Below are 57,671 nucleotides of genomic sequence, written 5' to 3'. Positions count from 1 at the left end.
CGGACATCAGCGAGAACCTGCTCACCATCGCGGAACTGGACAACGCCGAGGACGAGCGGCTGACCGTGGACCTGACCGTGCACGCGGACGGTTCCCGGTACGAGGCCGTGGTCAGCCGGGTGCTGCACCGGAGCAGTCGCGACCCGGACACCTTCCTGTACGTGCCTCGGCCCGAGGACCTCGCGGACACCCAGGGCCCGGTCGACCCGACGCCCGCCGGTGATCCCGAACAAGCCGTGCGCCTGTTCCAGGAGCTGCGCCGCCGCCGGGCGGAGATCCGCGGCCACGACGAGGAGATGCCCCCGCCGCTACCCGTTGACCAGCGCGAACAACTGGAGGAGCGGATCGGCGTCGCCCTGCCCGCAGACCTGCGCGCCCTGTACGCGCTGGCCGACGGCGACGCCGACGAGGCCGGTTTCCTCGGCCTGCGGGTGTGGATGGGCCTGGAGAGCGTGGCCACGGTGCACGCCGAGCACTGGTGGGTGCCGGACTCCGGGGACCTGGACGGCCACGAGGCGCCCGAGGAGTCCGACCACGAGGCGAACCTCTACCACACCCACCGCCCGGAGCTGGTGCGCCAGGTCGTGGACCACCCGCGCTGGGTGCCGTTCGCCCACACCACCGGTGGCGACTTCTACGCCGTGGACATGGCCCCGCCGCCCAACGGCCGGGTCGGGCAGGTCATCTCCATCGGGCTGCACCAGGACCAGCCCAGCTACGTGGCCGACTCGGTCACCTCGCTGCTGCGCCTGCACATCGAGGCGCTGGACCGGGGCGACTACGAGCACGAGGGCGGCGAGCTGCGGATCAACCTGGCCGAGCCCGACCCCACCGAGCAGGCCCAGGCCGAGGCGCGCACCTGGGACGTTCCCGGCGACGGGCCGTCACTGGACGACATGGGACCGGCCGTGCAGCGGCTGACCGTGGCCACCGCCGACGAGATCGCCCTCGACGCGCTCCGCGCCGCTCCTGAGCTGCGCCAGATCCGGCTGTCCGGTCGCACCGCCGACCTGACAGCGGTCCGGGACACCCCGATTGAGGTGCTGGAACTCGACCTGGACGCGGTTGACCTGGCCCCGCTGGCCGGCCACCCGACACTGCGGCTGCTGACCATCACCACCGGCGACGCGGTGGACCTCGGGCCGCTGCGCACGGTCGCCCACCTGTCCGGGCTGGACCTGTCGCACGCCACCGTCCACGACATCGAGACCGTCGCCGAGCTGAACGGGCTGCGCTTCCTGTGCCTGCGCCACCAGCAGTGGCAGGACCTCTGGGCGCGCACCGACCGGCGTCCCGCACTGGTCGCGGCCGGTCTCGCCGGTGACCCGGCACCGGACACGCTCGTCGAGTGGGCCGCCCAGGTCGGCGACGGGCCGCTCACCGGGCTGCACCACCACTGCGGGGAGTACGACTCCGACATGTCCGACGTGGACTGAGCGCGGCCGGGTGCCGACCCGGCGTGAAAGCACTCGGGTGGTCAGACGTCGGTGGAGAAGCGGATGCCGCCCTGGGGCAGGGTCACGCCGGGCCACACCCGGACCCCGTCCAGCAGCTCGCAGCCGGCGCCGATGACCGCGCCGTCGCCGATCACCGCGTCGCGCACCACCGCGCCGGGCTCGACGCGCGCGCCCGCGCCCACCACGGTCCGCTCGACCACGGCGTTCTCGCCGATGACCGCGCCGTCGAAGAGCACCGCGCTGTGCACCCGGGCGCCCGCGCCGACCACGCAGTCCGCGCCCACGGTGGTGCCGCCGGTGAGCAGCGCCCGCTCGTGCGGACGGGCACCGGCCAGCACGATCGCGTCGCCGGGGTCGCCGGGCAGCGCGGCCGACGGGGCCACCCCGCGCACCAGGTCGGCCGAGCCCTGCACGAACGCGCCGGGCGTGCCCAGGTCCAGCCAGTACGAGGAGTCCACGTGCGCCTGCAACCGGGCGCCGGCCGCGAGCAGCCCGGGGAAGGTCTCCCGCTCCACCGACACCGGCCGGCCGGCCGGGATGCGGTCGATCACCGACCGGCGGAACACGTAGCAGCCGGCGTTGATCTGGTCGGTCGGCGGGTTCTCGGTCTTCTCCAGGAACGCGGTCACCCGGCCGTCGGCGTCGGTGGGCACGCAGCCGAACCGGCGCGGGTCGGGCACCTTGACCAGGTGCAGGGTCACGTCCGCGGCGCTGTCCCGGTGGGTCTCCAGCACCGCGCGCAGGTCCACACCGGACAGGATGTCGCCGTTGAACACCATCACGTCGTCGGCGCGCAGCAGGTGGGCGACGTTGCGGATGGCGCCGGCGGTGTCCAGCGGCTGGTCCTCGACCACGTACTCCAGGTCCAGGCCGAGCCGGGCGCCGTCACCGAAGTACTCCTCGAACACCTCGGCCTTGTAGGAGGTGCCGAGCACGACGTGGGTGATGCCGGCCGCCCTGATCCGGGACAGCAGGTGCGTGAGGAATGGCACGCCCGCCGTGGGCAGCATAGGCTTGGGCGCGGACAGCGTGAGTGGCCGCAACCGGGTGCCCTTGCCCCCGACCAGCACGACGGCCTCGACGCCGCGCAATGGCTCGATGTCGCCCCCCGGCGGCGGCAGATCATGTGCCGACATGCCGTTTCCCCTCCTCGGCTTACGGTGTCCCCTTCTAGGGAATACTCTGACAGAAGCGCGGGGCACAGGACCCGCACGGGTGAGATTGGTGCCGGCGACCGCCGGTGCCGCCAGGAGAAACGCCGGCCGTGCCAGCCGGCTTCAGGCAACGCAGGAGAGGTCATCAGGATGGACCCCCGCGACCGGGCCGACGCACTGCTCGCCCGAGCCCGCGCGCGCAACCGCAGCGTGGTCACCCCCGACAACGCGACCTCGCCGATGGACGTGGCCAACACCGTGCAGATCCCCCGCACCGTGGTGGAGGCCGTTGACCCGCGCGCGGTCGACCCGGACTCGACCATGGTGCTCTCCTCGGCCACCGCCCGCGGCCAGGCACCCATGCCGCCGGCACCGGGCGGGCAGTACCCGGCGCAGCAGCAGGGCGCGGCTTTAGCCGGGAACCAGCAGCAGGGCGGCCAGCGCCAGGGCGCCCCCCAACAGGGCGGTGCTCCGCAGAATCACCCGATGGGTGGCCAGCAGGCGCCCGGCAACCCGCAGCGCGGCCAGCACCAGGGCGGGCAACAGCAGGGCGGTCAACAGCAGGGCGGCCAGCAGCACCGGCCGGCGCAGCCCGGCCAGCCGGGTGAGCAGCGGCACCCCCAGGAGCCCCCGGCGCACCAGCCGGAGCCGGAGACCAAGCTCGGCCCCGGCTCGGTGCCGACCTACCAGCAGCAGCCGCCCAGCAACCGGCCGACCCTGGCCCAGCGGCTCAACGGCGAGGCGCCCACCCAGTCGACCGTGACGCAGCGGCTCAGCGGGGACGTCAAGGCGCCACCCGGCCAGTGAGCACCCGCTAGCGCCTGCTGCTGAGCTTGAGCCGCACGCTCAGCCCGGCCCTGACCGCGGCCAGCACCGGAATCCACTGTGGACCGCGGTGCCGGTCGGCCAGGTAGTGGTAGGCGCTGCGGTGGTGTTCGGCGAGCATCCGCTGGGACGCCTGGGCGGTGGAGTGGCCACCGATGTGCATGACCTCGGCGTCGGGCACGTACACGTTGAGCCAGCCGGCCCGGCCCAGCCGGTCGCCGAGGTCCACGTCCTCGAAGTACATGAAGTAGCTGGAGTCGAAGCCGTCCACCGAGTCGAACGCGGTGCGGCGCAGCAGCAGGCAGGACCCGGACAGCCAGCCGACCGCGCGCTCGCTGGTGGCCACGTCCTCCTGGCGGTAGGCCCGGGTCCACGGGTTGGCCGGCCACACCTTGCCCAGTGCCGCGTGGCCGATGCCCCGGCCCAGTGACGGCAGCAGCCGCGCCGACGGGTAGACCTCGCCGCTGGGCTCCCGGATCAGCGGCCCGAACGCGCCCCCGCGCGGCCAGCGCTCGGCCGCGGCCAGCAGCGCGTCCAGCGAGCCGGCGCCCCACTCCAGGTCGGGGTTGGCGATCACCACCCAGCCCACCTCGTCGGGCAGTTCGGCCACCCCCCGGTTGGCGCCGCCGCCGTAGCCGAGGTTGCCGCCGGTGGGCACCAGGGTGACGTTGTCGTGCTTGGCGGCGGCCCGCTCGGGCGCGCCGTCGGTCGAGCCGTTGTCCGCGAGCACCACCCGCACCGGCCGGGTGGTGGCCCGGTCCAGGGTGTCGAGGAAGCGGTCGAGCGTGTCACCGGGCGAGTAGGTGACGGTGACCACGGCCAAGTCGTCGCCGTACCGTGTTGGTTCGCTCACGGCTGGACATTGTGCCCGAGTCAACCACCGGCCCGGTCCCGGCAGGGTGCGGCCAGCACCACCCCGCTGACCTGCGCGTGTATCCGGTCCCACGCGGTTGACCAGGTGATTTGGCAAACCCCGGCCAGATCATCATCATGGTTCCACTAATTGATTAGTGAAAGGGTGTTGGGTGATCGAGTTCCGGATCGACCGGCGTTCCGGTGTGGCCACCTACCTGCAACTGGTGCAGCAGACCAAGCAGGCGCTGCGGCTGGGTCTGCTCCAGCCCGGTGACCGGCTGCCCACGGCCAAGGAGGTGGTGGCGGCCACCGCGATCAACCCCAACACCGTGCTCAAGGCGTATCGCGAGCTGGAGCGGGAGGGACTGGTCGAGCCCCGGCCGGGGCTGGGCACGTTCGTGCGCCGGTCCCTGGCCAGTGCCGGCACGGCCGAGGACAGCCCGCTGCGCGGCGAGCTGGACGCCTGGATGAGCCGCGCACAGACCGCCGGCCTGGACCGCGAGGACGTGGAAGCGCTGTTCAAGGCCGTTCTGGACACCCGGTACCGCCTCGGTACCGGGGATCACACCGAGGGGTGAAGCTGGTTGAGCACGACCATCGCGCTGGCCGCGGCCGAGCTGGGCAAGCGCTACAAACGGGGCTGGGCGCTGCGCGGGTGCGGCTTCGAGCTGCCCGCCGGGCGGGTGGCCGCCCTGGTCGGCCCGAACGGGGCCGGCAAGAGCACGCTGATGGCGTTGGCCACCGGCCTGCTCACGCCCACCACCGGCACCATCCGGATCTTCGGTGACCAGCCGGTGCGCTCCGGCACCCACCCGAAGCTGGGCTTCCTCGCCCAGGACAAGCCGCTGTTCCGCCGGTTCACCGTGGCCGAGACACTGCACGCCGGCCGCGCGCTCAACCCCACCTGGGACCAGGCCTACGCCGAGCGCCTGATCGCCGAGGCCGGGGTGCCCACGCAGGCGCGGATCAACACGCTGTCCGGGGGCCAGCGCACCCGGGTGGCGCTGGCCGTGGCACTGGGCCGGCGTCCCGAACTGCTGATGCTGGACGAGCCACTGGCCGACCTGGACCCGGTGGCCCGCGACGAGGTCATGCAGACCCTGATGGCCGAGGTCGCCGAGACCGGCATGACCGTGCTGCTGTCCTCGCACGTGCTGGCCGAACTGGACGGCGTCTGCGACCACCTGCTGGTGCTGGCCGGCGGCGGGGTGCGGCTGTCCGGCGACGTGGACGACCTGCTGGCCGAGCACCAGCTGCTGATCGGCCCGAGCGAGGACAGCGCCGGCCTGTTCCCGACCGGGTCCGTGGTGGAGTCCCGCAGCACCGGCCGGCAGGCCACCGTGCTGGTGCGCGGCGCCGCACCGGTTGACCGGCCGGGTTGGGTGGCGCACGAACCGACCCTGGAGGAACTGGTCAAGGCCTATCTGCGGTCGGCAGGCAAGGCGAAGGCCGTTGCCGAGGCGGTGAGCGCGTGAGCTGGGTGGCCTGGCGACAGCAGCGCCTGTTACTGCTGAGCGTGCTCGGCGTGGTGGTGGTCGCCGCCGGGGTGATGACGTACTTCCGGCTCGACGCGAACGCCTACCTCGCCACCAACTGCGGTGGGCAGGCCGACTGCTCCGGCCCGGCGATGGACGGATTCAGGGACCGCTACAGCGGCTACACGATGTTCCTCCGGCTGGCCATGCTGGCGCTGCCGGCGTTGGTCGGCATGTTCGCCGGTGGCCCGCTGTTCGCCCGCGACTTCGAGCAGCGCACCCACGTGCTCAGCCTCACCCAGTCGGTCGGCCGCACCCGCTGGTGGGCGACGAAACTCCTGGTCGGCGGCGTACCCGTGGTGGTCATGATGCTGGCGCTCGGCCTGGTCGCGATCTGGGCGGCGGAGCCGATGAACGTCATCCAGGGTGTCCGGCTGCGGACCCCCAGCTTTGAGACACAGGGCCTGGTGATCGGCGCCTACACCCTGTTCGGCCTGACCGTCGGCGCCAGCGCCGGCCTGCTGTTCCGCAGCACCCTGGCCGCCATGGCGCTCAGCGTCGTGCTGTACGTGGTGGCGCTGGTGGCCGTCGGCGCGCAACGGGAGCACTACCTGCCGCCGGAGACCGTCACCACCGCGGTGATCCCCCAGGGCACCACGCCGTACGGACCGGGCAGCAGCGGTCGTGCGTCTTCCGACGAGAACATCCCCGAGGACTCCTGGCGGCTGGCCGAGAACTACTTCGACCAGCACGGCAACCAGGTCACCATGCCCATGCGGTGCCTGTTCGGCGAGGTCGTGGCGGCCGACTGCCCACAGCTCACCGGGCCGATCACCGAGGTCACCAGCTACCACCCAGGCATCCGCTTCTGGGCGTTCCAGTCGATCGAGAGCGGCATCTTCGCGGTGCTCGGCGCGGTCGTGCTCGCGCTCGGCTGGTGGCGGCTGCGCCGCCGGGTGCTCTGATCCACTCATCGGACATCGAGGGAAGTGAACCGGGTTGATCTGGGTCGCCTGGCGGCAACACCGCACCCCACTGCTCACCACCGGCGGCCTGCTCGCCGCCATCGCCGCGGTGATGACCTACCACCGCTTCGACATGCTCGACTACCTGAGCCGCTGCGCGGTGACGGAGCAGCCCTGCGCGGGTTTCCACGATCGGTACGGGGGCTACCTCCAGCTCATCCGCCTGGTGCTGCTCGCGCTGCCGGCGCTGGTGGGCATGTTCATCGGCGGCCCGCTGTTCGCCCGCGACCTCGAACAGGACACCCACATCCTCAGCCTCACCCAGTCGGTCGGCCGCACCCGCTGGTGGGCGACGAAACTGCTGGTCGGCGGCGTACCCGTGGTGGCCATGATGCTGGCGCTCGGCCTGGTCGCGGCCTGGGCGTTGGCCCCCGTGAGCGAGCTGGCCGGCTTCGCCCGGATGCAACACATGGTCTTCGAGATCCAGGGACTGGTGCTAGGGCCCTACACCTTGCTCGGCCTGGCCGTCGGTGCCACCGCCGGTCTGCTGTCCCGGCGCACCCTGCCAGCCATGGTGGCCGCGGTGGTGGCGTACGTGGTGGTGCTGGCGGGCGTCGGCGTTGGCGTGCGCCCGCACTACGCCGAGCCCGTGCAGGCCGTCACCGGTGTGGTGGAACAGGGCAGCGATCGAATCCACCACGTGGAGACCGACGTGGACCGGGCCCAGGTCCTGATGGTGGCCAACAGCTACCGCGACCAGGACGGCAACCCGGTCGCGTTCTCCTGGGGATGTCTGTCCGCCGGGGCTGCCGCGGACTGCCCGCAGCGCACCGGGCCGATCACCGAGGTCACCAGCTACCAACCGGCCAGCCGGTTCTGGGCGTTCCAGTCGATCGAGAGCGGCATCTTCGCGGCGCTCGGCGCGGTCGTGCTCGCGCTCGGCTGGTGGCGGCTGCGCCGCAGGGTGTGGTGAGCCGCCGGGGTACCGCGATCAGTTGCCCCGGCGGTGCAGCACCCAGGCGCGGGCGTAGGCCTCGCGGTGGCCGGTGGCGCTGACCGCCCAGGAGAACTCCTTGGCGCGCCGCTGCGCGGCCGTGGCCAGGGCGGCGCGCCGCGCCGGGTCGCCCAGCAGGTCGAGCAGGGCGGCGGCGATGTCACCGGCGCCGACCCCGCAGTAGGCGACGGCGTCGCCGCCGACCTCGGGCAGGCTGAGCCGCCGGGTGGTGAGCACGCACGCGCCGCAGGCCATGGCCTCCAGCACGGGCAGGCCGAACCCCTCCCCCAGGCTCGGGTAGGCCACCACCACGGCGCCGCCGAGGAACCCGGCGAGCTGCTCGAACGGCAGGTAGCCGGCGCGGATCACCCGGATGTGGTGCGGCACCGCGTCCAGCGCGCGCTCCACCTGGCTGTCCCAGCCGGGCTGGCCGGCCAGCACCAGCGCCGGCCGCTCCCCGCTCAGCTGCTGACAGGCCTGGGCGAAGCCGCGGATCAGCGCGGGCACGTTCTTCCTCGGCTCCAACGCGCCCAGGAACGCCACGTACGGGGTGTGCGGTGCCAGGCCGAGCGCCTCGCGGACGGCGTTGACCTCCTCGGGCGCCGACGGGTGGAACCGCTCGGTGTCCACGCCGTGCTGCACCACGTGCAGCGTCCTGCGGTCGGCGCCGGCCACCCGGACCAGCTCGTCGGCCGTGGCCTGGCTGGGCACCACGCACAGCTCGGCCCGGCGCAGCGACACCCGCGTCCAGGTGCGGAAGAACCGGGCCTTGACCGAGGAGTGCAGCACCGCGTCGGTGAAGAAGGTGGCGTCGTGCAGGGTGACCACGGACGCGGCCGGGTTGGCCAGCGGGCTGGTGTAGTGCGGGGAGTGCACCACGTCCACGGCCAGCCGCCGGGCCAGCCGGGGCAGGGTGGCCTGTTCCCAGGTCAGCCGGGCGGTCCTGGTGGCCACCGTCTCCGCGGCCGGCACCACGCGCGAGTGCGGCGCCAGCCGGGTGTAGAGGGCGGCGTCGCGGGGCTGGCAGACCACGCTGATCCGCGCCCCGTCCGCGTCCAGGGCGGCGACCAGGGCGTCCACATACCGTCCTACCCCGCCGCGGTCGGCGGGAACGGCGGTGGCGTCAATCAGCACACGGGGATCGGCGTGGAACACGCAGAGCAGGGTACGACCGCCGGGAACGAGGTCGGGCCCAAACCAGGGAACGTACGCGTTACCGTAACTCGGCGCGCGCCGATCGGTGCAGATCGACATGCAGTCGCCACAGCGCCTCGGCCGCGCGGGTCCAGGTGAAACCAGCGGCGCGCCGGCGTGCCGCGGTGATCGACTCGGCCAGCCGCCGGCCGGCCGCCCCGTGGTCGCCGCGCGCGTCCACCACCTCGCGCAACGCCCTGGCCAGGGCGATCGGCTCGCGGGTGGGCACCAGCGTGCCGGTGCCGCCGGCCACCTCGACCAGCGCGGGCGCGTCGGAGTGCACCACGGGCACACCGGCGGCCATGGCTTCCAGCACGGGCAGCCCGAACCCCTCGGAGCGGCTGGGCGCGGCCAGCACGGTGGCGCGGTGCAGCACCACGGCCAGTTCGGTGTCGCTGACCCGGCCCAGCACGCGCAGCCGGTCGCGGGCCAGCCCGGCCTGGTCGGCCAGTTCGGCCAGGTCGAGCCCGCCCCACCCGGCCGGCCCGGCCACCACCAGCGGCAGGTTCGGCGCCTGCGCCTGCGCCATGGCCGTGACCAGCAGGTCCAGTCCCTTGCGCGGCTCGACCGTGCCCACGGCCAGCACGTAGTGCTCGGGCAGGCGCAGCCGCTCGGTGATCACCGTCGCGGTGACCGGGTCGGGTGGGCTGGCCAGCGCGGCGGGCACGCCGTGGCCGATCACCGTGACCGGGGCTGGGCCGGGCGCGTGCTGGTCGAGTTCGGCGGCGACCACCGCGGTGGGCACCACGATGGCGTTGGCGCGCGCCCTGGCCCTGGCGATCACCTTGCGGTGCCAGTTGGCGCCACGCGGGGTGAGCGTGTCCGGGTGCGTCCACGGCACGGTGTCGTGCACGGTGACCACCAGGCTGCGCCCGCGCTTGGCCACGGGCGGGGCCAGCGGTGTTGGCGCGTGCACGGCGTCGCCGCCCGGCCACAGCGGCACGCCGCGCTCCCACGCGGCGATCAGCGCGCTGCGCGGCAGCGGCAGCACCCGGGGGCCGGCCACCCCGGGGATGACCGCCGCACTGGGGTCGCCGTGCCTGCTCACCACCCCGGTCACGGTCCAGCCCTCGGGCGCGGTCGCGGCGAGCGCGGCAGCCAGTTCCCTGGTGTACCGGCCGGTGCCGCCGGGGACGGGGGCGAGCAACTGCTCGGTCAGCACGACGAGCTCAGGCACGGTTCAAGCGTGCCATGCCGGCGCGTGCGGCCCGTCCCGGCGTCGGCCCGGGGCGGTGGTCCCCTGGCGATGGTCTCCGTGGGCCCGGCCGGGTTGTCGCGTTGGCTCGGCTGGCCCGGTGTCGGCGCGGCCGGTTCGGGGCGTGGCGTACCGTCAGCGCCGTGTCAGGCACCGCCGACTCATCCGATTCCGCCGTTGCGTCCGGTTCTCCGTCCGGTTCCCGATCCGGTTCTCGGTCCGGTTCGCCCCGCAGCACCGTCGTCGTGGTCACCTGGCGTGGCCGGGACCACATCACCGCCTGCCTGGACGCCGTGGCCGCCCAGGACCGTCCGCATCGGACAGTGGTGGTGGACAACGCCTCCGACGACGGCACAGCCGAGTTGCTGGCGCGCCACCCCAGTGCGCCCGAGGTGGTCCGGTTGCCGCGCAACGCCGGGTACGCCGGCGGGTTGGCCGCGGTGCTGCCCAGGATGAGCACACCGCTGGTGGCCTGGCTCAACGACGACGCCGCGCCCGAGCCGGGCTGGCTGGCCGCGCTGGAGGACGCGCTGGCCGCGCGCACCGACGCGGCCGCCGCCACCTCCTGGCTGCTGCGCCCGGACGGCACGCCCCAGTCGGTGGGGGTGCGGCTGACCGCCGACGGCCACGGCGCCGACCTGACCGAACTGGCCGACGGCGCGGACGGGGTGTTCGGCTTCTGCGGTGGCGCCGCGCTGCTGCGCACCGACGTGCTGGCCGCGGTGGGCGGGGTGCCCGCCGAGTTCTTCTGCTACTACGAGGACACCGACACGGCGTGGCGGCTGCGGCTGGCCGGCTGGCAGGTGGTGACCGTGCCCTCGGCGCGGGTCCGCCACCAGCACGGGGCCAGCAGCAACCCGGGCTCGCCGCTGTTCCACCGGTGGAACGAGCGCAACCGGCTGGTGATGCTGCTGCGCTGCGCGCCGGCCGGGGTGGCGCTGCGCGAACTCGCCCGGTTCGCGGTGATCACCGCGTTGCTGCCGGTGCGTCGGTTGCGGTCGGGGGCCACCGCGGGCGCGGTGCCCCGGGCGGCGAACTTCCAGGTGGGCCTGCGGCTTCGGGTGCTCGGCGAGGTGGCCGGTCGGCTACCGGCCGCGTTGGCCCAGCGCGGCCGGATCAGCGCCGCCGGCCAGCGCGCGCGGACCGCGGTGTGGCGCGAGTGGGCGGGCAGGTGAGGACATGACCGGAGCAGCGGATCACCGCGCGCAGCGCGGGGAGAGCCAGAACAACGCGGATCACCTGGCGCAGCCAGGTGAGAGCCCCAACAACACAGATCACCTGGCGCAGCCAGGTGAGAGCCAGAACAACGCAGCTTCCTCGGCACGGCCGGACGGGAGCGGGAGCGGGGGTGGTGGTGGTGACGGGGTCGCCGACTACCAGTCCGCGCTGTGGGTGGGCGTGACCTGTGCCCTGCTCGGCCTGGTCTGTGTGCTGCCGCTGCTGGGCTGGCGGGTGGCCGGGGTGATCCTGGCCGGGCTGGGCCTGGTGTTCGGCTGGTCCGCGGTGGCTGCCCGCCGCCGGTCACCGGGTGCGGCCCCGGCTCGGCGGGGTGGCGCGGTGCTGGCGGTGCTCGGGTTGGCCCTGCTGGTCACCGGCATCGCCTACCTGGCCGGGCCGAACCGGCAGATCCTGGTCGGTGTGGTGTTGGCGCTGGTCGGGTTGGCCACGGTGGGCAACGGTCGGTCACTGGCCCGCCCGCTGCCGGCGGCCGGCGAGCCCGGCCCCGAACCGGCTGTCGTGCCGGGAGGGGTGGCCGGCCCCGAGGTGACGGGCGCCGGGCCGGGGAATCCCGCGCTGACCGCCACCGGTGGTGGTCCGGACGGGCCCGCCGGGGGCGGCTGGGCCGACCGGGGCGGGTTCGGCCCTGGTCGCCGTCGGCCCAGGCGGGCGACGCGCCGGTCGAGCCTGCGCAGCCTGGGCATCGGCGTGGTGCTGTTGCTGTTGTCGCTGGTGGTCGAACTGCTGCCGCCGCGGTGGGGCAGCTTCGACTCGGTCGCCGCCCTGGTGGTGGCGCTGATCGGCGCGATCGCCATCGGCACCGGTGTCGGCGAGTTGGCCAGGGCCTTCTGGCTGGGCGCCGCCACCTTCCTGGCCGCCGCCATGCTGGCGATCTTCGGCACCCAGGCCGCGCAGGCCGTGGTGTTGCGCGCGGTCGGCCAGCCCGTGGCGTGCACGCTGACCGGCACGGAAGAGGCGGTGCGCGGCTACACCGAGATCTACCGATTGGACTGCGCCGGGAACAGCGAGACCGTGTACGGCGGCGAACACGCTCCCGGCGACTACACGGTGCTGCGTGACGCGCGTGGCCTGTTCGCGCCGATCTTCGTGGCCGAGGCCGAGGCCCGCGCCCGGCTGGAGGCCCCGGTGGCCGCCGTGTCCGGTGCGATCACCGCCGTGCTGCTCGCCACCGCCGTCGTCCTCGCCCGCCGACGGCACAACCGCGCCACCGGTTAGCGCGGCACCCCGGTCCACCTAGTCGACTCCGTCCACTTCGTCCACTCCGTCCACTCCGTTCACTTCGGACCCGGTCGCGCGGGCGGCGGGCCGGTGGTCGGGTCCGATGTGGAGGGTGGTGCGGCTGGCCACGGCGTGCAGCTTGTCCGGGTTGGCCACGTTGTGGATGGTGACGATCCGGCCGGCGTCGTCCAGGTCGAGGGTGAGCGTGGCGATCACCCGGCCGGCCGTGCTGGGTTGGATTGCTCGGTTCCGCGCTCGGTCCGCTCCTCGCTCGCTGTGCTCGCCGCGCTGCTCCCTGGCTGTCATCTCGTAGCAGACAATGCCGGCGCCACCGTTGAGTTCAATGACCTCGACGCCCATGTCCCCGGGCTCGATGCCCTGGTAGGACCGGGTGCCGATGGCGGCGAACCAGGCGGCCACCCGCTCGGCGCCGACCACCGGGTGCATGGCCTGGCGCACCTTGCCACCGCCGTCCGTCCACAGTGTCACGTCCGGGGCGAGCAGTTGCATCAGCGTGTTGATGTCACCGCCACCGGCTGCGGCGAAGAACCGCTCGGTGACCTGGCGCTGTCTGGCCCGGTCGGCGTGGAAGCGGGGCCGCCTGGCCTGCACGTTGCGGCGCGCGCGGGCCGCGGCCTGGCGCACGGTGTCCTCGGAGCGCTCCACCGCGTCGGCGATCTCGGCGTAGCTGAACCCGAACGCCTCCTTGAGCACGAAGACCGCGCGTTCCAGCGGGCTCAGCGCTTCGAGCACCACCAGCAGGGCCACCGACACCGACTCGGCTGCGGTCGCGTCGTCGGCGGTGTCGGTGCTGGTGAGGATCGGTTCGGGCAGCCACGGCCCGACGTAGGTCTCGCGCCGGGCCTGGGCCGAGCGCAACCGGTCCATGGCCACGTTCGACACGATCCGCACCAGGTACGCCTTGGGGTCGGTGACCTGGGACCGGTCGGCCGCGGACCACTTCACCCAGGCGTCCTGCACGGCGTCCTCGGCGTCGGCCGCGCTGCCGAGGATCCGGTAGGCCACGGAGAAGAGCAGGTTGCGGTACTCGTCGAACACCTGGTCAGTGTGCCTGGTCATCGCGTGTACCGGCCGCCACGCCGCCAGGCGAACGAGCCCGACGCGGGGAGCTTGAGCATCCGGGCGAACGACGGCCACGGCGCCGCGCTCACCTCTTCCTTGTACCGGACGGCCAGGCGACCGGTCAGGCACAACTGCTTCGGGCTGTTGTCGGGTCGGGTGAACTGCACCACCGCGTCGTTGCGGCCCAGGCTCACCGGGGTGTGCAGGTAGCCGAACCGGAACCGGGTGGGCTGCTTGCCGCGCAGCTCCCGCACGATCGACACGGCAGCGTGCACGCCGGTCGGCATGCCGCCCTGGCAGGTGCCGTGCATGACGCCGTAGCCCTGCCGGATCGCGGCGGCGTCGCCGATGGCGTAGACGTTCGGGTGCGACACCGAGCGCAGCGCCGCGTCGGTGACGACGCGTCCGCGCTCGTCGACGGCCAGCCCCGCCGCTGCTGCCAGCGGTGACACCCGCACCCCGCTGGCCCAGAGCACCACGTCGGCCGGCACGCTGTCGCCGCCGGCCAGATCCACCGAGTCCGGCAGCACCTTGGTGATCTCGACACCGCCGCGCACCCGCACGCCGAGCCGGTCCAGTGTGGACCGCAGGTGCGCGGTGGCCCTGGGCGTCAGGTTCTCGCCCGGTTCCTCCCGGCCGAGCAGCACGACGGTGAGGCCGGGGTACTGCTCGGCGATCTCGGCAGCGGCCTCCACCCCGGTCAGCCCGCTGCCGCACACCGCGACGGCGCCACCGTCCAGTTCGGACAGCCGCCGCGCCAGCAGTTCGGCGTCGTGCGCGCTGTCCAGGGCGTAGGCGTGGGTGTCGGCGCCGGGGACGGCGGCCGTGTCCGCCACCGAGCCCAGCGCGTAGACCAGGGTGTCGTACTCCAGCACCCGTTCGTCGTCCACGCGGACGGTGCGGGCGTCCGCGTCGATGCCGGTGACCCACCCGCACACCAGCTCCACCCCGGTGCCGGCCAGCAGGTCGGGGATGCGCAGCTCAGCCAGATCCTGTCCGGCCGCGACCTGGTGCAGCCGCAGCCGCTCGGTGAACCGCTCGGTCGCGTTGACCAGCGTGATCCGCACGTCCTCGTGCCGCTTGGTGCGCGCGGCCAGGCTCACCGCCGCCGTCATGCCCGCGTACCCCGCACCGAGAACCACGATCCTGTGCATTGCCCTGTCCCTTCTCGCGTTCACTGACGAGCACAAGACGGGACCGGCCCAGCCCGGCGTGAAGTGCGGTGACACAGGTCACAGGCGGGCGGTTTCCCGGCCTGGTGACCCGCGCGGATCAGCACCGGTTTCCACACTGGACTCTCCCACCGTGGGAGCGTTCATGCTTGGCCGCGTGACCGAAGCACTGATGCCCATCGGCCGGTTCGGCCGGCTGTGTCGACTGAGCGTCAAGCAACTGCGGCACTACGACGACCTCGGGTTGCTGCGACCGGCGTGGGTGGACCCGCACACCGGGTACCGGTACTACCGGGCGGACCAGACGCGCGACGCGCTGTCCATCGGGCTGCTGCGGTCGCTGGACGTGCCGTTGCCCGCGATCGGCAGGGTGTTGGCGGGCGTGGACGTGGCCGCGGTGCTCGGCGAGGTGCGCGACCGTATGGAGGCCGAACTGGCCCGGCGCCGCCGCGCGCTGTCCACACTGGACCGGGTGCTCACCTCGGGGCTGCCCACCGCCGAGGTGCGGCTGGTGCGGGAGGAGCCGCGGCGGGTGGCGGTCAGCCGGGACGCCGGCGCCACCACCGACATCAGCACGCTGACCTCGGGCTGCGTGTCCCGGCTGGTCGCCGCGCTGACCGCGGCCGGCCAGCCGCCCACCGGCCCGCTGGTCGGCCTGTTCCCGCTGGATCTCGGCGAGCAGGTGGCCGTGACCGTGGCCGCGCCGGCCGCCGAGGACGTGCCCGGCCTGCCCGGTGACGTCCTGGCCGGTGGCGTGTTCGCCACGGCCACCCACGTCGGCCCCTACGACCAGAGCGCGTTGACCACGCACGCCCTGCTCGCCTGGCTCGGCGAGCACGGGCACACGCCGGTCGGGGAACTGCGCGAGGTCTACGTCTCCGATCCCCGGCAGAGCGCCCCCGACGAGTTGGTGACCCAGGTGATGATCAGAATCGAGGAAGCGGAGTGAACGATCGGTACTCGGCGGCGGACAGCCCGGAACTCGTGGCGTTCGGCACGGTGCGCGGCCTCGGCGTGACCGGGATCGGCGCGCCGGGCGAGGACGAGCACCGCGGCGCCATCCAGGCGCTGTACGCGGTGGGCGGCCCGCTGCTGCGCGGCGCGCTGCCCCCGCTGGAGGGCCGCTGGTGGGTGGAGGACGACCAGCCGCCGCTGACCGTGCCGCGCGAGCGGTGGCGCTGGCACCTGTTCCTCCAGTTGCCCGAGGCGATCGAGTCGGCCCAGGTGGACCAGGTCCGGGCGGCGGTCGGCCTGCGCGGCGCGGCCCGGGTGCAGGTGGTCGACGCCATCCGGCTGTCCGTCCGGCCACCCGAGGCACCCTGATTCAGCGCGGGCTCGCGGGCTGCCGACCGAGCGCCGAGCCGGCCACGGAGGAGCCGGTAGCACAACAGGGCGTCCCCGGTCCGATGTTCACCCGATCAGGTCGCGGGTTGTCCACAGGTGCCGGGGTTGTCCACAACCGCAGCCAGCACCCCTGGCCACGGGGCAGATCGCGGATAGGCTGTCCAGGGGCCGCCCCCCGGTGGAGGGTGGGGGCTGGGATTCGGGCGCGATCAGCTGCTTCGCCGGGCCCCGGCTTGATCAGCTGCTTCCCCAGGCGTTCTACGCGTGGCTGGGCCGCCTGGGTCGGGGCTGGCTGGTGGGCGTGGTTCGGCGGTGGTCGCGTCGGCGCGGGCCACGGCCTGCGGCGCCGGTGCTGACTCCGCCGGCCGTGGCCCGCTGCCACGGTGTGGTGTTCGGCGTCAGAGCGTGCCGGACTGGCTCCACCAGTTGCTGGGCCGGCCGCTGTGCTCCTTGTCCCACTGGTCCTTCTGGTCGCTCAGCTTGCCGACCCGCTCCTTCTGCGCGTCCTGGGCCTGCTGCGACCCGCCGTCCGGCACCTCGCTGGACAGGTCGTCGTACTTGTTGTACTCCCGCGCCAGGTCGGCGGCGGTCTTGCCGCCCACGCCCCCCAGCTCCGGGTGCGAGAAGTTCGCGCCGGGGTTGCGCCCGGTGATGCCGTAGCCCGGGGAGATGTTGTTGTCCGCCCAGTCGGCCGCGCGGTTGAGCGGGCCGGGCAGGTTGGCGTTGCGCCAGGTCTCCCAGCCCCGGTCCATGTTGTCCACGGTGTTGCCGGCGTTGTTCCACCCGGTGCGGAACTCGTTGCCAGCCTGCCGCAGCTTGGTGCCGGCCTCGCTGAGCTTGTCCGCCCTGGCGTTGGCGAAGTTCTCCAGGTTGGTGGTGGCGTTGCGCATGTTCTGCGCGCCCCGGTCCAGCGCGTTGGGCAGGCTCGGCCCGGCCGTGCGCGGGGTGGGTGTGCCGCCGGTCATCCGCTTGAGCAGGTCGCCGATGTCGTTGGCCAGCCCCTTGACCCGGTGGCCCAGCCGGGACAGCGCCTCCAGCAGCTTGGCGATCTTGGCGGTGCACTTGCTGAGCACCATGGCGCCCCGGCCGACCGCCCACGCGGTGAACGCGGCGACCGACCCGCCCAGGGTGAACCACGACGAGGCCAGCGCGATGAGGGCGTTGCGGATCACCTCACCGACGAACGTGGCGATGAGGTCCCGGATCAGGCCCCGGACCACGCCCGTCCAGGTGCCCGCGTGCGCGATGGACTCGGCCACCCCGATGCAGGCCATGCTCGCGCCCTTGAGCTGCTCGGCGCGGAAGGTCATCTTCTCGTGGAAGGCGGCCGAGGCCGCGGACACGTCCTTGGGCCAGTTCTGCACCTGGGAGCTGAGCGCCTCGGTCTGCGCGGTGGAGATCTGGTTGAGCTTGTCGGCGCAGTCGTTGAACGTGGCCACGGCGGCCTTGATGTCGTCCGGGTTGCCGGCGAGCAGGTCGAACGGCTCCCGCAGGAACGACACGTGCTCGATCAGCCAGCCGACCGCGGACGAGGCCAGCGTGCCCAGCGGGTCGACGACCGTGCCCAGGATGTCGATGCCGGTGGCCGCGACGTTCATGCCGACTTCGAGCGCGTCGCTGGGGTCGTCGAAGTTCTTGATCGAGTCCACGGTCTGCGCGATCGTGTCGGCCGGGCCGGCGCCCGCGTAGGCGTCGGCCCCCTCCATGCTGCGCAGCACGCCGTTGTCGTCGCCCATCAGGCCTTGCCTCCCAGTCCGCTCGCGTTGCCGTCGTCGGTGTCGGCGTAGGTGTCGGCGGTGGCGTTGGTGTTGTCGCCGTCGTCGGCGAGGGTTTCGGACAGCGCCTTGAGCCCGGCGGCCGCCTCGCCCGCGGCCTGTTTGGCGCTGCCCACGAAGATCTGGCCGATCACCCCGAAGGTGTCGACCCCCAGACTCACCCCGTCGGCGGCGGTGGCCACCTCACCGACCTGGCCACCCCGGTCCTTGAGCCCGGACGCGAAGGTCCGCAGCTCGTCGGGAACTACGTCGAACCCCACAGTTCACCTCTTCTTGTGCTCCCCCAGCGTGCTGCATGTGCTGCCGGCCCGCGGGCGCGGGCCACCCCCCTGTCGGGCCCGTCGGCCCCGGGCCCGGTCAGTGCAGGACCGAGCCGAAGCCCTCGTCGTCGTCATCGCCTGGCCGGGGGGCGGGTCGGCGCGCGGTGTTGGACTGCCACCCCGGCTGGCCCGCCTGCCCGGGCCGCCCCGGCTGACCCGGCTGTCCTGGCTGGCCGAACTGACCCGGTTGACCCGGTTGACCCGGCTGGCCAGCCGGTCCGGGCTGACCCGGCTGCTGCTCGTCCGGGCTGGGCATGAAGCTGCGCAGGAAGTCCATGGCCTCGGTGCCGCCGAGCTGGGGCTCGATGGCGGTGGCGATCTTGTTCGCCACCTGCTGCTGGGCGGTCCGCAGCGTGCTCATCACCACCTGGCCCAGGGCCACGTGGGACAGACCGGTGGCCCTCGGCGAGAACGCGATGTTCTGCACGGCGCCGTTGGGCGCGACCGTGACGGTGACCGCCCCGTCCTGGGACGTGACCGTGGCGCTGGCCTGTGCGATCTCCTCCTGCATCTGCTGCGAGCGACGCATCAGGTCGTCGGCTTGCTCCTGCAAATGACGCACGATGGCGTCGGGGTTCAGTCCGTCATGACGGCCTGGCTGCATGTCTTCGCCTCCGTGTCGTTCGTCCGGTCAGACGTCACAATGGGTAGCTCAGGTTCCCTCCGAAAGGGTCAACCTGGGAGGATTGTGCTGCCGTACCCGCTTCGGACGGTTACCTGCCCCCGTCGGCGTGGTCGCACGACACGCATCGGGCAGGCTTAGGCACGCAAACGAACCGGGCGAGAGGAGGCCGCAGTGCCGGAGGGTGCGGCGTTGCCAAGGGTGTCGGTCATCGTGGTGAACTACCGCGGTGCCGACGACACCGTGACCTGCCTGCGGGCCATCCGCGAACAACTGGCCTACCCAGCGGAGAAACTGCAGGTCATCTGCGTGGACAACGCCTCGGGTGACGGCAGCGCCGAGCGGATCAGGCAGGCCGTCGACCAGGTCGAGGTGATCGAGTCCGACACCAACCTGGGCTTCGCCGGCGGCTGCAACCTGGGGGTGCGCCACGCCACCGGCGAGGTGCTGGCCTTCCTCAACAACGACGCCCGCCCGCACCGGGACTGGGTGTCGGCCGCCGTGCGGGTGCTGCGCGCCGAGCCCACGGTCGCGGCCGTGGCCAGCAAGGTGCTCGACTGGGACGGCCGGGTGGTCGACTTCGTCGACGGCGGGCTGACCTGGTTCGGCATGGGCTACAAGCGGCACGCGGGCAGCGTGGACGACGGCAGCCACGACACCCCGCGCGACGTGCTGTTCGGCACCGGCTCGGCGCTGTTCGTGCGGGCCGAGGTCTACCGCGAGGTGGGCGGCTTCGACGACCGCTTCTTCATGTTCTACGAGGACGTGGACCTGGGCTGGCGGCTGAACCTGCGCGGCTGGCGGGTGCGCTACGAGCCGACCTCGCTGACCTACCACCGCCACCACGCGTCCATGGCCAAGGTGGACGGCGCGGACAACAGCCGCGAGCTGTACCTGTTGGAGCGCAACGCCCTGGCCGCGCTCTACAAGAACCTCTCCGACGACAACCTGGGCCGGGTGCTGCCGGCCGCCCTGGCCCTGGCCGTGCGCCGGGCCACCGCGCGCGGCGACATCGACCCCACCCAGCTGGAGATCACCCGCCGGCCGGCCGACCCGGCCGGCGACACCGGTGACGTGACCATCGCCCGCACCGCGCTGGCCGGGTTCCTGGCCATCGACCAGTTCGTGGAGCTGCTGCCCGAGCTGACCGCGGCGCGCGCGGTCGAGCAGGCGGCCCGCCGGCGCACCGACGCCGACCTGGTGCCGTTGATGCGCAAGGCGCTGGAGCCGGCCTATCCGCTGCCCCGCTACCTGGCCGCGCACGACATCCTGGTGGACGCGTTCGGCCTGGACGGCACGTTCGGCCGGCCCCGCCGCGTGCTGGTGATCACCGGTGACGCGATCTCGCCGCGGATGGCCGGTCCGGCGATCCGCGCCTGGAACATGGCGGACGTGCTGTCCGGTGAGCACGAGGTGCGGCTGGTCACGGTGAACCCGCGCTGCGACCCGCCCGAGGCCGGCTTCGCCGTGGCCCAGGCCAGGCCGAGGGAGCTGCCCGCGCACGTGGACTGGGCCGACGTGGTGGTGTTGCAGGGCCACGTGCTGGAGATGGTGCCGTCGCTGAAGAGCACCAGCTCCACCAAGATCGTGGTGTGCGACGTGTACGACCCCATGCACCTGGAGCTGTTGGAGCAGGGCAAGGACGACACCGACGAGCAGCGTGAACTGGACCTGGCCGGGGTCACCCGGGTGCTCAACACCCAGCTGCGCCGGGGCGACTTCTTCCTGTGCGCGTCCGAGCGGCAGCGCCACTTCTGGCTGGGGCACCTGGCGTCGCTCGGCCGGCTCACCCCGTCGGTGTACGACGCGGACCCGACCGTGCGGTCGCTGCTCAGCGTGGTCCCGTTCGGCCTGCCCGGCAAGCCGCCGCAGCGCACCGGGCCGGGCCTGCGCGCCACCCTGCCGGGCGTGGGCGAGCACGACCGGGTGGTGCTCTGGGCGGGTGGCGTGTACAGCTGGTTCGATCCGCTGACCCTGATCCGCGCGGTGGACCGGCTCCGCGTCGACCACGACGACCTGCGCCTGGTGTTCCTCGGCATGCGCCACCCCAACCCGGAAGTGCCGGACATGGACATCGCCGGCCAGACCCGGTCGCTGGCGCAGCGGCTCGACCTGGTCGACCGGCACGTGTTCTTCAACGAGACCTGGGTGCCCTACACCGAGCGGCAGAACTGGCTGCTGGACGCGGACTGCGGGGTGACAACGCACTTCGAGCACGTGGAGACCACGTTCGCGTTCCGCACCCGGGTGCTCGACTACCTGTGGGCCGGGCTGCCCATCGTCACCACCGACGGTGACTCGTTCGCCGACCTGGTGCGCCGCGAGGAACTGGGCGTGGTGGTGCCGCCGGAGGACCCGGACGCGCTGGCCGCCGCCCTGGGCCGGGTTCTCTACGACACGGCGTTCGCCGCGGCCTGCCGGGACCGCATCGCCGTGGTGCGCGAGCGGTTCACCTGGGAGACGGTGCTCAGCCCGCTGGTCGAGTTCTGCCGCGACCCCCGGCCGGCGGCGGACCGGTTGCCGGGTTCCGCGCCGCTGGTGCGCAACGCGCCGCTGTCCACGGCCGGCCTGGTGCGCCGCGACCTCGGGCTGATCAAGGAGTACCTGGACGCGGGCGGCCCCACCGAGCTGGCCAGACGGGCGGCTGGGCGGCTGCGCCGGGTGGCCGGGGAGAAGCTGCGCCGGGGCTCCCGTGGCTAGCCGGCGACTGCGGGTGCTGCTGGACGGCACCCCGCTGCTGGGACACCGCACCGGCATCGGCCGCTACACCGCGGCGCTGGCCGAGGAACTGGCGTCCACCCCCGAGGTGGACGTGCGCGCGGTGGCGTTCACCATCCGCGGCTGGCGGGAACTGCGGTCTGTGCTGCCGCACGAGGTGCGCGCCCGGGGCCTGCCCGCGTCGGCCCGGCTGCTGCGCCGCTGCTGGCTGCGCGCGGCGTTCCCACCGGTGGAGTTCCTGGCCGGGCTGGCCGATGTGGTGCACGCCACCAACTTCGTGCTGCCGCCGGCACTCCGGGCCGGTGGCGTGGTGACCGTGCACGACCTGGCCTTCTTGGACGCCCCGGACGAGTTGCCCGCGCAGGAGCGGGAACTGCCCGCGCTGGTGCGCCGCTCGGCCAAGCGGGCCGCGGTGGTGTGCACACCCACCAGGGCCGTGGCCGACGTGGTGGTCGACCGGCTCGGCGTGCCCGAGGACCGGGTGGTGGTGACCCCGCTCGGCGTCGACCCGGCGTGGTTCGCGGCGCGCCCGCCCGCCGAGCCGCTGCGCCGCCGGCTGGGCCTGCCCCACGAGTACCTGCTGTACGTGGGGGACAACGGCCCGCGCAAGGGCCTGCCGAACCTGCTGCGCGCGCACGCGGCAGCGCCGGAGCTGCCGCCGCTGGTGCTGGTCGGCCCGGGCCAGCCCAGCCGGGACGAGCGGGTGCTGCGCACCGGCTACCTGTCCGATGTGGACCTGCGCAGCGTGGTGGCCGGGGCCGCCGCGCTGGTGCTGCCGTCCCGCGACGAGGGGTTCGGCCTGCCCGTGCTGGAGGCGCTGGCCTGCCACGTGACCGTGGTGTGCTCGGACGTGCCCGCGCTGCGCGAGGTGGCCGGCGGCCACGCCATCCACGTTCCGGTCGGGGACGTGGACGCGTTGTCCGCCGCGCTGGTGCGGGGCGTGGAGACCGAGCCGTCCTTCCAGGACAAGGCCGCGCGCCGCTCGCACGCCGCCGAGTTCACCTGGCTGCGCTGCGCCGAGACCACCATCGCCGCCTACCGCCGCGCCGCCGCCCGGTGACGGGGACCGGTGACCGCCGCCCGGGGACCGGTGACCGCCGCCCGGGGACCGGTGACCGCCGCGCGGGGGACCGGGACCGGGGGATCGAGACCGGAGACGGGTGACGCGCTGATCAGGGCCAGGAGACTCGGTGAGCCGGCGCAGCCCGTGCGCCGGTCGGTGGCGGTCAGGAGACGGGCTTTGATCACCGCGAGCAGAACGGCGGATGCCGGGAACCGCGGCGTGGCGCCCCCGCCAGGAACACGTCCACCCAACTCACCCGGGGTCCAGCCGGGGCAAACTCCACATTGACCGCCCCAGGCGCACCCCCGCCCTCCCAGGGGGGCGTCCCCTGGACCAGCCTACCCACCACCCCCGGCGAAGCCCAGCACACCGATCAGGCCTGTGGACAACTCACCACGCTGTGGATAACTCCTGGCTCAGCCGGCTCAGGATTACGACATTCGGGTGCAGACCCGTACCGGGTCACCGGGTCGTCACCCGCGTTGCCCCCGCCGAGGCGCCGGCACCGCCCGCCGCGGCCGGGCCCGTCGCGCACCGGTGGCTGTTCACCAGCTGAACACGGTCACCCCGCGGCGCCCCGCAGCACGTCACCGTGGCTGGTGAACGCGGCGGCCAGGGCCTGCCGCCACGGCCGCAGCGGGGTCAGGCCGGCCGCCTGCCAGGCCGCCGGCGAGAGCACCGAGTAGGCCGGACGCGGCGCCGGCCGGGGGAAGTCCTCGGTGGCGCACGGCCGCACCCGCCCGGGGTCGGCACCGAGTTCCTCGAACACCGCGCGGGCGAACCCGCACCAGGTGGTCTGGCCGCCGCCGGTGCAGTGCAGCACCCGCCGCGCCGGGCCGCGCCCGGAGGCGATGAGCCCGGTCAGCTCCAGCAGGCCGGCGGCCAGGTCCGCCGACCACGTCGGCGATCCACATTGGTCGTCCACAACGGACAGTTGGTCGCGCTCCCGTTCCAGGCGCGCCATGGTCTTCACGAAGTTGCCGCCCCGCGCGCCGTACACCCACGCGGTGCGCACCACCCAGGACGCCGCCGTGCCAGCCAGCACCGCCTGTTCACCGGCGAGCTTGCTGCGCCCGTACACGGTGTCCGGGCCGGTCGGATCGGTGGGCTCGTAGGGCCGCTCCGCCGTGCCGGGGAAGACGTAGTCGGTGGACACGTGCAGCAGCGGCACGCCCTCGGCCGCGCAGGCGCGGGCCAGCAGCGCCGGCCCCTCGGCGTTGACCGCGAACGCCGCGTCCACATCGGACTCGGCCGCGTCCACCGCGGTGTAGGCGGCCGCGTTGATCACCACCGGTCGCAGTTGCTCGTCCCGGGCGGCGGCCGCCAACGCGGCGACCGCGTCGGCCACCGCCTGCGCGTCGGTGATGTCGAGTTCCGCCGAGCCGGGCGCGTGCACCAGGTCCGCGCCACCGGCCGCCGCGGCCAGGTCGCTGCCCAACTGCCCGCGTCCGCCGGGCACGAGCAGCGCCAGTCCAGCCGTGTCCACCACGTCTCCCCGGTCTTCTGTCGCCTCAGCCGGTCACCAGGGCGGCCCGCTGCCTGAGCGGCTCCCACCACTGCCGGTTGTCCCGGTACCAGGCCACGGTCCCGGCCAGGCCCTCCTCGAACGGGACCTGCGGGCGGTAACCCAGCTCGGTGCTGATCTTGGTGATGTCCACCGAGTAGCGGCGGTCGTGGCCCTTGCGGTCGGCCACCGGCTCCACCATGGACCAGTCCGCGCCGGTCGCGGCGAGCAGCCGCTCGGTCAGCTCCCGGTTGGTCAGTTCGGTGCCACCGCCGATGTTGTAGATCTCGCCCGGACGACCACGCTCCGCGACCAGCTGGATCCCCCGGCAGTGGTCGGCCACGTGCAGCCAGTCCCGCACGTTCAGGCCGTCGCCGTAGAGCGGGACCTTCCTGCCGTCCAGCAGGTTGGTCACGAACAGCGGGATGACCTTCTCCGGGAACTGGTACGGCCCGTAGTTGTTGGAGCAGCGGGTCACGCACACCGGCAGGCCGTGGGTGCGGTGGTAGGCCAGCGCCAGCAGGTCCGAGGACGCCTTGGACGCCGAGTACGGCGAGTTCGGCCGCAACGGGTGATCCTCGGGCCACGAGCCCTGCTCGATCGAGCCGTACACCTCGTCGGTGGACACGTGCACGAACTTGCCCACTCCGGCGTCCAGCGCGGCCTGCAGCAGCGTCTGCGTGCCCACCACGTTGGTCGACACGAAGTCGGCGGCGCCCAGGATGGACCGGTCGACGTGCGACTCGGCCGCGAAGTGGACGACCACGTCGACCCCGGCCATCACCTGCTCGACCAGGCTGGCGTCCCGGATGTCACCCTCCACGAACCGCAGCCGGGGGCTGTCCTCGACGGGCGCGAGGTTGGCCCGGTTGCCGGCGTAGGTCAGCTTGTCCAGCACGACCACCTCGGACCCCGCGTACTCGGAGTAACCGTTTCCCACCAGTTCCCGCACGTAGTGTGAACCGATGAACCCGGCTCCACCCGTTACCAGCACCCGCATGCGACTGTCCTCCGACCGGTCCGACTCAACTGCCCCGCGTTGGTTCGCCGTGTTCCGCACCGAGTCTGTCATGCCCCCGGCAACCTCCTCACGCCCCGTCCGCGTCTTTTAAGTGGGACAACACACAAGCACGCAACGCGGGCACGATTACGCTGTCCGGGATTGGCCACGTCGGCGGGCCGACTCATCGGGTCGATGGAAGCGGCGGCCAGAGGTGCCTCATCAGCGCGTCCGGGAGGAGCGGCAGTGGACGACAGTCCGCCCGTGGATCTGGGGGATTTCGGATCAGGTGACAGGCCCGCGTTACCAGCCAGCCGGCGGGGCAGGCGGGGAATCGTGGCCCGCGTCGTACTGCGATTTGGACAGACGGTCGTCGCACTGGTGTCCGTGAGCGTGCTCGCGGTCAGCTACTACGGCTGGGACGCCGCGCGCGACCTGGACGAGCACATGGTCACCACCAACGTGATCGAGCAGACCGTGGCCAACCGGCCCAAGCCGTTGGACGGTGCGGTCGACATCCTGTTGGTCGGTGTGGACAGTCGGACCGACGCGCAGGGCAACCCGCTGCCCCGCGAGGTGCTGGACATGCTGCACGCCGGCAAGTACGAGGGCGAGCAGAACACCGACACGATGATCCTGGTGCACATCCCGGTCGACGGCACCAGGGCCGTGGCCATCTCGTTCCCGCGCGACTCCTACGTGCAGATCGCCAACGGGTTCGGCAAGCACAAGCTCAACTCGGCGTTCGCCCGGCAGCGCAACACCACCGCCAGGGACCTGGCCAACCAGGGCATGTCCGACCAGAAGCAGATCAACGACCTGGCCGCGACCGAGGGTCGGAAGACCCTGATCAAGACCATCGAGCAGCTGTCCGGCGGCTCGGTCACCATCGACCGGTACGCCGAGGTCAACCTGGCCAGCTTCTACGAGATCACCAAGGTCATCGGTGGTGTCGAGGTCTGCCTGGCCGCGCCGACCAGCGACCCCAAGTCCGGGGCCAACTTCCAGGCGGGCCGGCAGACCATCGAGGGCGCCCAGGCACTGGCGTTCGTGCGGCAGCGGGACAACCTGCCGCACAGCGACCTGGACCGGATCGTCCGCCAGCAGGTGTTCATCGGCGCGCTGGCCAACAAGGTCCTCTCCGCCGGCACGCTGGCCAACCCCAGCAAGCTCGGCGAGTTGGTCACCGCCATCCAGAAGTCGGTGATCCTCAGCGAGGGGTGGAACGTCTTCACCTTCGCCGAGCAGATGCAGGGCCTGGTCGGGGGCAACATCCAGTTCCAGACCATCCCGGTGGGCCCGCCCAGGGACACCGCGGACGGCAACGTGCTCTCCATCAACACCGACGAGGTGAAGGACTTCATCACCAACCTGGTGAAGGACCCCACCGCTCCGTCCAACAGCAACACCGCTCCAGCCTCCGGTGACCACGGCACCGAGGTGCCCAACTCCGCGATCACCGTCAACACCCGCAACTCCGCGGGCGTGGAGAACCTGGCCAGGCGGGTGCTGGACTCGCTGACGGCCAAGAGCTTCAGCCCGGGTGTCCCGGACAGCGGTGAGCCGACCCAGACCACGGTCGTGCAGTTCCCACCCGGTGAGCAGGCCAACGCGGAACGGGTGGCCGCTGCCCTGCCCGGGAAGGTGCCGGTGGCCGAGGACCCGAGCCTGCCCAGCGGCCAGGTGCGGGTCGTGCTCGGCAGCGACTTCGCCGGTCTGGACGTCCAGAACTTCGCGGCCGGACTCCGCGCGCCCGCCGACACCACCGGGGTGAACCCACCAGCCGGCACGGGCAACGACCAGACCAGCGCCACCGACACCCCGCCGCTCACCGCGGACGGCACCCGCTGCGTCAACTGATCGCCCCCCGGTAGCACGACAGAAACCAACGTGGGTGCTGGCAGTGTTCGCCAGCACCCACGCGTGTGTCACAGCAGCGGGGATCAGTCGTTGTGCGTGATCGGTCCGATGCTCAGGACGGTGTTGCCGTCGCCGTGCGGGCTGTTGATCCACGTGCTGACGAGGTTCTCAACCCAGTCCTTGCCGTGGCCCGGCTTGCCGTGCTCCGGCTTCCCACTTTCCGGCTTGTCACCCTCTGGCTCGTCACCCTCTGGCTCGTCACCGTCCGGCTTGGCAGAACCAGCACCGTTCGAGGGCTTCTCGCCAACCGGCTTGCCAGTCACCGGCTTGCCGTGACCGGAACCGTTCGAGGGCTTCTCACCCACCGGCTTCGCGTGCTCAGCACCGCCCGACGGCTTGCCGTGCTCCGGCTTCTCAGCCACCGGCTTCTCAGCCACCGGCTTGCCGCTCACGGGCTTCTCAGCCACCGGCTTGCCGCTCACCGGCTTACCCTGCTCCGGCTTCTCACCGGAAGGCTTGTCACCCGAGGGCTTGCCGTGCTCCGAACCATTCGAGGGCTTCTCACCCACCGGCTTGGCGTGCTCAGAACCACCTGACGGCTTACCGTGCTCCGGCTTCTCACCGGAAGGCTTCTCGCCGGAAGGCTTGCCGTGCTCCGAACCATTCGACGGCTTCTCACCCGAAGGCTTGTCACCCGAGGGCTTGCCGTGCTCGGGCTTCTCACCCGCAGGCTTGCCGTGCTCCGAACCATTCGACGGCTTCTCACCCACCGGCTTACCGTGCTCAGAACCACCCGACGGCTTACCGTGCTCCGGCTTCTCACCGGAAGGCTTCTCACCCGAAGGCTTGCCATGCTCGGGCTTCTCACCCGCAGGCTTGCCGTGCTCCGAACCATTCGACGGCTTCTCACCCACCGGCTTACCGTGCTCAGAACCACCCGACGGCTTACCGTGCTCCGGCTTCTCACCAACCGGCTTCTCACTCGACGGCTTACCGTGCTCCGAACCATTCGAGGGCTTCTCACCCGAAGGCTTACCGTGCTCGGGCTTCTCACCCGCAGGCTTGCCGTGCTCCGAACCATTCGACGGCTTCTCACCCTCGGGTTTCCCGCTCACCGGCTTGGCGTGGTCGGAACCGGTTGACGGGTGGCCCGTGCTGGGCTTGTTCGCGCCGGGCTGCTCGGCAGCGGGTTTGCCGGCTGAGGGCTTGCCCTCCGAGGGCTTGCTCACGCTCGGCTTACCGGTCGAGGGCTTGCCCACGCTCGGCTTGCCCTCCGAAGGCTTGCCCGCACCCGGCTTACCCACGCTCGGCTCGCTCACGCTCGGCTTGCCGACCGAGGGCTTGCCCACCGACGGCTTGCCTTCACCCGGCTTGCCGGCCGAGACGCCCTCGTGCCCGTGAGCGGTACCCGCGTGGGTGCCGTGCGCGGTTCCGTGCACCGCCTCCAGAAGGCTGCCGACAAAGGGGGTGAAATCAGGCAGCGGAACCGCGACGAACGGAGTCACCGGCTTGCCGACAGCCGGCTTGACGTGACCCGCCTCGGCGCTCTCGGCGCAGGTGCAGGTCTCTCCGGCGGCCGGCTTGCTCGCACCCGGCTTGCCCGCAGCTGGCTTGCCCGCGGCCGGCTTGCCCGCAGCTGGCTTGCCCGCAGCTGGCTTGCTCGCACCCGGCTTGCCCGCGGCCGGCTTTGGCTTGCTGGTCGTCGCCCCACCACTCACCTGACCGGTCGGGGCGGACTGGGCAGCGCCCACCGGCTTGGCGCTGTCCGTGCTGGTGCCGGCCTGAGGACCCTCGATGCTGGCGCCGGGGAGGTCACTGCCGTCAACGATCCGAGCACCGTCAAGAGAACGGTTGGACACCCACTTGCCCGCAACAGGCTCATAATTGTCCTGGGATAGCTGTGTACTGCTGATCGGGGAAGGCTGTGCGCTGGCCGGTGCGGCCAGGAAGAGTACAGCGCCAGTAGTAGCGGCCAACAATCCAGCGAGGCGGCCCTTAGTGGTCATCTCCGCGCTCTCCTTATCTACCACGGCTTAAGCCGTCGGGTTCGGCACTGCTTTGAATCACCACACGTGATCGGAATCGGTCAGTCGTTGTCGCCGACCGGCTGGTCACCGACCCGCGAGATCGGCGACTTCGGCGGCAACGGAATCGCATGTCTCCTGGCCTGGAACTCTGTCCCCGATCGTGATCCCCAGCCCGCTCCCACTGGCGAAATCACCAGCGCAGATCGGCACAAGCGGAGTGGCCCCGACGATTCCGACCTGCTCATCGGGGTCATCGGACGGCTGAGCGCCAGCGGGCGTCGCGAGAAGCAGCAGAGTGCCGGCGGTGGCAGCCAACAATCCAGCGAGGCGGGGCCTCATGGTCATCTGCGACTACTCCTTAATCTCGCCGCCGAAACCATCACGGTTCGGCACTGGTTCGGCATCAACACGATCACTCAGGAGTCGCCCGTTCTTGCGGAGGAACCGCCGGGCAAACCCCCCATCGTGTGACCCCCACGCCCGCCATGCCCGGTTTGACCGGACGCGGGGGCCGGGTCAGCAGGTGGCTGCCGAGCCGCGGCGGCGCCCGGTCGAATCCGCTCGCGCCAGGTGGGCTCCCGGCGCCCGCCGGACCTGATCGCTAACAGATTGAGCAAACCCGGGGGCCAGATGCGCCGAGCCCGGTTTTTCCCGCCGACCGCTGACTAACCTGGTCACCAGGGCAGCGAGGGGGGAACACATGAGCAAGGACACGACCGACAGCCGAGTCGCGGCGCGTCGGCCGGCTCGGGGGCGCGGTGCCGCGTTGATCACCGCTCGGACGGTGGTCGCCCTGGTGTCCGCCACCGCGCTCGCGGCCACCGGGTACGCCTGGATCACGTTGGACCGGGTGCAGGAGAACCTGAACACCACCGACGTGATCACCGGCCTGGCCGACGTGCCGGACTCTCCCCCGGCCGACGACGGCGCCACCGACATCCTGCTGGTGGGCAGTGACAGCCGGACCGACGCGCAGGGCAACCTGTTACCGGCCAACGTCCTCAGGAAGCTGCGCACCGAGGCCAGCGCGGGGGTCAACACCGACACGATCATCCTGATCCGGATTCCGCACAACGGCGGGCGCGCGCACGCGATCTCCATTCCCAGGGACACCTACGTCCCCATCCCGGACTACCGGGAAGACAAGATCAACGCCGCCTACGGGGCCACCAAGTACCGCACGGCGCAACGGTTGCGTGGCGAGGGCATGTCCGACCAGGCCCGCGTGGAGCAGCAGTCCGACCAGGCCGGCCGGCGGGCCCTGGTGCAGACCGTACAGGACCTGACCGGACTGCACGTCGACCACTACGCCGAGATCAACCTGTACGGGTTCTACCTGCTCACCGAGGCGGTCGGCGGCATCGACGTGTGCCTGAACCACGCGACCAGCGACCCGGACTCGGGGGCCAACTTCCGCAAGGGACGGCAGACCGTGTCCGGTGGGGACGCGCTGTCGTTCGTGCGCCAGCGCAAGAACCTGCCCGGTGGGGACCTCGGCCGGATCGCGCGCCAGCAGGCCTTCCTGGCCTCGGCCGTGAACAAGGTCCTGTCCACCGGCACGCTCACCGACCAGGGGCGGTTCAACGCGCTGTTGGACGCGGTGCGGAAGTCGGTCGTCATCGACCAGGACCTGGACCTGGTCACGCTGCTGCGGCAGGCACAGGCCCTGGCCAGTGGAGATGTGGAGTTCGTCACCATCCCGGTGACCAACGTCAACGCCAGCAACGACCGGGGCCAGAGCATCGTCACGGTGGACCGGGACCAGGTTCGCGCGTTCGTGGCCAACCTGGTCGCGGCGAGTGCCCCGCCGGCGTCATCGACCGTGTCCTCGACCGAGTCGTCGACCGGGTCGGCGTCCGCGCCGGCCACCTCAGCCGGCGAGCCGGCGACGTCCGCCCAGGCAGGCACGCCGGACGGGGCGCAATCCAGCCCCACCCAACGGCTCGCCGGATCGGCTGTGATCCACTTGAACGGCCTGGCCGCACCGGCCGGGTCGCCGGAGCCGATCATGGCCGATGGGGTGAGTTGCGTCGACTGAGTCCGACCAGGCGACCAGTGTCGACGGCCTGCCCACCGCGTCGGCGCAGCGGTTCCGCCGCATGGCAGTGCCGTCCACAGTGGATCTGGAGAGGCGATGACCGTCACCGAAGTCCTGTACTCCCCACTGCTCGCCGCTGATCCGGCCCGGCCGCTGATCACCCACTACGACGACGCGCTGGGCAGCAGGGTCGAACTGTCCAGGGCGACCATGGCCAACTGGGCGGCCAAGACGGCCAACTGGCTGCGGGACGAGCACGACGTGGGGCCGGGCGATCCGGTCGCGGTGCTGCTGCCGGCGCACTGGCAGACCGTGGGTGTGCTGCTGGGCGCCTGGTGGTGCGGGGCGCGCGTGACCGACCAGGCCGACGGCGCGTCCGTGGCGGTGGTGGCGCCGGGTGGGGCGGCCGAGGGCGCCGACGTGGTCGCGGTGGCCTCGCTGGACCCGATGGGGCGTGGGCTGGACGAGCGACCGGCCGGCACCGTGGACTACCTCGACGACGTCCGCGCGCACGGCGACCGGTTCGACCCGGGGCAGCGACTGCCCGGCGACACGCCCGCGCTGCTGGCGTCCACTGTCGACGAAGTCGTGGCTGAGGCGCGGTCCCGCGCGGAAACCCTTGGCATCACCGGGGATTCGCGTGTTTTGTCCACTATGGAGTGGACCATGCCGGACGGGCTGTTCAGCGGTTTGCTGGCCGTGCTGGCCGCGGGCGCGTCGCTGGTGCAGTGCAGCCACGCCGATGTCGCCGGCCTGCCGGCGCGCCGGTCCGCCGAGAACGTGACGATCTCCCTCGGCGGACCGACCACCGGCTGAGTCCGACCGCCGGCTGAGTCCGACCGCCGGCTGGGTCCGACCAGACCGGCCGACCTGTCCGGTCAGGCCGGCCGGGTTGTCCGACCGGTCCGGCTGGGTTCTGCTGGTGCTCTCGGTGGCGTGGGCCGGGCCGCGACCGAGGCTGGCCGCGGCTGCCGGTGCCCGGCCAACCGCCGGTTCCGGCGGTCCTGCCGGTTCCGGCTGTCCTGCTGTGTCTGGCTCTTCTGCTGGTTCCGGCAGGTCACGCGCTGGGCACCGGCTCCTGCGCGCGCCGCGCGCCCCGGTTGCGGAACACCACCCGGTCCAGCGCGTAGGCGCCACCGTTGAAGCCCACGGCCAGCGCGGCCACGGCCAGCACCAGCACGTACTCGAACCCGCCGTCGCCGAGCAGCCCGTTGGGCAGGTGCACGAACAGCAGGGCGCCGGCCATGTCGACGGCGAGGAGCACACCCACCACGGGCAGGGCCAGCCCCGCGATCAGCAGCACGCCGCCGACCAGTTCGACGGTCGCGGCGAACCAGGCGGACAGGGTGGCGGCGGGGATCCCCATCTTCTCGAAGCTGGCGGCGGTGCCGGCGAGCCCCCACTCGGTGAACTTCTGCCAGCCGTGGGCGATGAACACCACGCCGATCGCCAGTCGAGCCACCAGCGCGGTCAGATCCCGAAGCAGCCGCATTCCACTCTCCTCCTGTGCGTCGTGCATGGGCGCAGGAAAGAGTATGAACGCTCAACTAATGAAGTTTCTACTAACTGGCTGTCACGACCCGTTGACCTCCGTCACAACACGGGCGGCGACGACCACGGCACGGGCAGTTCCGCACCACGCGGCGGGCGAGCACGGGGATGGGCGGCCCACCCACTCCCGGTCCCGGTCCCGGTCCCGGCGCCAACGCCGGCACCGGGCCGAGGGACGAGGGTCGCGGGCCGAGGCCCATCCCCACCGGTCGCGCGACTGCGGCCTACCCGGACCGGTCAGCCCTTGAGCAGGGAACGCGCCATCACCATGCGCTGGATCTGGTTGGTGCCCTCGTAGATCTGGGTGATCTTGGCGTCGCGCATCATCCGCTCCACCGGGAAGTCCCTGGTGTACCCGGCACCACCGAACAGCTGCACGGCGTTGGTGGTGACCTCCATGGCCACGTCCGAGGCGAAGCACTTGGCCGCGGCCGAGATGAAGCCCAGGTTGGCCTCGCCGCGCTCGGCCCGCGCCGCCGACACGTAGACCATGTGCCTGGCCGCCTCGACCTTCATCGCCATGTCGGCCAGCATGAACTGCACGCCCTGGAAGTCGGCGATGGCCGTGCCGAACTGCTTGCGCTCCTTGACGTAGGCGATGGCCGCGTCCAGCGCGCCCTGGGCGATGCCCACGGCCTGCGCGCCGATGGTCGGCCGGGTGTGGTCCAGCGTCCGCAGCGCGGTCTTCAGGCCGGTGCCGGGCTCGCCGATGATCCGGTCGGCCGGGATGGTGCAGTCCTGGAAGTAGATCTCCCGGGTGGGCGATCCCTTGATGCCGAGCTTGCGCTCCTTGGGCCCGACCTCGAAGCCGGGGTCGTCCTTGTGCACGACGAACGCGGAGATCCCGCTGGACTTCTTGGCCGCGTTCGGGTCGGTCACCGCCATGACCGTGTACCAGGTGGACACCCCGGCGTTGGTGATCCAGCACTTGGTGCCGTTGAGCACCCAGTGGTCACCGTCCAGGTGGGCGCGGGTCCGCATGGACGCGGTGTCCGAGCCCGCCTCCCGCTCGGAGAGCGCGTAGGAGATCATCGCCTCGCCGCTGGCGATCGAGGGCAGCACCGCCTTCTTCAGCTCCTCGGACGCGGACAGCAGGATCGGCATCGACCCCAGCTTGTTCACGGCCGGGATCAGCGACGAGGACGCGCAGACCCGGGCGACCTCCTCGATCACGATGCAGGTGGCCACCGCGTCCGCGCCCTGCCCGTCGTAGGCCTCGGGCACGTGCACGGCCTGGAACCCCGCCCGGATCAGGGCGTCCGCCGCCTCCTGCGGGAACCGCTCCTGCTCGTCGACCTCGCTGGCGTGCGGGGCGATCTCCTTCTCGGCCAGCGCGCGGACCGCGTCCCGCAGCGCCTGGTGCTCCTCCGCGAGCTGGTACGTGTCGAACCCTGCGTTCACCGCGCGCCTCCTTGTTACCCACCGGTAGCACTAGCTGCCAGCGATGTTAGCCCCCGTTCACCAACATAGGTCCGCGACCTGAGTGCGAAGCGGGTGACCCCGGCGGACGGGTCGGGCGGTCGTGCCGGACAGGTCACGCGAACGGGCGCGCGAACGTCTGCCGGGGGGTGTCGATGTCAGCCAAAAGCGAGACTGGCAAGGTCATCACCTGCCACTATTGCCACCCATGGTCCGTTAGCCGGTGGGGATGTCATGCGCGTCACGAGGTCCAGGTCATTGCGGCTGCTGCTCGCCGTTGTCGTGGGAGTCACGACCAGCGTGGCCGTTGTCCTGGGCACGCGCGGCCTGCTGACCGCAGTTCCGCTGGCCGACAGCGGTGGCGATGACGACCGGCCAGCGGTCACCAACCGGTGGGCGCTCCGCGCCGCCCTGGACAAGCTGACCGACAACGACCACCTGCCCGGCGCGGTCATCCAGGTCAGGGACGGCCAGGGCAGCACCGTGACGCTGAGTTCCGGCACCGCCGAACTGGGTTCGGGCCGCCCCATGGTGGACGGCAACGCCCGGTTCCGGATCGCGAGCAACAGCAAGGCGTTCACGGCCGTGGCCGTTCTCCAGCTGGTCGACGAGGGCAAGATCGGCCTGGACGCGCCGATCGAGCGCTACCTCCCCGGCGTGGTGCACGGCACCGGCGCGGGCGCGGCCATCGACGGGAACACCATCACCGTCCGCCAGATCCTGCAGCACACCAGCGGCCTGCCCGAGTACGTGGACCAGTTGGACCGGATGAACGCGCCGGCCCGCTGGTGGGAGCCGGTCGACATGGACTACTCGCCGGCGCACCTGGTGAGCCTGGCCCTGGCCCAGCCGCCGCTGTTCGCGCCCGGCACCGGCTGGGCCTACGTCAACACCAACTACGTGCTGGCCGGCATGCTGGTGCAGGCGGTCACCGGTGAGGACATCCGCACCGTGCTGACCGAGCGGATCATCGCGCCGCTGGGCCTGGCCGACACCTACTGGCCGGCCGACGACGAACTCGGCATCCGGGGCCCGCACGCGCACAACTACGCCGGGGCAGCGGCCGGTCCTGGCACCGACGGCGCCACCCCGGCCAGGGCCGACCTGACCGAGATGACCGTGGCGCCGCTCAACTCGGCGGGTTCGCTGGTGTCAACGCCGGGCGACCTCAACCGGTTCTACCAGGCGCTGTCCTCCGGCCAGCTGTTGTCACCGGACAGCCTGGCCGAGATGCGGACCACGGTGAACGCGGCCGAGCCCCGGTTCCCGGCCGGCACCTCCTACGGGCTCGGCCTGCTGCGGATGCCGCTCAGCTGCGGAGGCGAGTACTGGGGCCACGGCGGCAACCTGCCGGGCGTGGTGAGCATGAGCGGCGCGGACAACACCGGCCGACAGGCCACCGCGTACGTGACCACCTCACCGGACAACCAGTCGTTCCAGCACCTGCTGGACACCATGGACGTGGCCTTCTGCTCGGCCCGCTGAGCCAACTCAGCGAACCGGGTCAGTTGGGCGGGCCGGGTCAGCTGGACGGACCGGATCAGCTGGACGGGCCGGGTCAGTTGGGCAGGCCGGGTCAGTTGGGCGGGCCGGGTCAGTTGGGCGGCCGGGCGGGCTGTTCTGCGGCCCGATGGCTGCATGGCCGCGCAGGTCTGCGGCCCCGCGGCGCTGTGACCTCCAGGGCTGAGACCGCGCGGGGCTGTGATCCCGCGGGTTCTGTGTTCCGGCGGCTGGCGTAGCACATGCGGCGCGGATCCTCGTCCGGTTCACCCGTTCGAGAGGCCAGTTGTCCACAGCCACCTCGGTTATCCACAGCCCGACCTCGTGACCTTCACCAGCGCGGTGCGCGTGGATAGGCTGGTCCAGGGGACGCCCCCCGGTGAGGGTGGGGGCTGGCTCGGCGCCGGTGAGAGTGGGGGCTGGCTCGGCGCCGGTGAGAGTGGGGGCTGGCTCGGCGCCGGTGAGGGTTTCGCGCTACCTGTTGACGCCCCGGTGCGCGTGGGGCTGGGCGTGCGGGACGGCGAACGCCCACGGGTGCGGGCATGGTCGCCGGTAGGGGTGGGTCCGGTTGGTCCGGTTAAGGCCTCCGGTCAGGCCAGCTGAGGCGTGGCCTGACCGGTCAAGAACGTGGCCTACCGGCCAGAGCGTGGCCGGCGGCCAGAGCGTGACTGCCAGTCAGAGCGTGGTCTCCCGGTCAGAGCGTGGCCGGCGGTCAGAACGTGGCCGGCGGTCAGAGCGTGGCCTGGAGTGCCGCGTCCTTGTCCAACACCAGTTGTTCCAGGTTGGCCTGGAACTCGGCCATCTGGCGCCGCAGCCCGGCGTCAGCCACGGCCAGCATGCGCACGGCGAGCAGCCCGGCGTTGCGCGCCCCGCCCACGGACACCGTGGCCACGGGCACACCGGCCGGCATCTGCACGATGGACAGCAGCGAGTCCAACCCGTCCAGGTGCTTGAGCGGCACCGGCACCCCGATCACCGGGAGCACGGTCGCCGAAGCCACCATGCCGGGCAGGTGGGCGGCGCCACCCGCGCCCGCGATGATCACCCGCAGGCCGCGCTCCTCGGCCGAGCGCGCGTAGTCGATCATGCGCTGCGGCGTGCGGTGCGCCGACACCACGCTGACCTCGTAGCCCACCCCGAACTCGTCCAGTGCCGTGGCCGCGGCCCGCATCACCGGCCAGTCCGAGTCGCTGCCCATGATCACGCCGACCGCCGGCCGCGCCTCGCGCTCCTCGACCACGCGTTCCGTCCCTTCTCGTAGTGGTGTCGCCACCGTGGTGCGCCACCGTTGTGCGCCGGCCCGCCGTGCTCCCGCTGTCGGGCCGAATTGGTCAGTCCTGCTGCGGCTGGTGCCGCCGGGCTCGCCGCGGCCGGTTCCGGCTGCCGCGCACGCCACACCGGACAGCCGCCCAACCCGGTCAGCTGTTCGGCCAGCTGTTCGGCCGGTTCAGCCGTGGATGTCGTAGCCGTCCGGCCACACGCCCTCGGCCAACCACCGCGCGGCCAGCCGCGCCCTGGTCCGCACCTGGTCCATCCGCTCCCCCAGCACGGTCACGTGCCCGACCTTGCGGCCCGGCCGCTCCGCCTTGCCGTACAGGTGCACCCGGGCGTCCGGGAACCGTGCGAACAGGTGGTGCAGCCGCTCGTCAACGCCCATGGCCGGCGGGGCCGCCGCACCCAGCACGTTGGCCATCACCACGGCGGGCGCGGCCAGGTCGGTCACGCCGAGCGGGTAGTCCAGCACGGCTCGCACGTGCTGCTCGAACTGCGAGGTCCGCGAGCCCTCGATGGTCCAGTGCCCGGAGTTGTGCGGTCGCATGGCCAGCTCGTTGACGACCACGCCCGCGTCGGTCTCGAACAGCTCCACCGCCAGCAGCCCGACCACACCCAGTTCCTCGGCCACCCGCAGGGCCAGGTCCTGGGCGGCCTGGGCCCGTTCGGCCGACAGGTCCGGGGCCGGGGCCAGCACCTCGACGCAGATGCCGTCCTCCTGCACGGTCTGCACCACCGGCCAGGTGGCGCCCTGGCCGAACGGCGAGCGCGCCACCAGCGCGGCCAGCTCCCGCCGCATCGGCACGCACTGCTCGACCAGCAGCGGGGTGCCCGCGGCCAGCAGTTCGGGGATGACCCGCTGGGCGCTGTCCGGGGTGTTGATCATCCACACGCCCCGGCCGTCGTAGCCGCCCCTGGTCGCCTTGACCACGCACGGCCAGCCGTGGGTCGCGCCGAACCGGAGCACCTCGCCCACGTCGGCCACCGGCTCGAACGGGGGGACCGGCAGCCCGAGTTCGGCCAGCCGGCGCCGCATCACCAGCTTGTCCTGCGCGTGCAGCAGCGCGTCCGGACCAGGGTGCACGGTGACGCCCTCGGCGACCAGGGTGCGCAGGTGCTCGTTGGGCACGTGCTCGTGGTCGAAGGTGAGGACGTCGCAGTCGCGGGCGAAGGCGCGCAGCGCGGCCAGGTCGGTGTGGCTGCCGAGCACCACGTCCCTGGCCACCAGCGCGGCCGGGTCGTTCTCGGAGGTGGCCAGCACGCGCAGGGACTGGCCGAGCGGGATGACCGCCTGGTGGGTCATGCGGGCGAGTTGACCGCCGCCGACCATGCCGACGGTGGGGAAGCCGGTTCGTGAGTTCACCAAAAGTCCTGCTTGTCGGTCTCGGAGCAGCAACAACCGGCACGTCAGCCTAGTTCACCGCCCCGCCGGCCCACGCTGGACTGTGCCGGGCGACTCACCAGCCGGTCCAATGGCGTGGGCCAGGTGGTCGAGCGGGCTGGTCGCGGCCTGGTGAGCGCCCGGCGGCGGCGCCAGCGACACCCCGGCGCGGTCACCCTGGGCAGCTGGACAGCAACGGCGGCGGTTCCACAACCGCCGTTCCGGTCTGGGCTTGCGGTGGGGCTGGAGCCGGGGGAGCAGCACGCTGCGCGGCGCGGCCGGATCGAGCGGGGTCCGGCCGGGTCCGGCGCGCGGCGGCGCTGGTCGCGCCACCGGGTTCGGACGGTGGCGCGCCGTTCGGTCGGGGTGTGCCCACTGCGCGTCCGCCCAGCGCGGTCGCGGCTCTGGTGTTCCGGGGCGGGTTCGGTGCGCCAGGGCGGTGGCTCCTCCCGGTCACGCGGCGCGACCAGGCCGCTGCCATGCCGGGGATTCCATGCCACCCGGTCGGGCGGTTTCGGATGACTTGCCCTAAGGCGACGGCCAGACTGGCCGAGCATGGGGTCGTACACCCTTCGTGGTGATGCGCACGCCCAGTGTCACCACCCATCCCTGTTTTCTCTTCACCAGCCATTTCACCAGCCATTTCACCAGCCAAGGAGGACGTGGGTGTCGACCGAATCCGCTGACCCGTCAGGGCCGAGCGACGCCGAGCTCATCAGGTTGGTGCGCGGCGGGTCGACCAAGGCGTATGCCCAGCTCTACAAACGTCATGTCAAGGCGGCATACAACCTGGCCAGGCAGCTGGCCGGGTCGGCGACGGAAGCCGACGACCTGGTCTCCGAGGCGTTCACCAAGATCCTGGACGTGCTGCGGGCCGGCCGCGGTCCGGACGCGGCCTTCCGCGCCTACCTGCTCACCGCGCTGCGGCACACCGCCTACGACCGGAGCAAACGGGAACGCCGGGTCGAACTGACCGACGACGTCAGCACGGTGGCCGACACCGAGGCGATCAGCGTCCCGTTCCAGGACAGCGCGCTGGCCGGGTTGGAGCGGTCCATGGTCGCGCGGGCCTTTGCCACGCTGCCCGAGCGCTGGCAGGCGGTGCTGTGGCACACCGAGGTCGAGAACGAGCCGCCGGTCGAGGTGGCGCCGCTGTTCGGGCTGACCCCCAACGGTGTGGCCGCCCTGGCCTACCGCGCCAGGGAGGGGCTGCGCCAGGCCTACCTGCAGATGCACCTGGCCGAGATCACCACGGAGCGGTGCCGCGCCACGGTCGGCCGGCTCGGCGCGTGGGCCCGCGGTGGCCTGTCGCGGCGGGACACCGCACAGGTCGAGGCGCACCTGGACGAGTGCCCCCGGTGCCGGCGGCTGGCCGACGAGGTCCGGGACACCAACGACCACCTGCGGGTCGTGGTGGCTCCGCTGGTGCTGGGCGCCACCGCCATCGCCTACCTCGGCGGCACAGGCGTGGCCGGTGGTGGCGCCGCCGCCGGCACAGCGACCGGGGTGGGTGGCAGTGGCCTGGTCGGTGCCGGCACAGCGGCCAGGGCCAACCGAACAGCCGGTGGACTGCCCAGGCAGGCGGTGACCCTGCTCGGTTCGGCCGCGGCCCTGGTGGTGGTGCTGGTGCTGGGCCTGATCGCCGGGGACGAGCAGACCGACCCGCAGGCCGCGTCCCCACCGGCGCCCGCCGCGCCGGAGCCGACCAACGCGCCGCCGGGCCAGCAGCAGCCACTGCCGTCGGTGCCGCCGGGGGCGACCGTGCGGCCACCCCTGCCGAGCCGGTCGGGCCAGCCAGGACAGGTCCCGTCCGGCCCCGACCAGTCCCAGTCCCCCGGCACCCAGTCCCCCGGCACCCAGTCCCCCGGCATCCAGCCGCCCGGCACCCAGTCCCCCGGGGCCACCCCACCGGCGTCCCCGCCCGGTCGGCCGGACCAGCAGCCGCAGCCGGGCGCGGTCACGTTGGCCGCCGCGGCGCCCACCACGCCGATGGCGCTGTCGGCGGGTGGTTCGGCCACGGAGCTGCGCATCCCGGTCACCAACACCGGTGCGGCCGCGTCCGCCCCGGTCAGCGTCGCCCTCGACCTGCCGGCCGGGGTGCGGGTGGAGCCGAAGCGCAACCGGTTCGCCGGCTGGTCGGAGCTGCCGCGCATCCCGGGCACCGACCCGGAGCCGCGCGCCACGCCCGAGCTGCGCTGCGCCTCGGCGACCTGCGCCACCTCGTCGGGGCTGCGCCCGGGTGAGACCGTGGACTTCGTCTTCCCGCTGGTGGCCGACCAGACCGCGCGGTCCGGCCGGGTCAGTGGCCGGATCAGCGCGGGCAACACCGTGCAGGCACGCGTCGAGGTGCGGGTCGAGGTGTCCCAGCCGGTCGACGACCTGTCGCTGACCGCGGAGCGGGTGCCGAGCAACCAGTGCCCGCGCTGGCCCAAGTGGTGGCCGTACTGGACGGTGTGGTCGCAGGTGGACGTGACCGTGACCAACACCGGGGACACCTCGGGTGAGGTCCTGCTGAACGTGTCGGTGCCAGCGCCCAACGTGCTGTTCTCCCCGTCGGCGCGCCTGGCCGGCACCCGGCTGAGCATGCGGCAGGCACTGGCCGCCGGCCGCAGCTTCCGGATCAGCCTGTGCGCGCTGACCGGCTGGCAGCAGCGCGACGTCGTCCACGTCACCGCCACCCTGGGCAAGGCGAGCGACTCCGCCGACGTGACCCCGGGCAGCCGGCCGCGGCCCGTCCCGTTGGAGCTGGTGCCGGCCGCCCGGGCCACGCCGACGGACGGGACCACGCCGGCGCCGGCCAACGGCGACCCGGTCCAGTCCACCCCGTCGCCGACGGGATGGACGCCGGCCCCCTCCAGTCCGGCACCGGCCAGTTCGACCGATCCCGGCCCCAGCCAGTCGCGGCCGAGCACGCCCGGTTCCACCGACGCCGACCAGGACCACACCGACCCGGCGCCAGCCCCGAGCGGTCCCGCACCCGTTGACGCTGGGTCAACAACCGAGCAGGCGCGCCCGTCCTCGGCGCCCGGCCCCAACCCGGGCCAGCCGAACCCGGCACCGGGCCCCGCCCCGGGCGTGCCGCCGATCGGATCGTGGCCGCCGTTCTCGCCCCCGGGCGGATGGGTGGTGCCGGCCGTGTCCTTCCGCTGAACCATCCCGCCGACCGGCCCTGAGCAGGCACGATGATCGGGGCCGGCGGTGGTTCGCCGAACGGCGGCCGGCCCGGACACGACCGGCCGGGGCGGGGTGCGCGGAACCGGAAAAATCGGACGGTAGCCAGAGTCATGCGTAGCGTATTCGGGCTACCTCCGTAGACTGCCCGGGTGCTGCGACTACTTCACGCTGTGTACAACCGGGTGCCGGAACCAGTTCGCGTGCTCCTGCGCAAGCACCGCGAGCTGCTGCGCTTCGCGGTGGTCGGCGGCACCTGCTTCGTGATCACGGTCGCGATCAACTACGCGCTCAAGCTCACCATCCTCACCGACAAGCCGGTCAGCGCCCAGGCCATCTCCGTGGTCATCGCCACGATCGTGTCCTACGTGCTGAACCGCGAGTGGTCGTTCCGCACCAGGGGCGGCCGCGAACGCGCCCACGAGGCAGCACTGTTCTTCCTGATCAGCGGGATCGGCGTGGCGTTGAACTCGGCGCCGCTGTGGGTTTCGCGCTACCTGTTCCACCTGCAGGAGCCGGCGGTCACCCGGCTCACCCAGGAGATCGCCGACTTCGCCAGCGGCATGATCCTCGGCACCCTGCTGGCCATGGTGTTCCGCTGGTGGGCCTTCAAGAAGTGGGTCTTCCCCCAGGCCGACGCCCGGCCCCGGCCGGTGCGGCCCACGCGGAGCGAGCGCGCCGCCCTGCGCGCGGCGGAAGCCCAGGCGGAACAGGACCGGGCCGCCTGAACCCGGGCCGCCTGAACCCGAGCCAGCTGGGCCCGAGCCAGCTGAGCACCGGGTTCACCGGCTGGTCCTGGCGTTCACGCAAGTTCCCCGCGCAGCACCTCGGCGTCCGTAGACTGCGAAGACGTGGCAGTACTTGAGTCGGTTCTCGCCTGGATGCCGAGACCGCTGCGGGCCCTGGCCCTGAAGCACCGCGAGCTGTTGAAGTTCGCGGTGGTCGGCGGCACCTGCTTCATCATCGACACGGCGATCTTCACCGTGTTGAAGATGACCTTCCTGGAGCCCAAGCCGGTCACAGCCAAGGTCGTGGCCACCCTGATCGCCACAATCGTGTCGTACGTGCTGAACCGGGAATGGTCGTTCCGCACCAGGGGCGGCCGCGAACGCGCCCACGAGGCAGCACTGTTCTTCCTGGTCAACGGGGTCAGCATTGTCATCAACTCGGCGCCGCTGTGGGCCTCGCGCTACGTGCTCGACCTGCAGGAGCCGGCGGTCACCCGACTCACCCAGGAGATCGCCGACTTCACCAGCGCGCAGATCATCGGCACCCTGCTTGGCATGGTGTTCCGCTGGTGGAGCTACAAGAAGTGGGTGTTCCCCGAGGAGAACGCCCGCCCCCGGCTGGTGCGCGTACCCACCGATCCCGACGCCGAGGCGTACACCCGCACCCGCCGCGGCTCAGGCGGATCAGCTGGCAGGGCCAGCTGAGAGCGGGAGTCAACACAGATCAGCTGGCAGGGCCAGCTGAGAGCCGGAGTCAACACAGATCAGCCGGCGCAGCCAGCTGAGGGCTGGTCAGCGCGGGTTTCCCGGGGAGCGCCACGGCACCCCGTACAGGTCGCCCGCCTTGGGTCTGGGCAGGAACACCGCGAACGTGGCCGGTCGGGCCGTGGACAGCTCCAGCCGCCCACCGTCGGCGTCCACCAGGGCCCGGGCCAGGGCCAGCCCCACCCCGGTCGACCCGCCGCCGGACACCCCCCGCTCGAAGATGTGGCCGGCCAACTCGTCGGGCACGCCCTGGCCGCTGTCACTGACCTCGACCACCACGGTCCCCTCGTCGCGGCGGGCCGACAGCAGCACCGTGCCCTCCCCGTGCCGCAGGGCGTTGTCCAGCAGCACGCCGATCGCCTCACGCAGCCGGGCCGGGGTGGCTCGGGCCATCAGTCCCTCGGGTACCCGCACCCGCAGGGCGCGGCCCTCGGCGCGCAGCGGGTCGCGCCACTCGGCGGCGATCGAGGTCAGCTCGGTGCGCAGGTCGATCAGCTCCGCGCCGATGGACCTGGCCGCTCTGGCCGCGGCCAGCATCTCGTCGAGCACCGCGGCCAGTCGGTCGGCCTGCTCCAGTGCGGCCCCGGCCTCGCCGGCGGTCTCCTTGTCCGGGTGCTCGGCCAGCGCCTCCAGCCGCAGTTGCAGCGCGGTCAGCCGGCTGCGCAGCTGGTGGGAGACGTCGCCGACCAGGTCGCGCTCGCGTTGGATCAGGTGGGCCAGTGCCTCGGCCGAGGTGTCCAGCGCCTCGGCCACCCGGTCCAGTTCCTGCACGCCGTGCCGGTTGGGGTCGGGCCGGAAGTCACCGGCGCCGAGCCGGGCTGCCCGGTCGGCCACGTGGCTGAGCGGTTCGGCCAGGCGGCGCGCGGTGACCGTGGCCACCACCGTGCCGATGCCCACGGACAGCACCACCAGCAGCAGCACCAGCCCGGCCACCTGGGCCTGTTGGCTGCGCAGCGGGTCCACCGGCTCCTCCAGCCGGACCGTGCCCTGGTGCACGATGGGGACCTCGACGAACATCACCCGCTCGCTGAGTTCCGGTCCGGAGCTGATCTGGCCGGTGGGCAGGGTGACGACCAGCCGTCCGTCCGGCGGCACGGCCACCCGGACCTCGTTCAGGTCCAGCGGCCGGTCGTTGGCCAGTTGGTCGTCCAGTCGGGCCGCGATCTGCTGCGCGCTCTGGCTCAGATCCCGGGTGGAGAAGTCCTGGACCAGCTCCAGCGCGGTGTAGCCGAGCGGGATGCCCAGGGCGAACGCGGTGACCGCCACCGCGAGGAGGATCGCCCGCAGGATGCGTTGACGCACGCCGTTCCCCGTCTTCCTCGTCCTTCTCATCGGCGTTCCGGTGGTGACAGCGTGGCATCCGCCGGCCGACGCGTGGGCACCAGTTGGTCGGGGGCGGGCCATCACCCAGCCAGCGGTGACCTAGTCCGCGTTGAACCGGAAGCCGACACCGCGCACCGTGGCGATCCGCCGTTCCGCCGAGCGCATGGTGCCGTCGCCGAGCTTGCGGCGCAGCCACGACATGTGCATGTCCAGGGTCTTGCTGCTCTTCAGCTCGGGGTCGTGCCACACCTCGGAGAGGATCTCCTCGCGGCTGACCACCTGACCGGCGTGCTGGATGAGCACCCGCAGCAGTTCGAACTCCTTGTTGGCCAGTTGCACCTCGCGACCGTCCACGGTGACCCGGCGCGCCGCCAGTTCCATGCGCACGCCGTTCACCTCCAGGGTGCTCGGCGCCCGGCGCCGCAGCAGCGCCCGGATCCGGGCCATCAGCTCGGCCAGCCGGAACGGCTTGGCCACGTAGTCGTCGGCGCCGGCGTCCAGGCCGACCACGAAGTCCACCTCGTCGGCGCGGGCTGTGAGCATGAGCACGGGCAGTCCGCGGCCGCCGGCGCGCAGTCGCCGGCACACCTCCAGTCCGTCCATCGTGGGCAGACCGAGGTCGAGAACGAGCAGGTCAACGCCACCAGCGGCGGCGACGTCCAGGGCCGCGGGCCCGTCGGTGACCACCTGAACGGTATAGCCCTCCCGCTGCAACGCCCTGGACAGCGGTTCTGCGATCGCCGGGTCGTCCTCGGCCAGTAGCACCACGCTCACGGTGTCCACCCTAGGCGTGACAGCATCGCGCTCGTGTCAACCTTCGGCCCTGATCTTGAACTCGCCCTCCGCCTGGCTGACGCCGCGGACGCGACCACCCTTGCCCGATTCCACGCCCGTGACCTGGTGGTGCACCGCAAACCGGACCGGACCCCGGTGACCGACGCGGACGTGGCCGTTGAGGACGCGGTGCGCGAGCAGTTGGCCATCGAGCGCCCCCAGGACGTGGTGGCCGGTGAGGAGCGCGGCGGCACGGTGGGGCAGGGCCGGTCCTGGCTGCTCGATCCGATCGACGGCACCAAGAACTTCCTGCGCGGGGTGCCGGCGTGGGCCACGCTGATCGCCCTGATCGTGGCCGGCCGGCCGGTGGTGGGTGTGGCCAGTGCCCCGGCCCTGGGTCGCCGCTGGTGGGCAGCGGCCGGCCAGGGCGCGTGGACCAGTGCGCCCGGCCAGCCACCGCAGCGGATCAGGGTGTCCGAGGTCACCGACCTGGCCGACGCGTACGTGTCCACCACCCACCTGGGCACCTGGGTGGAGCACCACGACCGCCGGTCCTACCTGCGGCTGGTGGACGCCTGCTGGGAGAACCGGGCGTTCGGCGACTTCTGGCAGCACTGCCTGGTGGCGGAGGGGTCGATCGACCTGGCCGCCGAGCCGATCGTCAACCCGTGGGACGTGGCCGCGCTCCAGGTGATCGTGGAGGAGGCCGGCGGCCGGTTCACCGATCTGACCGGCGTGGCCCGCTACGACGGCGGCAGCGCCCTGTCGTCCAACGGCCACCTGCACCAGACGGCCCTGGACCACCTCGCCCGCGACTGACCACGCGCTCAACAGGTCGCACGCGCGATCCGGTGCGTGCGGGGCGGACAGCGCCGCGCCGAGAACGCGGCAACGCCTGGCCGGCTGGGCTCGTGACGCCGCCCTGACCGCAGTCCCCTCCCTGACCGCAGTCCCCTCCCTGACCGCAGCCCCCGCCCTCCCAGGGGGGCGACCCCAGGTCCAGCCTATCGCCGCTGATCAGCGAGGCCCAGCGCGCGATGTGGGGCTGTGGATAACTGGGTGCCCTGTGGACAACTCGGCGCGGCGCGCTGCGTTCACCGCCGCTTGGTCGCGCTCGCCGGGCCCGCTCTCCGAGCCGGGCGGGGCCGGCCTGGCTCGTGGTGGGCGCCGCCACCGCGCTCAGCTCGTGGTGTCGGTCCGCCGGTAGACCAGCAGGTAGCGCCAGAACAGCAGGCGGCGGACGGTGGCGCCGGGTAGCAGGTCGACGGCCTGGGCCCGGATCTCGCGCAGGGTCATGGCGGGCGCGGTGGCTGGCGCGCTCATCCGGTCGTGCAGCACGGTCGGTCGCCCCAGGACCGCGCCGGTCCGCTCCCACGCGGCCACGCCCACCCTGACCACCGCGTTGGCCGGCACCGCGGCCAGTTCGACCGGCGCGTCACCTGGCCAGCTCTGCCGGTAGCAGCCGAGCACCGCGAGCACGCCGCCCGGCGCCAGGGCCTGGCGCAGCGCGGTGACCGTGTCGAACGGCACGTGGTGCAGGCTGGCCAGGCAGGAGATGAAGTCGTAGCGGCCGGCCGGCAGCCGCATGGCGGTGATGTCCGCGTGGATCCAGCGGATCCGGTCGGTGCCGGCGCCGATCCGGGTCCTGGCCAGTTCCAGGGTGTCACCGGACGGATCCACCGCGTCCACGCTGACCCCGCGCTGGGCGAGGCGCCGCGCGAACCCGCCAAGACCACACCCCACGTCCAACGCCTTCGCGGCGTCCGCCGGCAGCTGGCGCAGCAGCAGTCGGTGATAGAAGTCGTTGTGGTTGAACGGCATTGGTCGAGTATGCGGGAACGCGGGCGGCAGTGATCAGGACAGCGGCGGGCCGGCGGGGGCCGGCCCGGTCGGGGGTGCGGCGGGCTGGCCGGGGTTGGCCTGCCCCGCTGTGGGCGGGATCGTGCGCGGCTGGGTCACCTCGGCCGGGTCGACGTCGGCCGGCGCGGGTTGCCGGCTCGGACTGGACTGGCCCCCACCCTGCTGGGCCGGCCCCTGTGGGGACACGCCCTGCTGGGACACGCCCTGCTGGGGCACGCCCTGGTGCGGGGTCGCTGCCTGCTGGTCGGTGCCCTGGTGCCCGGCCTGGACCGCGCCACGCGGCGGCGTGCCGGGCTCGTTCGCAACGGGCAGCACGCCCACCGCGCCCCTGGCCACCTGCGACCAGGTGAGCCGGCCGAACAGGTAGTGGCAGGCCACGTGCTCGCTGCTGAACCGGGCCCAGTCGTAGCGGTTGCCCTGTTCCCGCCAGAACACCTCCCAGCCCGGCTGGGGCTCTTCCGGGCCACCGTCGTCGCGCAGCAGGCACCAGGCGTTGTCGGCCTCGGCGCCCACCGACACCACCTCGGCGGGCACCCCCACCGCCCGCAGCCAGTCCACAATGGACTCCATGTTCATCCGGCTGCCCCCTCGCGCTCGTTCTGGTCGGGCTGGCTCTGGTCCAGCGGTTCGGTGTCGGACGGCCGGGACGCGCCCTGCTCGGGCGGGTCGGATGCTGCCGGCGCGGATTCCGGCCGCGGTGTGGTCGCCGGGAGCTGGTCGGTGATGTCCGCCAGGTAGCCGAGCACCACCAGGTCGGCCACCGGCCAGGTGGTGCGGTAGCGCCAGCCGCCGCCCGGCTGCCCGAACCAGCTGGCCGACATGGCCCGCCAGGCCGGCAGGGGCCGCAGCACCCGGTAGCGGTGGTAGCCGGCGTCCCGGTGGGTCGGTGGCAGCGCGCGCTGGCCGAACGGGGTGTCCGCCTCGGCCAGCACCCGACCGTCGGGGCTGCCGAACCGGTCGATCTCCACCCCCACCGCGAGCACCACGGGCTCGCCCGGCTCACAGCCGCCTTCGGGGAACACCTCGGCCGGTGGCCACGAGTACTCGGCGCGCCGGCCGCCCTCCGGGTCGGCGGCCCGGACCAGGAAGCGGCGGTCCCAGTCCCGCTCGTGCTGGCCGGCCAGCGGGTCGTGGTCGGCGACCAGGGCGGCCACGGCCGGCGCGGTGGCCGGTGCCGGCTCGCCCGGCTGGACCGGCGGCCGGCCAGCAAGCACGCTTCGCACCGTGTCCGCGTCGCTGACCAGGGCGGACTCCGGGTGGTCCTGGGGTGGGAAGCGCAGGCCGGCCGCGTAGTCGACCTCGGCGGGCGGTGGGGGCAGTTGGCGGGCCGGCCGGTCCGAGGGCACCGGGAGGTGCCCCAACGGGAACATGTGCACCAGGAACAGCGCCATGGACTCCACCGCGGGATCGCGGCGCACGGGGTGGGCCGCGACCGGGCGGTCCAGGCCTGGCTGGCTGATTCCCGGCTGGTTGATCCCCGCGTAGGCGCCGACCACCGCGCCGGGCTGGACCGCGACCGGGGCGGCACCGGCGTAGCCGCGGTTGACCACGGCCCCGGCCGCGAAGTCGGCGCCGAGCCGGTTGCCAACGGCCGGCTGGGGGGCGGGCGCGCCCGCCCCGGCTCCGGGCTGGCCGCCGCCGGGCTGCGCGGTGGTGCCGGGCGCGGGCGCACCGGGTTGACCGGCGACCACGTGCCCCACGCCGAACTGCGCACCGGGCTGACCGCCGCCCCCTGGGCCGGCCACCCCGGGGGTCGCACCCGCGTTGGGCATCGCGGGACCGGCGCCCAGTTGTCCAGCCCCCAGCTGTCCAGCGCCCGGCTGACCGGCACCCAGCTGCCCGGCACCGCCGGGGAGGCCACCGACCGGGCTGCCGGCGACCGGCCCGGCGCTGACCGGCCCAGCACTGACCGGCCCAGCGCTGACCGGGCCTGGACCGACCGGGCCGGGACTGACCGGGCCGAAGCCCGGCGCCGGGTGGTTGGCGCTGCCGGCGCCACCGGAGATCCCGCCGCCGCCGTGTCCGGGCAGGTGGCCGGCCGCGGCCGAGGAGTCGGGCACGGCAATGGACGGTGCCGCCGGGGCGGTGGCGAAGGACTGGTGCACCGCGTCGGCGCGACCGACCGCGCCGCTGACCACGTCCCTGGCGACCGGGCCGGTGTCCACGGAGACCGACACCGGGGCGGAGCCGCCGCCGGCGTGCCCGTGGCCGGCGCCACCCAGGTTGACCGAGACCCGACCGGTGTCGCCGTGGGGGTCGCCGCCGACGCTGACCGAGGGCGCGGGCGGGGTTTCCCGGTACGACGGCTCCGGGTCGGACTGGGCGGGCCCGGACTGGGCGGGCCCGGGCTGGGTGTGGCCGGACTGGGTCAGGCCGTCCACGGCCGAGGGCAGCACCTCGGGCGCCCTCGGGCCGCCACCGCCAGCACCGTGCGGCGCGCCGCCGCCCTGATCACTCCACTGTGGACTGTCCAGACCGGACTGGTCGGTGCCGGCCGGGCCGTCGCCCAACCACCCCGGGCCCTGGCTGTCACCACCCGGGCCGTTCGGCCCCTGGTACTGCCCGTCCAGCCCCAACAACCCGCCTGGGCCGTCCAGGCCAAGCTGCCCGTCGAGGCCGAGTTGCCCGTTCGGGCCGGGCTGGCCGGTGGGGCCCCACTGGCCCTGCTCGCCGAGCAGGCCGCCCAACAGCGGGTCGCCCTGCTGGCCTGCACCGTTGAACAGCCCGTTCACCAGCGTCTCGGCGAAACCGGAGAACGGCCCCTGCCCGCCCGCCCTGGTGTCGATCAGGCTGGTGTCCCGCACGTCCAGCCCGCTGTCCGGGTCGACCGAACTGGTCAGGGTCTGGTTGATCTGCGCGACGTTGGCCGAGGCCGCCCGCATCGCCGTGGTCATGCCCAGCAGGGCGTTGGGGTGGCCGGTGGCGGCGGCCTGCTCGGCCGCGTCCACGTTCTTGGACAGCGTGACCAGCTGCTGGACGATCTGCACCTTGGCCGCGCCGACCTGGTCGGCGGCGTGCTCCAGCCGGTCGGCGTTGGCGTAGCAGTCCCGGGTGGTGGCCGGGAAGTGCCCGTCCGGTCCGACGAACCCGTCCCAGTGCCGGGTGGCGGCCTGCCCGGTGCCGCCCTGCACGGCCGCCAGCGCCGAACCGGCCGCGCTGTCCGCGTCGGTGGCCAGGGAACTGACCTGGTCGCCGGCGGTGCGCCAGGCCTGGGCGCTCTGCCGCAACGCGTCCTCGTCGGCCTGCGGCCACTGCACGCCGATCCTGGCCGCGATGTCGGCGAGTTCCGCGGGAAGCTCGATGCCCATCGCGTTCCCCCTCAGCCCTCGGTCCCGCGCAGTCGGGCGGCGTTGTCGTGTTCGACCTGCTGGTAGGCGGCGGCCGTGTCGGCGAACCGCCGGCCCACGTCGTGCAGCTGTTCGCTCAGTTCGTCCAGCCGGGCCATGGTGGACTGGGCGGCGGGCACGTGCCGCTGCGCGAAGCTGCGGCCGATCGCGTCCGCGCCCCAGCACTCCCCCAGCGCGGCCAGTTCCCGCTGCAACCGAGCGGCGATCTGCCTGGCCTGCTCGCCCGCCGCGGTCAACTGGGTGGCGCCGGTGAGCAGCCGCTCGTTGTCGCTGCGGAATCCGTTGGTGGTCACCGTGCCCTCCGGTAGCTGTCCCCGCGCAGCCAGGTCTGCCGGTCCTCGTTGCTGTCCTCGTCCTCGTCCTCGTCGTCGTCCGGGACGGGGGCGGGCCGGGCCCGGGTGCCGCCGGCGGGACCGGCCGGCTCGTCCGGGGCCAGCTCATCCGGGCGCAGGTCGGCCGAACCGGCGAGCACGGCCGCGGGATCAGAACCGGCCGGCAGGATCGGGGACAGCTCGCGCTGGGCGGCCGCCGCCGCCTTGGCCGCCGCGGCGGCCGCCGTCCGCACCACCAGGTCGGCCAGTTCGGCCGGCCGGTGCCGGTGGTAGGCGGCCTGGTCGATCACCAGGCCGGTGAGTCTGCCCTCGGCCCCGCTGGTGGCGGTCACCGTGCCGTCCGCGCTGGTGGCGGATTCGCTGACGGCGGCGAGCGCGCGCTGAACGGACCCGAGCAGCTCTCTACTGCGCCGGTAGTCCGCGAGCAGTTCGTCCACCTGGGCCCGGTGGTCGGTAGTCACGGCCACCTCCGGTTCGTGTTGCCGGGCACGGCGCTTCGGCAGGCCGACGGCGGGCGCGTCCACCGGCGATGCCGACAGCACAACGTCGGTCGGTCCCTTCTTTGACGTGCGGTCCGCAACTCCGGTTCCCCCCGTTCGGGTGTATTTCCCGGAGCTGTCAGGATCGGCGGGGTGACCACTACCGCCTTCGAAGATCTTGTCCCCGGCCGGGTCATCGACCTGGGGGAGAGCACCGTGGACCGCGCGGAGATGCTGGCCTTCGCCGAGCGGTTCGACCCCCAGCCCTTCCACCTCGACGAGGAGGCCGGCCGCCAGTCCGTGCTGGGCGGGCTGTGCGCGTCGGGCTGGTTCACCGCGTCGCTGTGGATGCGGGCCTACGTCGACCACGTGCTGGCCGGCTCCACCTCACAGGGCTCCCCCGGCTGCCGGGAACTGTCCTGGCTGGCCCCGGTGTTCCCGGGGGACGTGCTGCGCTGCCAACTGGAGGTGCTCGGCGCCCGGCGCTCGCGCACCCGACCCAACCTGGGCATGGTGGACATGCGCGGCACCGCCCACCGCGGCGAGCGGTGCGTGCTGCGGCTCGCCTTCACCGGCATGTTCGGCTGCCGGGACGCCGACCAGCCGCGGCAGGACGACGGTCCGGCCGGCCAGGACTAGCCCCGGGACGGCCACTCGCTCCGGGCATAGCCGCCGGTGGTCAACAGGCGCAGGCCGGCCTCGACCGCGGCGTGCGCGGCACGGGCCAGCGCCGAGCCGACCGAGGAGCGGGGACCGCCGTACCGCTCGGCCGGACCGGTCGTGGGGCACAGCAGCACCACCGAGTCGGTGGGCGTGCCGGTGCCGGGCACCCCGGCCTGCCTGAGCACCTGCGCCTTGGCCTCCGTCACCGTCATCACGGCGTTGACCAGCGCGGACTCGCTCAGCCGCACGGGCAGCCAGCAGATGGTGTTGATGGTGCCCGGTTCCGGGGACGCCACCGCCGGAGCCGGGCTGGCCGCCCAGGTGGGGTGCAGGCCGATCCCGGTGGTCGCCGACACCACCACCCCGCTGTCCGCGCCGAGCACGGCGAGCCGCACGTCCACCGCGGTGAGCAGGCCGACTCCCGGTCCGGTGAGGCCGATCTCGTCGGCCATCTCGGTGACGTGCCGGTCCGGGTCGGGCCGGTCGTAGCCCTTCTCCACGCTGGCGTTGATCACCCAGCGCCGCTCGCCGAGACCGCCGCCGTGCACGGCCGAGGACAGCGCCAGCCACGGGTGCTCGCTCTGCCAGGCCAGCACCGGGGTGCCCGCCACCCAGTGCAGCCGCTCCGCCCAGGGTGGCCGCTGGCCCACCGCACCGCTCGATAAGGCAGACAACCCCGCCGCCCTGTCCACGCCGTCGCCTCCGTTGCCGTTCACGCCGTCACGCCCGTCTCGCCCGCTCACGCCCGTCTCACCCGGTGAGCCCCGCCCCGGTCGGTCAGCCCCGGCCGCCACCCAGCGCCCGGACCACCCGGGACGGGCTGGGCCGGCCGAGCCGCTCGGCCATCCACACGCTGGTGCGCACCAGGGCGTCCAGGTCAACGCCGTGCTGGATGCCCAGGCCGTCGAGCATCCACACCAGGTCCTCGGTGGCCAGGTTGCCGGTGGCCGACTCGGCGTAGGGGCAGCCGCCCAGCCCACCGGCTGACGAGTCCACATTGGACACCCCGAGGCGCAGTGCGGTGAGCGTGTTGGCCAGCGCCTGCCCGTAGGTGTCGTGGAAGTGCACGGACAGGTCGGCCATGGCCACGCCCGCGTCGGCGAACGCGGTGAGCAGCCGGGTCACCTGCCCGGGTGTGGCCACGCCGATGGTGTCGCCCAGCGACAGCCGGGAGCAGCCCAGGTCGAACAGGCGCAGCCCGACCCGGACCACCTGGTCGGCGCTGACCGCGCCCTCCCACGGGTCGCCGAAGCACATGGAGACGTAGCCGGTCACCGCCATGCCCTCGGCGCTCACCGCCCGGCCCACCACCGGCTCGAACATGGCGAACTGCTCGTCCAGACCGCGGTTGAGGTTGCGCCGGGCAAAGCTCTCGGTGGCACTGGCGAACACCGCGATCTGCTCGACCCCGGCGGCCACGGCCCGCTCCAGGCCGCGCTCGTTGGGCACCAGCACCGGGTAGCGGACCCCGGCGCGGCGGGACAGCCGGCGCATCAGCTCCTCGGCGTCGGCCAACTGCGGCACCCAGCGGGGGTGCACGAAGCTGGTCGCCTCCAGCACGGTCAGCCCGGCGTCGGCCAGCCGGTCCAGGAACTCCAGCTTGACCTCGACCGGCACCACGGTCGACTCGTTCTGCAGGCCGTCCCTGGCCCCCACCTCCCAGATGGTGACCCGCTCGGGCAGGGTGTGCGGTTCCGGGAACGGGGCCAGCTCGGGCAGGCCCACCTCGCGCGCGCCCACCCGACTCACCTCTCCTCGAAGTGCCGCAGGTCGGGGTGGAAGTCGGGGTGGAGGTCGTCGTGCGGGTTGTCGTTGACCTCCCGGTACAGCAGCGAGTGCACCCGCTCCACCTGCGGGATGTCGTCGAACTGCAGCGGTTCGTCCGCGGCGGACTCGATGATCAGCGTGCCGCAGCCGACGATCCGGTCCAGCAGGCCGTGCTCGAAGCGCACGCTGTTGATCCGGGACAGCGGGATGTCCAGGCCGACCCGGTTGAGCACGCCCTCCCGGGACATGACCCGGTCGCTGGTGACGATGAAGTGCGTGGTGCGCCAGCGCACGAGCGGGGTCAGCACCAGCCAGATGATCAGCACTGCCGCGATCACCCCGATGACACCCCAGGCGATCGTGTTCCAGCTCTGCTCCGCGACCAGCGCGGCCAGGTACGCGCCAGCACCGACGGTGATCAGGAACACCAGCACCGGGAAGATCAGCATCTTCCAGTGCGGGTGCTTGTGGATCACGACGTACTCGCCCTCACTGAGCAGGTCGTCTGGGTAGGCCACAGCGGTCCCTCCGTACGTCACACCGCAAGGTCGGCGGGTCGGTGTCGACCAGGATCAACACCGGTGCCTCGCTCACCGTACCGGCGGTAGCCGTGGTTGCCAGGGGCGCCGAGCCAGGTCAGCTCGCCGGCGGCGGCGGCGGTGCCGGCTCACCGGGCACGGTGCCCCCCGGTGGGGGCTTCCCGGTGGGGTCCGCCGGTCGGGTCCGCCGGTCGGGTCCTGCCGGTCGGCCTCCTGCCGGCGCGGCGCTCAGCGCACCGGTCGCACGTGCACCACGTCACCCGCGGACAGTGACCGCTGCACCCCGGCGGGGTCGCGCACGGTCAACCGGCCGTCCTCGTCCACGCCGACGGCCGCGCCGGTGAGCGCGGTGCCGTCGGGGAACTCCACCCGGACCTGCTGGCCGATGGTGGCGCACACCTCCCGGTAGGCCTGCCACAGTCCGCTGCGGCTCGGGTCGCCCCCGCTCGCCCGCCACTCGCGCTCCAGCTCGGCGAACCGGCGGAGCAGCGCGGCGGCCAGCTCCTGCCGGGACAGGTCGGTGGCGCCGGCGGCGACCAGCGAGGTCGGTGGCAGCGCGCCCGGCCGGACCGGCAGCTCGGCCGGGTCCTGACTGACGTTGATGCCCATGCCCACCACCACGGCGCGGTCGGCCGGCGCGCTCACCGCCTCGGCCAGGATGCCCGCGGCCTTGCGCTGCTCCGGGCCGATCAGCAGGTCGTTGGGCCACTTCAGCGCGGCGGTCAGGGTGGTCAGCTCGCCGATGGCGGCGACGAGGGCCACCCCGGCCAACAGCGGCAGCCAGGACAGCCGGGCGGCGGGCACCCCGGCCGGCCGCAGCAGCACGCTCACGTACAGCCCGGACCCCTTGGGCGAACTCCACTCCCGCTGCTGGCGGCCCCGGCCGGCGGTCTGCTCCTCGGCGATGAGCACGGTGCGGTCGGCCGCGCCGGCACCGGCGGCCTCGGCCAGGTCGGCGTTGGTGGAGCCGGTGCTGTCCAGCACGGTGAGTGCGGCGTACGGGCCGGTGGGCGCCACCAGTGCGGCGCGCAGCGCGTGGACGTCGAGGGGGCGGTTCACGGACAGCAGGGTAGGGCCCACCCGGCCGGCCGGCACAGGGGCGCGCGCACCGCCGTGGCCGTCGGCGTGCGGGTGGGGCGCCGCGTGTTCCGCTCCACCCGCCGGTCGGAGCTGGACAGCGGGTGGAGCGGAACGGCGTGCCGCGGTGCGAGCGCGGACGCCGGACAGCCTGCGACCTGAACCGCACTGGAGGTCAAGCCCGACCGACCGCGACAGCCGGTGGTGTGGTGGTGGCGGACAGTGCGTGAGGTTGGTGACGTCTTGCCCGGTGCCAGCCAGTGCTGGCTACGCTGACCAGTCATGAGCAGTGCGACCGCGCCCATCGGCGACGTTCCCGCCGAGCTGCCCGACATCCACACCACGGCTGGCAAGCTCGCCGACCTGTACCGGCGCACCGACGAGGCAGTGCACGCCGGGTCCGCGCGTGCGGTGGAGAAGCAGCACGCCAAGGGCAAGAAGACCGCCCGGGAGCGGATCGACATGCTGCTCGACCCCGGCTCGTTCGTCGAACTCGACGAGCTGGCCAGGCACCGCTCGACCAACTTCGGCCAGGAGCGCAACCGGCCCTACGGCGACGGCGTGGTGACCGGCTACGGCACGGTCGACGGCCGGCCGGTGTGCGTGTTCAGCCAGGACGTGACCGTGTTCGGCGGCTCGCTCGGCGAGGTCTACGGCGAGAAGATCGTCAAGGTGATGGACCTGGCGATCAGGACCGGCCGGCCGATCGTGGGCATCAACGAGGGCGGCGGCGCCCGCATCCAGGAGGGCGTTGTCTCGCTCGGCCTGTACGGCGAGATCTTCCGGCGCAACACCCACGCCTCGGGCGTGGTGCCGCAGATCTCGCTGATCATGGGCGCGGCGGCCGGCGGCCACGTGTACTCCCCGGCGCTGACCGACTTCACCGTGATGGTCGACCAGACCTCGCACATGTTCATCACCGGCCCCGACGTGATCAAGACGGTCACCGGTGAGGACGTCGGCTTCGAGGAGCTGGGCGGCGGGCGCACCCACAACACCAAGTCGGGCAACGCCCACTACCTGGCCGCCGACGAGGACGACGCCATCTCCTACGTCAAGGAGCTGCTGTCCTTCCTGCCGTCCAACAACCTGTCCGAGCCGCCGGTGTTCGACGCCGAGGACGTGGGCAGCGGCTCGGTGGCGGAGAACGTCACCGACGCCGACCGCGAGCTGGACACGCTCATCCCGGACTCGGCCAACCAGCCCTACGACATCCACGAGGTCATCACCCGGGTCCTCGACGACGGTGAGTTCCTCGAGGTGCAGCAGCTGTACGCGCCCAACATCGTGGTCGGCTTCGGCCGGATCGAGGGGCACAGCGTGGGCGTGGTGGCCAACCAGCCCACCCAGTTCGCCGGCTGCCTGGACATCGCCGCCAGCGAGAAGGCCGCGCGGTTCGTCCGCACCTGCGACGCGTTCAACATCCCGGTGCTGACCTTCGTGGACGTGCCCGGCTTCCTGCCCGGCACCGACCAGGAGTGGAACGGCATCATCCGCCGGGGCGCCAAGCTGATCTACGCCTACGCCGAGGCGACCGTGCCACTGGTCACCGTGATCACCCGCAAGGCCTACGGCGGGGCCTACGACGTGATGGGCTCCAAGCACCTGGGCGCCGACATCAACCTGGCCTGGCCGACCGCGCAGATCGCGGTGATGGGCGCGCAGGGCGCGGCCAACATCGTGCACCGCAAGACGCTGGCCGCGGCCGCCGCCGAGGGCCAGGACGTGGACGCGCTGCGCGCGCGGTTGCAGCAGGAGTACGAGGACACCCTGTGCAACCCGTACGTGGCCGCCGAGCGCGGTTACGTGGACGCGGTCATCCCGCCGTCGCACACGCGGGGCCAGGTGGCGCGGGCGCTGCGGATGCTGCGGGACAAGCGCGAGACCCTGCCGCCCAAGAAGCACGGCAACATCCCGCTGTGACGCGCGCCGGCGCGGGTCAGGGGTGGACGGCCCAGCGGTGGGCGTTGGCCCGGCGGCCGGCGTTGGCCCACTGGCCGGCGTTGGCCCAGCGGCCGGCGCGGGCCCAGCGGCCGGCGTTGGCCCAGCGGCCGGCGCGGGCCCAGCGGCCGGCGCGGGCCAGGGGTCGGCGCGAGCCAGGGGTCGGCGCGAGCCAGGGGTCGGCGCGTAGCAGAACCGCCGCGGGTTGGCACGGTTTTGCCGACTCTCGCGCGCGACTGTGGACAACCGCTGGAGCTGTCCACAGCCGCGTGCGCACCCCTGGCGCGGCGGCGGGGCGCGGATAGGCTGGTGCAGGGGTCGCCCCCCAGGGAGTGAAGTGGGCCCCGGAAGTTGGACTGGAAATCCAGTTCCGACTTTGGGGGAGCAGTTCGTGCATCCAGGTAGTTCGTTGTCTGAGCGGCAGCGTGAGGCTGCTGTGGCGTTGTTCGGGGAGGGGCACGGGTCGAGGTCCGTCGCGGGTCGGTTGGGCGTGTCTCGTGACGCGGTGAGAGGGTTGTACCGCCGCTGGCTTCTCCGAGGCGCGGGAGCGCTGATCATGGATTCGACCCCACGGTCGTTCTCGTTCGAGTTCAAACTCGATGTCGTGCGCCGGTTTGTGGACGGTGAGGCCACCGCGGCCGAGTTGGCCCACGAGCACGACCTGTCCTCACCCGACTTGGTCAAG

The 57,671-nt window shown here is 72.8% G+C and carries 48 protein-coding genes and 2 pseudogenes (1 of these 50 running past the window's edge); 23 read left to right on the top strand and 27 right to left on the bottom strand.

Annotated features, from left to right (window positions below; genetic code table 11):
- Positions 1 to 1,436: the 3' portion of an SMI1/KNR4 family protein gene (locus LX83_RS35055; RefSeq protein ID WP_253779716.1), read on the top strand. The gene continues 184 nt to the left of window position 1, outside the view; the window shows 1,436 of its 1,620 coding nt (coding positions 185-1,620); its start codon lies off the left edge, out of view; the stop codon is at positions 1,434 to 1,436.
- 41 nt (positions 1,437 to 1,477) lie between these two features.
- Here the strand turns inward: LX83_RS35055 and manB are convergent, their stop codons facing one another.
- The gene (gene manB, locus LX83_RS35050) at positions 1,478 to 2,593 is read right to left on the bottom strand and encodes a mannose-1-phosphate guanylyltransferase (protein ID WP_253779714.1); all 1,116 of its coding nucleotides are present in this window, start codon (positions 2,591 to 2,593) and stop codon (positions 1,478 to 1,480) included.
- Between the two features lie 168 nt (positions 2,594 to 2,761).
- Between manB and LX83_RS38840 the strand changes: the two genes are divergently transcribed.
- Positions 2,762 to 3,418: a hypothetical protein gene (locus tag LX83_RS38840; protein ID WP_407649737.1), complete on the top strand. Its 657-nt coding sequence runs from the start codon at positions 2,762 to 2,764 to the stop codon at positions 3,416 to 3,418.
- 7 nt (positions 3,419 to 3,425) lie between these two features.
- Here the strand turns inward: LX83_RS38840 and LX83_RS35040 are convergent, their stop codons facing one another.
- Positions 3,426 to 4,289: a glycosyltransferase family 2 protein gene (locus tag LX83_RS35040; RefSeq protein ID WP_253779712.1), complete on the bottom strand. Its 864-nt coding sequence runs from the start codon at positions 4,287 to 4,289 to the stop codon at positions 3,426 to 3,428.
- Between the two features lie 172 nt (positions 4,290 to 4,461).
- Here LX83_RS35040 and LX83_RS35035 point away from each other — a divergent pair, with 172 nt between their 5' ends.
- The 4 genes and pseudogenes from LX83_RS35035 (at position 4,462) to LX83_RS35020 (ending at position 7,704) form a co-directional block, all read left to right on the top strand.
- The gene (locus LX83_RS35035) at positions 4,462 to 4,869 is read left to right on the top strand and encodes a GntR family transcriptional regulator (RefSeq protein ID WP_253779709.1); all 408 of its coding nucleotides are present in this window, start codon (positions 4,462 to 4,464) and stop codon (positions 4,867 to 4,869) included.
- Between the two features lie 6 nt (positions 4,870 to 4,875).
- Positions 4,876 to 5,361: pseudogene (locus LX83_RS38835) on the top strand (ATP-binding cassette domain-containing protein); the annotation flags it as partial.
- Between the two features lie 401 nt (positions 5,362 to 5,762).
- Entirely contained in the window at positions 5,763 to 6,731 is a 969-nt protein-coding gene (locus LX83_RS35025) for an ABC transporter permease (protein ID WP_253779697.1), read from the top strand.
- A 34-nt stretch (positions 6,732 to 6,765) separates the two neighbouring features.
- The gene (locus tag LX83_RS35020) at positions 6,766 to 7,704 is read left to right on the top strand and encodes an ABC transporter permease (protein ID WP_253779695.1); all 939 of its coding nucleotides are present in this window, start codon (positions 6,766 to 6,768) and stop codon (positions 7,702 to 7,704) included.
- An 18-nt stretch (positions 7,705 to 7,722) separates the two neighbouring features.
- Here the strand turns inward: LX83_RS35020 and LX83_RS35015 are convergent, their stop codons facing one another.
- Together LX83_RS35015 and LX83_RS35010 are read right to left on the bottom strand one after the other, a co-directional pair.
- Entirely contained in the window at positions 7,723 to 8,859 is a 1,137-nt protein-coding gene (locus LX83_RS35015; protein WP_253779785.1) for a glycosyltransferase family 4 protein, read from the bottom strand.
- Between the two features lie 79 nt (positions 8,860 to 8,938).
- On the bottom strand, positions 8,939 to 10,096 hold the full coding sequence (locus LX83_RS35010; RefSeq protein WP_253779693.1) for a glycosyltransferase family 4 protein: 1,158 nt from the start codon (positions 10,094 to 10,096) through the stop codon (positions 8,939 to 8,941).
- A gap of 161 nt (positions 10,097 to 10,257) precedes the next feature.
- On the opposite strand from LX83_RS35010, the gene LX83_RS35005 reads away from it, so the two are divergent.
- Both LX83_RS35005 and LX83_RS35000 read left to right on the top strand, forming a co-directional pair.
- Positions 10,258 to 11,289: a glycosyltransferase family 2 protein gene (locus LX83_RS35005; protein ID WP_308204116.1), complete on the top strand. Its 1,032-nt coding sequence runs from the start codon at positions 10,258 to 10,260 to the stop codon at positions 11,287 to 11,289.
- Between the two features lie 4 nt (positions 11,290 to 11,293).
- A complete protein-coding gene (locus tag LX83_RS35000; protein WP_253779689.1) occupies positions 11,294 to 12,568 on the top strand; it encodes a hypothetical protein in 1,275 nt (424 codons plus the stop codon).
- 18 nt (positions 12,569 to 12,586) lie between these two features.
- On the opposite strand, the gene sigJ is transcribed toward LX83_RS35000, so the two are convergent.
- On the bottom strand, positions 12,587 to 13,651 hold the full coding sequence (sigJ, locus tag LX83_RS34995; RefSeq protein ID WP_253779688.1) for an RNA polymerase sigma factor SigJ: 1,065 nt from the start codon (positions 13,649 to 13,651) through the stop codon (positions 12,587 to 12,589).
- Positions 13,648 to 14,808, bottom strand: coding sequence for an NAD(P)/FAD-dependent oxidoreductase (locus tag LX83_RS34990; RefSeq protein ID WP_253779686.1), 1,161 nt, complete (start codon positions 14,806 to 14,808; stop codon positions 13,648 to 13,650). The genes sigJ and LX83_RS34990 overlap by 4 nt, the downstream gene beginning before the upstream one ends.
- A 175-nt stretch (positions 14,809 to 14,983) precedes the next feature.
- On the opposite strand from LX83_RS34990, the gene LX83_RS34985 reads away from it, so the two are divergent.
- Entirely contained in the window at positions 14,984 to 15,775 is a 792-nt protein-coding gene (locus LX83_RS34985) for a MerR family transcriptional regulator (RefSeq protein ID WP_253779684.1), read from the top strand.
- Entirely contained in the window at positions 15,772 to 16,149 is a 378-nt protein-coding gene (locus LX83_RS34980) for a hypothetical protein (protein ID WP_253779683.1), read from the top strand. The genes LX83_RS34985 and LX83_RS34980 overlap by 4 nt, the downstream gene beginning before the upstream one ends.
- Before the next feature lie 419 nt (positions 16,150 to 16,568).
- Here the strand turns inward: LX83_RS34980 and LX83_RS34975 are convergent, their stop codons facing one another.
- The 3 genes from LX83_RS34975 to LX83_RS34965 form a co-directional block, all read right to left on the bottom strand.
- A complete protein-coding gene (locus LX83_RS34975; RefSeq protein WP_253779681.1) occupies positions 16,569 to 17,906 on the bottom strand; it encodes a hypothetical protein in 1,338 nt (445 codons plus the stop codon).
- Positions 17,906 to 18,205 carry a type VII secretion target gene (locus LX83_RS34970; protein WP_253779679.1) on the bottom strand — a complete coding sequence of 100 codons (300 nt, stop codon included), beginning with the start codon at positions 18,203 to 18,205 and terminating at the stop codon, positions 17,906 to 17,908. The genes LX83_RS34975 and LX83_RS34970 overlap by 1 nt, the downstream gene beginning before the upstream one ends.
- Before the next feature lie 97 nt (positions 18,206 to 18,302).
- Positions 18,303 to 18,818 (bottom strand): YbaB/EbfC family nucleoid-associated protein, encoded by a 516-nt coding sequence (locus LX83_RS34965; protein ID WP_253779676.1) that lies wholly within the window; start codon positions 18,816 to 18,818, stop codon positions 18,303 to 18,305.
- Between the two features lie 243 nt (positions 18,819 to 19,061).
- Between LX83_RS34965 and LX83_RS34960 the strand changes: the two genes are divergently transcribed.
- Both LX83_RS34960 and LX83_RS34955 read left to right on the top strand, forming a co-directional pair.
- Positions 19,062 to 21,587: a glycosyltransferase gene (locus tag LX83_RS34960; RefSeq protein ID WP_253779673.1), complete on the top strand. Its 2,526-nt coding sequence runs from the start codon at positions 19,062 to 19,064 to the stop codon at positions 21,585 to 21,587.
- Complete coding sequence (locus LX83_RS34955) at positions 21,580 to 22,665, top strand: glycosyltransferase family 4 protein (protein ID WP_253779671.1); 1,086 nt, start codon at positions 21,580 to 21,582, stop codon at positions 22,663 to 22,665. The genes LX83_RS34960 and LX83_RS34955 overlap by 8 nt, the downstream gene beginning before the upstream one ends.
- A 565-nt stretch (positions 22,666 to 23,230) precedes the next feature.
- Here LX83_RS34955 and rfbD read toward each other — a convergent pair.
- Both rfbD and rfbB read right to left on the bottom strand, forming a co-directional pair.
- Positions 23,231 to 24,154 (bottom strand): dTDP-4-dehydrorhamnose reductase, encoded by a 924-nt coding sequence (gene rfbD / locus LX83_RS34950; protein WP_253779669.1) that lies wholly within the window; start codon positions 24,152 to 24,154, stop codon positions 23,231 to 23,233.
- Positions 24,155 to 24,179: 25 nt separating this feature from the next.
- Positions 24,180 to 25,172 (bottom strand): dTDP-glucose 4,6-dehydratase, encoded by a 993-nt coding sequence (gene rfbB / locus LX83_RS34945; protein ID WP_253779668.1) that lies wholly within the window; start codon positions 25,170 to 25,172, stop codon positions 24,180 to 24,182.
- Positions 25,173 to 25,559: 387 nt separating this feature from the next.
- Here rfbB and LX83_RS34940 point away from each other — a divergent pair, with 387 nt between their 5' ends.
- On the top strand, positions 25,560 to 27,032 hold the full coding sequence (locus LX83_RS34940) for an LCP family protein (protein ID WP_253779666.1): 1,473 nt from the start codon (positions 25,560 to 25,562) through the stop codon (positions 27,030 to 27,032).
- An 83-nt stretch (positions 27,033 to 27,115) separates the two neighbouring features.
- Here LX83_RS34940 and LX83_RS34935 read toward each other — a convergent pair whose 3' ends face one another.
- Entirely contained in the window at positions 27,116 to 29,038 is a 1,923-nt protein-coding gene (locus tag LX83_RS34935) for a hypothetical protein (protein ID WP_253779664.1), read from the bottom strand.
- Positions 29,039 to 29,104: 66 nt separating this feature from the next.
- Here LX83_RS34935 and LX83_RS34930 point away from each other — a divergent pair, with 66 nt between their 5' ends.
- From LX83_RS34930 to LX83_RS34920, 3 genes are all read left to right on the top strand, one after another.
- Positions 29,105 to 29,530 carry a hypothetical protein gene (locus tag LX83_RS34930; RefSeq protein ID WP_253779662.1) on the top strand — a complete coding sequence of 142 codons (426 nt, stop codon included), beginning with the start codon at positions 29,105 to 29,107 and terminating at the stop codon, positions 29,528 to 29,530.
- 229 nt (positions 29,531 to 29,759) lie between these two features.
- On the top strand, positions 29,760 to 31,097 hold the full coding sequence (locus LX83_RS34925) for an LCP family protein (protein WP_253779660.1): 1,338 nt from the start codon (positions 29,760 to 29,762) through the stop codon (positions 31,095 to 31,097).
- Positions 31,098 to 31,193: 96 nt separating this feature from the next.
- Positions 31,194 to 31,913, top strand: coding sequence for a TIGR03089 family protein (locus LX83_RS34920; RefSeq protein ID WP_253779658.1), 720 nt, complete (start codon positions 31,194 to 31,196; stop codon positions 31,911 to 31,913).
- A 241-nt stretch (positions 31,914 to 32,154) separates the two neighbouring features.
- Here LX83_RS34920 and LX83_RS34915 read toward each other — a convergent pair whose 3' ends face one another.
- Together LX83_RS34915 and LX83_RS34910 are read right to left on the bottom strand one after the other, a co-directional pair.
- Entirely contained in the window at positions 32,155 to 32,589 is a 435-nt protein-coding gene (locus LX83_RS34915; RefSeq protein ID WP_253779655.1) for a DoxX family protein, read from the bottom strand.
- Between the two features lie 296 nt (positions 32,590 to 32,885).
- Positions 32,886 to 34,049: an acyl-CoA dehydrogenase family protein gene (locus LX83_RS34910; protein ID WP_253779652.1), complete on the bottom strand. Its 1,164-nt coding sequence runs from the start codon at positions 34,047 to 34,049 to the stop codon at positions 32,886 to 32,888.
- A 252-nt stretch (positions 34,050 to 34,301) separates the two neighbouring features.
- Here LX83_RS34910 and LX83_RS34905 point away from each other — a divergent pair, with 252 nt between their 5' ends.
- On the top strand, positions 34,302 to 35,552 hold the full coding sequence (locus tag LX83_RS34905; RefSeq protein WP_253779650.1) for a serine hydrolase domain-containing protein: 1,251 nt from the start codon (positions 34,302 to 34,304) through the stop codon (positions 35,550 to 35,552).
- 745 nt (positions 35,553 to 36,297) lie between these two features.
- On the opposite strand, the gene purE is transcribed toward LX83_RS34905, so the two are convergent.
- Both purE and LX83_RS34895 read right to left on the bottom strand, forming a co-directional pair.
- On the bottom strand, positions 36,298 to 36,765 hold the full coding sequence (purE, locus tag LX83_RS34900; protein ID WP_253779783.1) for a 5-(carboxyamino)imidazole ribonucleotide mutase: 468 nt from the start codon (positions 36,763 to 36,765) through the stop codon (positions 36,298 to 36,300).
- A 249-nt stretch (positions 36,766 to 37,014) separates the two neighbouring features.
- Positions 37,015 to 38,202 carry a 5-(carboxyamino)imidazole ribonucleotide synthase gene (locus tag LX83_RS34895; RefSeq protein WP_253779648.1) on the bottom strand — a complete coding sequence of 396 codons (1,188 nt, stop codon included), beginning with the start codon at positions 38,200 to 38,202 and terminating at the stop codon, positions 37,015 to 37,017.
- Between the two features lie 684 nt (positions 38,203 to 38,886).
- Between LX83_RS34895 and LX83_RS34890 the strand changes: the two genes are divergently transcribed.
- From LX83_RS34890 to LX83_RS34880, 3 genes are all read left to right on the top strand, one after another.
- Complete coding sequence (locus tag LX83_RS34890; RefSeq protein ID WP_253779646.1) at positions 38,887 to 41,370, top strand: sigma-70 family RNA polymerase sigma factor; 2,484 nt, start codon at positions 38,887 to 38,889, stop codon at positions 41,368 to 41,370.
- A gap of 176 nt (positions 41,371 to 41,546) precedes the next feature.
- Entirely contained in the window at positions 41,547 to 42,119 is a 573-nt protein-coding gene (locus LX83_RS34885; RefSeq protein WP_253779781.1) for a GtrA family protein, read from the top strand.
- A gap of 123 nt (positions 42,120 to 42,242) precedes the next feature.
- Positions 42,243 to 42,824: a GtrA family protein gene (locus LX83_RS34880; protein WP_253779644.1), complete on the top strand. Its 582-nt coding sequence runs from the start codon at positions 42,243 to 42,245 to the stop codon at positions 42,822 to 42,824.
- Between the two features lie 87 nt (positions 42,825 to 42,911).
- On the opposite strand, the gene LX83_RS34875 is transcribed toward LX83_RS34880, so the two are convergent.
- Positions 42,912 to 44,186, bottom strand: a complete 1,275-nt coding sequence (locus LX83_RS34875; RefSeq protein ID WP_253779642.1) for an ATP-binding protein — start codon at positions 44,184 to 44,186, stop codon at positions 42,912 to 42,914.
- A 120-nt stretch (positions 44,187 to 44,306) separates the two neighbouring features.
- The gene (locus LX83_RS34870) at positions 44,307 to 44,981 is read right to left on the bottom strand and encodes a response regulator transcription factor (RefSeq protein WP_253779640.1); all 675 of its coding nucleotides are present in this window, start codon (positions 44,979 to 44,981) and stop codon (positions 44,307 to 44,309) included.
- Between the two features lie 33 nt (positions 44,982 to 45,014).
- On the opposite strand from LX83_RS34870, the gene hisN reads away from it, so the two are divergent.
- Positions 45,015 to 45,800: a histidinol-phosphatase gene (gene hisN / locus LX83_RS34865; protein WP_253779639.1), complete on the top strand. Its 786-nt coding sequence runs from the start codon at positions 45,015 to 45,017 to the stop codon at positions 45,798 to 45,800.
- Positions 45,801 to 46,160: 360 nt separating this feature from the next.
- On the opposite strand, the gene LX83_RS34860 is transcribed toward hisN, so the two are convergent.
- From LX83_RS34860 to LX83_RS34840, 5 genes and pseudogenes are all read right to left on the bottom strand, one after another.
- Positions 46,161 to 46,802, bottom strand: coding sequence for a class I SAM-dependent methyltransferase (locus tag LX83_RS34860; protein ID WP_253779637.1), 642 nt, complete (start codon positions 46,800 to 46,802; stop codon positions 46,161 to 46,163).
- A 345-nt stretch (positions 46,803 to 47,147) separates the two neighbouring features.
- Positions 47,148 to 47,417: pseudogene (locus LX83_RS34855) on the bottom strand (hypothetical protein); the annotation flags it as partial.
- On the bottom strand, positions 47,414 to 50,149 hold the full coding sequence (locus LX83_RS34850) for a glycohydrolase toxin TNT-related protein (RefSeq protein WP_253779635.1): 2,736 nt from the start codon (positions 50,147 to 50,149) through the stop codon (positions 47,414 to 47,416). The gene LX83_RS34850 and the pseudogene LX83_RS34855, both read right to left, overlap by 4 nt.
- An 11-nt stretch (positions 50,150 to 50,160) precedes the next feature.
- The gene (locus LX83_RS34845; protein WP_253779633.1) at positions 50,161 to 50,481 is read right to left on the bottom strand and encodes a WXG100 family type VII secretion target; all 321 of its coding nucleotides are present in this window, start codon (positions 50,479 to 50,481) and stop codon (positions 50,161 to 50,163) included.
- Entirely contained in the window at positions 50,478 to 50,981 is a 504-nt protein-coding gene (locus tag LX83_RS34840; RefSeq protein ID WP_253779631.1) for a YbaB/EbfC family nucleoid-associated protein, read from the bottom strand. Before LX83_RS34840 ends, LX83_RS34845 begins: the two co-directional genes overlap by 4 nt.
- Before the next feature lie 171 nt (positions 50,982 to 51,152).
- On the opposite strand from LX83_RS34840, the gene LX83_RS34835 reads away from it, so the two are divergent.
- On the top strand, positions 51,153 to 51,638 hold the full coding sequence (locus tag LX83_RS34835) for a MaoC family dehydratase (RefSeq protein WP_253779629.1): 486 nt from the start codon (positions 51,153 to 51,155) through the stop codon (positions 51,636 to 51,638).
- On the opposite strand, the gene LX83_RS34830 is transcribed toward LX83_RS34835, so the two are convergent.
- The 4 genes from LX83_RS34830 to LX83_RS34815 form a co-directional block, all read right to left on the bottom strand.
- Entirely contained in the window at positions 51,635 to 52,312 is a 678-nt protein-coding gene (locus tag LX83_RS34830; RefSeq protein WP_253779627.1) for an adenosylcobinamide amidohydrolase, read from the bottom strand. The two genes, LX83_RS34835 and LX83_RS34830, sit on opposite strands and share 4 nt — an antisense overlap.
- A 127-nt stretch (positions 52,313 to 52,439) precedes the next feature.
- Entirely contained in the window at positions 52,440 to 53,402 is a 963-nt protein-coding gene (locus tag LX83_RS34825; RefSeq protein WP_253779625.1) for a hydroxymethylglutaryl-CoA lyase, read from the bottom strand.
- Between the two features lie 5 nt (positions 53,403 to 53,407).
- Complete coding sequence (locus LX83_RS34820; protein WP_253779622.1) at positions 53,408 to 53,947, bottom strand: PH domain-containing protein; 540 nt, start codon at positions 53,945 to 53,947, stop codon at positions 53,408 to 53,410.
- A gap of 249 nt (positions 53,948 to 54,196) precedes the next feature.
- Complete coding sequence (locus tag LX83_RS34815) at positions 54,197 to 55,033, bottom strand: biotin--[acetyl-CoA-carboxylase] ligase (RefSeq protein WP_301329433.1); 837 nt, start codon at positions 55,031 to 55,033, stop codon at positions 54,197 to 54,199.
- 294 nt (positions 55,034 to 55,327) lie between these two features.
- Here LX83_RS34815 and LX83_RS34810 point away from each other — a divergent pair, with 294 nt between their 5' ends.
- Positions 55,328 to 56,968 carry an acyl-CoA carboxylase subunit beta gene (locus LX83_RS34810; RefSeq protein ID WP_253779615.1) on the top strand — a complete coding sequence of 547 codons (1,641 nt, stop codon included), beginning with the start codon at positions 55,328 to 55,330 and terminating at the stop codon, positions 56,966 to 56,968.
- Positions 56,969 to 57,671: the final 703 nt, after the last annotated feature.

The organism is Goodfellowiella coeruleoviolacea, from assembly GCF_024171785.1.
GTDB lineage: Bacteria > Actinomycetota > Actinomycetes > Mycobacteriales > Pseudonocardiaceae > Goodfellowiella > Goodfellowiella coeruleoviolacea.
This window is presented reverse-complemented; position numbering and strand designations above follow the sequence as displayed.

Bases quoted from the DNA above. Each gene is read 5' to 3' on its own strand.
- LX83_RS34905 (WP_253779650.1), top strand. From the start codon at position 34,302: ATGCGCGTCACGAGGTCCAGGTCATTGCGGCTGCTGCTCGCCGTTGTC.
- rfbB (WP_253779668.1), bottom strand. From the start codon at position 25,172: ATGCGGGTGCTGGTAACGGGTGGAGCCGGGTTCATCGGTTCACACTAC.
- LX83_RS34915 (WP_253779655.1), bottom strand. From the start codon at position 32,589: ATGCGGCTGCTTCGGGATCTGACCGCGCTGGTGGCTCGACTGGCGATC.
- LX83_RS34990 (WP_253779686.1), bottom strand. From the start codon at position 14,808: ATGCACAGGATCGTGGTTCTCGGTGCGGGGTACGCGGGCATGACGGCG.
- sigJ (WP_253779688.1), bottom strand. From the start codon at position 13,651: ATGACCAGGCACACTGACCAGGTGTTCGACGAGTACCGCAACCTGCTC.
- LX83_RS34920 (WP_253779658.1), top strand. From the start codon at position 31,194: ATGACCGTCACCGAAGTCCTGTACTCCCCACTGCTCGCCGCTGATCCG.
- LX83_RS34925 (WP_253779660.1), top strand. From the start codon at position 29,760: ATGAGCAAGGACACGACCGACAGCCGAGTCGCGGCGCGTCGGCCGGCT.
- LX83_RS34935 (WP_253779664.1), bottom strand. From the start codon at position 29,038: ATGACCACTAAGGGCCGCCTCGCTGGATTGTTGGCCGCTACTACTGGC.
- LX83_RS34860 (WP_253779637.1), bottom strand. From the start codon at position 46,802: ATGCCGTTCAACCACAACGACTTCTATCACCGACTGCTGCTGCGCCAG.
- LX83_RS34975 (WP_253779681.1), bottom strand. From the start codon at position 17,906: ATGGGCGACGACAACGGCGTGCTGCGCAGCATGGAGGGGGCCGACGCC.
- LX83_RS35000 (WP_253779689.1), top strand. From the start codon at position 11,294: ATGACCGGAGCAGCGGATCACCGCGCGCAGCGCGGGGAGAGCCAGAAC.
- purE (WP_253779783.1), bottom strand. From the start codon at position 36,765: ATGGGCAGCGACTCGGACTGGCCGGTGATGCGGGCCGCGGCCACGGCA.
- LX83_RS38840 (WP_407649737.1), top strand. From the start codon at position 2,762: ATGGACCCCCGCGACCGGGCCGACGCACTGCTCGCCCGAGCCCGCGCG.
- LX83_RS34810 (WP_253779615.1), top strand. From the start codon at position 55,328: ATGAGCAGTGCGACCGCGCCCATCGGCGACGTTCCCGCCGAGCTGCCC.
- manB (WP_253779714.1), bottom strand. From the start codon at position 2,593: ATGTCGGCACATGATCTGCCGCCGCCGGGGGGCGACATCGAGCCATTG.
- LX83_RS34850 (WP_253779635.1), bottom strand. From the start codon at position 50,149: ATGGGCATCGAGCTTCCCGCGGAACTCGCCGACATCGCGGCCAGGATC.